Below are 57,671 nucleotides of genomic sequence, written 5' to 3'. Positions count from 1 at the left end.
GCAAGAATGCTCCGGCAATTCGCGACTTGAACTTTCACACCTCAATCCTTCACAAAAATAGGCATTGCTTGGCGGACAAACATCGATTCGCCGAGACCGTCGCCGCCATCATCCTGACCGCGCCGGTACTGGCGTTTTCTGATCAAGGTTTCGATGGCTTGCGCGCAGACGTGAAAGCGGGCGCGGATGCCGGTCTAGGAGGTTCAAAAATGTGATTCCAATTCTGCTAGTGGGCAAAGATTCCACCGCGCATGCCTTTCGCTTTTGCACGGAGCGAAATTTGGCGACGCGCGAAATCAAAATGGTGGCCGCAATGGTGCGCCGGAATTTTACCGTTGCCCGAGAAGAAACCGGGATGCCGACTCGAGAAGTTTTTTTGTTTACGAAGATGCCGGAGAATTTGAAAGTCAGCTTCAAAAAAGATAATCCCACATTGATTGTAAATGAAGGGATAGAACCTTTATCCCCCGTCTGAGTCATTGAGTTATTCATTACTGTTCAACGCAAGGAGAAACCGATGCAAATCAAAAAACTCCAGCCATACATTCGATCAGTCGGATTGCTTTTCTGCTGCTATTCACCCCTCTCGCTTTCGGTTGAAGGAGTAACCGCCATGACCATGACTCTCAAGTCTTCCGCTTTTGAGCATCAAAATGCGATCCCCAAACAATTTACTTGCGACGGCTCCAATATCTCGCCCGCATTGGCCTGGGCCAATGTTCCGCCCAACGCCAAGAGTCTTGCGTTGATCATGGACGACCCTGATGTGCCTGCGCCCTTCCTGCCGGTCATGACCTGGGTGCACTGGCTGCTATACAACATTCCGCCGACAGTTTCCGAATTACCGCAAAACATTGCGCCGCAAGATCTGCCCAAAGGCGCGCTACACGGCAAGAACGACTGGAAAGACACCAGCTACAACGGGCCATGCCCACCTTTTGGCAGTCATCGTTATTTTTTTAAACTTTACGCACTGGACACGCCTTTGCCGGATTTGAATCTACCCGATAAAGCCGCACTGGAAAAGGAGATGGTGGGACATATCATCGATAAGGCAGAATTGATAGGAACTTATAGGCGCTAAGAAACCCGATTGCACCCATCAAACATTACCAATCGGTAGATTGTTGGAGTCTAAAACGAACAGTCGCAAGGCGAATCGCCAGGTAAATCCGGCAGATCACAGTTGCTGCCTTTGCATGCGTCCAAATTTTTCGAGGGGCAGCCCGCGGTAAAATCGCAGTCGCAATCGGGGCATTCATCGCAATCGTTCCGGCCGCGCCGCCGTTGACCGTTTCTTATCAGGGTTTCGTTGGCTTCCTTGCAGGCTCGAAAACGTGCTCGGATATCCGTGTAGCCACCGACGGGTCCTTGGGCCAGCACGATTTTCTTGACCGCCTCGGCGCAGGAATCGCCTCCGTGCAGGACCGCATAAGCGCAACGGAACCCCTTGTAAGGCGAGATGACTTTTTGATAGAAAACGATCAATAGGATGACGAGGTCTTTCACATGCGTGTGGAGGAGAATTAGGGCTGGCGCGGCATTAGCAGTTGCTAACGCCGCGCCTAAAGCATAGCAAATCCTCGGCAACCGAAAATGACGAGGACAAGCCAGGCTTTAATCCGGCCAGCCTCGATTTGGGGAATCAGGCTTTCACAAACCGCAAAACCCCGTCTTCCAGCTCGACTTTAATCGTATCCCCGGATTCGAATCGACCGGCCAGAATCTCCTGCGCCAGCGGATTTTCGAGCTGATGCTGAATCGCGCGTTTCAGAGGCCGCGCGCCGTACACCGGATCGAAGCCGGCCTCGCCGAGACGATCGAGCGCGGCCTCGCTGATTTCGAAGCCGATTTCGCGGTCGGCCAGACGTTTGTGCAGATTGCCGATCTGAATCTTCGCGATCGCCCGGATTTGTTCGCGTTCGAGCGGATGGAACACCACGACTTCGTCGATCCTGTTGATGAACTCGGGCCGAAAATGCATGCCGACGATGTCCATCACCTCGGCCTTCATTTCCAGGTAATTGGCCTCGCCCGCGAGCTCCTGAATCCGGCTCGAACCCAGATTCGACGTCATCACCACGACCGTATTGCGAAAATCGACGGTCCGGCCTTGCCCATCGGTCAAGCGTCCGTCATCCAGAACTTGCAACAGCACATTGAATACATCCGGATGCGCCTTTTCGACTTCGTCCATCAGGATCACCGAATAGGGCTTCCGGCGCACCGCCTCGGTCAGATTGCCGCCTTCCTCGTAGCCGACGTAGCCCGGCGGCGCGCCGATCATACGCGCGACCGAATGTTTCTCCATGAATTCGGACATATCGATCCGCACCAAGGCATCGACCGTATCGAACAGGAACTCGGCCAGCGCCTTGCACAATTCGGTCTTGCCGACGCCGGTCGGCCCCAGAAACAGGAACGAGCCGTTCGGCCGGTTCGGATCGGACAGCCCCGCGCGCGAACGACGGATCGCATTGCTGACCGCCTTCAGGGCTTCCTCCTGGCCGACCACACGCCTGCTCAGGGCTTCTTCCATGCGCAGCAGTTTGTCGCGCTCGCCTTCCATCATTTTCGATACCGGAATGCCGGTCCATTTGGAGACGACTTCGGCGATTTCTTCCTCGGTCACCTTGTTGCGCAGCAGGGTCATCTTGCGCGTTTCGCCGGTCCCCGCCTGCGCCAGTTGCTTTTCCAGCGCCGGAATGATGCCATATTGCAATTCCGCCATCCGGTTCAGATCGCTCGCGCGCTTCGCCGATTCAAGCTCGATTTTCGCGTGATCCAACTTTTCCTTGATCGTCGCGGAGCCTTGCAGGGAGGCTTTCTCGGCTTTCCAGATTTCCTCCAGATCGGAGTATTCCTTTTCGACTTCGGCGATTTCTTCTTCCAGAATTTCCAGCCGTTTTTTCGACGCCGCATCGGCTTCCTTCTTCAGCGCAACCTGCTCGATCTTCAATTGAATCAGGCGCCGGTCGAGTTTGTCCATCGCCTCGGGTTTAGAATCCTGTTCCATCCGGATGCGGCTGGCGGCCTCGTCGATCAGATCGATCGCCTTGTCCGGCAACTGCCGGTCGGCGATATAACGGTAAGACAGCCCCGCCGCCGCGACGATCGCCGGATCGGTGATGTCCACGCCGTGATGCACCTCGTATTTTTCCTTCAGGCCGCGCAGAATCGCAATCGTGTCCTCGACCGACGGCTCATCGACCAGCACCTTCTGGAAGCGGCGTTCCAGCGCCGCGTCTTTTTCGACATATTTGCGGTATTCGTCCAGGGTCGTCGCGCCGACGCAGTGCAGTTCGCCTCGTGCCAACGCCGGCTTCAGCATGTTGCCGGCGTCCATCGCGCCTTCGGCCTTGCCCGCGCCGACCATCGTGTGCAGTTCGTCGATGAACAGGATTACCTGCCCTTCCTGCTTGGCCAGATCGTTCAACACCGCTTTCAAGCGCTCCTCGAACTCGCCGCGAAACTTCGCGCCGGCGATCAGGGCCGCCATGTCCAGCGCCAGCACCCGCTTGCCCTTGATGCCTTCGGGCACTTCGCCGTTGACGATACGTTGCGCCAGGCCTTCGACGATCGCGGTCTTGCCGACGCCGGGCTCTCCGATCAGCACCGGGTTATTTTTGGTGCGGCGCTGCAGCACTTGAATGGTGCGGCGGATTTCGTCGTCGCGACCGATCACCGGGTCGAGCTTGCCCGCTTCCGCGCGTTCGGTCAGGTCGATCGTGTATTTTTTCAAGGCCTGGCGCTGATCTTCGGCGTTCTGATCATCGACCGCCTGGCCGCCGCGCATCGCCTCGATCGCCTTTTCGACCGCCTGCTTGGTGGCACCGGCTTTTTTCAGCAAGTCCTGCAACAGCCCTTTTTCCTCGAACACTGCCAGTAAAAACAGCTCGCTGGCGATGAACTTGTCGCCGCGCTTTTGCGCCAGCTTGTCGGTCACGTTCAACAGCCGCGCCAGCTCGTTCGAAATCTGCACGTCGCCGCCCGCGCCCGAAACGGTCGCCAGCCGGTTCAGCGCCTGTCCGAGTTCGCTGCGCAGGGCGTGGGTATTGACGCCGATTTGCGCGAGTAAAGGTTTGATGCTGCCGCCTTCCTGATCGAGCAAGGCAATCATCAGATGCACGGGCTCGATGAATTGATGATCCTTGCCCAGGGCAAGGCTTTGGGCTTCTGCCAGCGCTTCCTGAAATTTGCCGGTTAATTTATCCATCCGCATGTTGGTTTACCTCATAGGGAATTTATTAAGTTGCCCGGGATATGGGGCATGAATGACGGATTTTCAATAACGGATAGTCAAATTCGCCTATTGCCCGACAAAATAGAATGGTAAGACCCTGTTAACGATCCGCAGAATTCAAAAGGACCGTCATCCCTGCACCCCTGTCGTTATGACGGCTTAGCTTAGCGACATTGGACTATTGGAATAAACATGCTCCCCGGCAATATCGGCAGCCAGAAACGCGCTAATACCCCGCCCGTCCTGAAAATTGCCATACGCCAGCGCCAATTTCACATAAGCCGCTTCGATCGACAGATTCCAGATCATTTCCGCGCCCGCGTCGAGCAAAAACCGTGTGCTTTCATACGCATCGGGGGACTTCCGCGCCGGAGCCAGATAAACCTTCACGCCCTGCTGCCGGCAACGTTTGATGAACGCGAGTAGCGAATGATTTTCGCCCCATTGCAAAGTACTGCATGCGGTGCCGGAATGATAAAGGTCATGCAATACCGCATCGACGCCGTCGACAGAAAAATGCCCGTAATCGAGGCCCGGATAAGGCCGGATCATCAGGATGCGATTCGAAAATAACGCTTTCAACCCGGGCAATGCTGCTTGCCGCTCGAATGCCGACAGTCCCGACCGGATAAACCGGCCGCCTTCATACGCCATGTAGCTTTGTCCCTGCACGCTGACAAAATCGCCGCTCAATTGCAGAGACGAAGCCAGACGCGCGCCACGGTGCACCTGTACGGTCTGGCATTGATTGCGGTAAGGCACAAATACGCCGGGCTCATTGATCTCCCGAATAAAATCGACCGCGCAATGAAAATTGTCCAGCCCGTTGGCCTCCGGATGATCGAGCGGATAATCGCTCGAAACCAACAGCAAAGGCACCTTCAGTCCGTGAAAATAAAAACCGAACGCCGCCGCGCTGTAAGCCAGCGTATCGGTGCCGTGCGTCACGATCACTCCGTCATAGCGGTCCGGCTGTTTGGCTTCGATCGCCTCGATGATGATGGGCCATGCCGCGGGAGCGAGGTTTTCGCTGAGCAGCCGGACCGGCTCGATTGACTCGAAAGCGATGTCCTTCGCCGTCTCGGAGAAGCGCCTTTGAAATTCGCCGAGCAGCTTGAAAGGCGCCGACTCGGACGGCTTGATCGTACCTTCGCTGGCGCTTGATCCGATCGTGCCGCCGGTGAATACAACCAGAATATGTTTCATAGTATGATGATCATCTTTTTATAAGCCCAAAGCGCCCCAGATTCTAAACCACCCCAGCATGAAAATCTCACTTATCGTCGCGATGGCGAGCAACCGGGTCATCGGCCTGAACAACAAAATGCCCTGGCACCTGTCGGCCGACCTGAAACGCTTCAAAAAAATCACGATGGGCTCGCCGATCCTGATGGGCCGCAAAACCTTCGAATCGATCGGCCGCCCCCTGCCCGGCCGTACCAACATCGTCCTGACCCGGAACCCTTCCTACACGCAGGAAGGCTGCGTGGTCGTGAACGATCTCGAAACTGCGATCTGGACCGGCTGCCGGCATGCTGGCGAGATTTTCGTGATTGGCGGCTCCGATCTTTACGCAGCCTTGCTGCCGAGAGCGCAAACGATTTATTTGACCGAAATCCGGCGGGAATTTCCAGGGGATACGTTTTTTCCGCAACTGGACATGAACGAATGGTCGGAGGCGGAACGGGAAGATGTCGATGATGACGCCGGTGCGGGTTTCGGCTACAGCTTTTTGCGATTAGATAGGAAAATGAAACCGTAGATCAAGAACGGTAGCAAAGGTTAGGCAGAAAATCATAAAGCTATTGCACTCAAACACATATGGCTAACATCACCAATTTGTTGCTAACAAGCCTTTAAATTGGGAAGATATACGGAAACCGTATAATTACTTGTTATGCCTGCACACCAACATTAATCGTATCCAAAAATGAAACACCAAAAGACTATTGACAAGATTCGGGCCGGTGCTTACACCAGATCCGAGCTAATCAAACTTCGCTGCAATGCCGAGGCCTTGCAAAAGAAGGGCGACACTGATGCCGCAGCTGTCATTGCCGAGATCGACATAGCTACCCCTACCGACAAGACGATTGTCTTTATGGGCTTCTGCCCCGGAGCAAACTTCGACAACCGGCTAGACATTGAGTGGAAAGAAGAAGGCATTTGCACCTTCATCTTCCTGCGTAGCGAGCAACAGCTTAACCGCTTCAATGACATCTGGCCAGGCGACTTAATCGTTTTGAAGAAACGCCATCAATTTGGCAAAACCATGCTCTTGTATGGGCATGGCCGTGCAACAGGCATCAAGTACGACCCGGACAATAACCGGTACCTTGAAATGGATTGGTCCGCCCAAGACAATATAATTGAGGTGCCTCTCATGGGTTGCAACTCAACGGTTGATGTTCGCACAATTGAGCAAGTCGAGGCCGAAATGCCAATCGAGTTCTTCAATTGGCTAAATCAGCCGGTGCCGGCCTAACAAGTCAAGGCCATAGCGCATCAATTGCGAGGACCATAGGATGTGCTGAGCGTTAGCGAAGCGCATCAATCGCGATCGATGCGCCTCCTTACGTCGGCACATCCTATGCCCCTGGACGTGCAAGGGCGTCACGTATTGTTTGCGAAACACTAGCGAGTAGCCCGGATGCAATCCGGGAGCTACACAGAGGCGAACTTTGCTGTTTGTGGCTTTACGTCGGCGTAATCCGAGGTTCGACTGGAATTAAAAAATGTGGTGAGGCAAAAGCTTAACCCGGATTCCGCTGCGCTGCATCCGGGCTACATTTACATTCGGGCCTACGCGGGGCAGCCGCTTAGTGCGCCGCGCGTACCATTTCCAAAAAATAAGATAAAAGTCAACGTCAAAAAAGGTACGCGATGCGTACCCTATCACCATAAAAATTTGCCATGTACATCCCTGAGTCATTCAAAGAAGCAAACCCCGAACGCCTTGGGGCTCTGATTAAAGACTATTCCTTTGGTATGTTGATCACGGCGCCCGAAGGCATTCCCTTTGTCACCCACCTGCCCTTTCTTTTGGACCCTTCCGCCGGCAAACACGGCAAGTTGCTCGGCCACATCGCGCGGGCCAACCCGCAATGGCGGCATTTTGCATCAGGCACAGAGGTTCTGGCCGTGTTTCAGGGGCCGCATGCCTATATTTCTCCGTCATGGTATCTATCGCCGAACGTCCCCACCTGGAATTACGCGGTGGCGCATGTGCGCGGCATACCGCGACTGATCGAGGACCCGGCCGAACTGGACGCCCTGCTCGAACGACTGACCCAATACCATGAGTCTCAAATGCCGAGCCCCTATCAATCGGGGCTTGCAGACGAGCAGCGAGCGAAACTGCTCGACATGATCGTTGGCTTCGAAATCGAAATTACCGAACTTCAGGGCAAATTCAAACTCAGCCAGAACCGCTCGCAAGAAGAACAACGGAGCGTGATCGATGGATTGAATCAGTCCAACAATCCTCTCGCTTCCGCCGTTGCCAAGCTGATGTCCGAACCGCAGAGTTTGGGTTAGGCTTTATCGCCAGCCCAAGCCCTCACAATCGCCCGAACCTCAAGCCGCCACGGCCAGTATCACCGCGCTGGATTTGGACACCGCGGTCACCGTTTGTCCAATCTGCAAACCGAGCGTTTCGGCGCTGTCATTGGTCACCGTCGCGGTCACCTGCTCGCCGCCCTTCAATTCAATATCGACTTCGGTGTTGATGGCGCCCTTGATCAGTTTGACGATCTTCCCTGGCAGTTGATTGCGCGCCGAAATTCGGTCACGATGATGACCTGCGGCACCTTGACCAGCGCGATCGCCTGGATCCCGGGCTTGATGCCGAGCGCTTCCGCCGATTCCTTGGTGATCATCGCTTTAATCGTCTCGCTGCCTTTTAACTGGAGAGAGACTCCCAGCGTGCCGGGGTTTGCAACCCTGGACTGAACGCTTCAAGCTAGCTTCAAGGCTTCCAGAAAATGTGCGGACGGGTTTACAAAACCCGTCAGGCCTGCGATCATCATTCGGGTGCCGGCTTAGGCTTGACCGGAGGAGACGAAGGCGCCTCATCAGACGGACCCGATATCTTCTTGACGCTACGAGTAGAGAGGTCGACACGGTATACGCTTCCGGCCTCATTTTCGATCTCCAATTCGTTGCCGCCCTTTATGAGTTGCATTGAACGAAAATATATTCCGCCCATGGCAACACCCGCAGCCTTATAATCCGGCACATCGTAAACCTTTAGGCGCCACAGCAGATCGTCTGTTTTGGCGTCTATGGCGGCCAAATAGCCGCCGTCCTGATCTCCCTTGCGCTCATCGGTTTGGTCCTGTTCGTAGCGAACGCCAGCGTGTTCAATCGGAGTCACTTCCGGTGCTGACGGCCGGCTATTAGATGGGGAGGTATTCATAGGTATATTCTCCGTGCGAGAAGGGGGGGTATCGGCTGATATGCAACTGGCGCAGACCAACTGTAGAATTGCCAAAATAGGCGCCAAAACCCAAGGCGATAACCGTAAACATTTCATATTATTTTCAATGCCTTTTTACGCTCGCTCTCGGTCAGGATGCCGGCGCAATCGGCGCAGAAGAAAGCCCAGCTATCGGCATTGCGGATGGCCGCGCTTCCCGGAAAACCGGCATGAGGCCCAATTCCGTACCAAGCATAACGAGCTCTTCCTATGTTCACATCTTCCGTGCCGCATACCAAATGTGTAAGTTCGTGCACCACGACACGCGTCCAATTTTTCTGGCCATGGACGATGCCGCCAGGGTCGTCGGTAAAAAATGACTTTTCTATGTAAACTACATCCATCCCTTCCCCATTACTGCGGAAAGTGAACGCTTCACTGTTTAGAAAACTGATGTCACTGGCAGTGCTCGCGGTACGCAACGGGACCCAATCCGTCAACACGAAGTGACCCTTGTTGAGCATGGCGATAATACCCTTGAAGCCAGCCGTAAGGGTCGCGATGTAACCGCTCAAATCCGTAATCGACGTTGCCGGATCGGCGAACCATCGCTTGACCAGGTTCAATGAATCCACTCCCTTTTTGCCGCCTCCCCCGCTCGCTGCTTTATTGGCCTCGGCGAGCACAATGCCTGTCTTTTGGCACCAAGCCAAGGCATGCTGCGTCGATGACTCCAAATGCTTCTTCGCCTCGCGGTTAAAAATTTCAGAGCTGCTTCTCAGCAAAATGCGCGTGGCGATTTGTGTGTTCGCACGAGCATTTAAATCGTCAGAAGGCCAATCGTGCAATTCAGTCGGCAATGACACCACCCAAACCTTGCGGTTGCCGGATCTGTTCAGCAAATACACGTGGCGCAGCAGTTTTAATGCGGCCGCACGCATCTTCGCTTTTGCTTCAACCACGCCATTTGCATCATCGGCCCAAGCACCCACGGCCTTCAATATGCCATGATCCTCGGTGACGGTTTTGTGCCCAATGATACCCTTGTCTCCGCACGTGACTTGTTTTCTGAGATCCGATAGAGCCGAGTCATATCCGGCATCAAAGCCTTCCGTACTCATCAATTTGTACAAACGTTTGATCAATGGCTGCCATTCCTTGTCAAAGTTGGACTCATTGGCGAGCCAAGTACGCGCATAATCGTATTCGGCTTTAAATTTTTTATTCCAGTCCGGCATTTAGACTCTCCAGTTATTGTGTGATACTTCAAATGAACACAAAACAGCGATTTTATTTTCCTCAACTTAAGCGCGCGAAATATGACTCCCTACAGAGCTTGGGAATGATCAAATCGACTCGCTAATTGCATGTCTTGTTGCTCTACCGCCTTCACAGTCACTTCACGTTTATCCGGATGCCTTACCGAGAAAGAAAAGATCAAATCTTGCATTTTGCAGCTATTCGACTCACTGCCGAATAATAACATCCAAAATATTTAGCCATTCCATTATATAGCTACCAGCCTGATAAGCGGGACTGATATTTGCTTCTTGAAACTCTTAATTTATGCAAAATACAAAACTTGACTCGATCTTCCAGGCCGGTGTTACAAACCCCGGCCCGCTCAAGGCTCCGAACACACATCGGCAAACTCAAGACGACCATAAGCTGTTGACTCCCTGTAGCGCGTTTATCGAACCGCGAATGTAATCAACTTATTCAGGACTTCCTTAACTTTGGCTTCTGAAATGCATCCAGCTGATGAGTAAGTTGTGCTCAACACGATACCCGAAAAAGTCGGGCAATCCTTTTTTCGCACAGTGGGCGTCCTCGAATAGTTTCTTAAATGTCAACCGTTGCGGTTCTTTAATGGATTTATTATCCATTTTCTCCTGCGCTTCAAGGCTTCCTTTTTCTTGTAAAAAGGATGTAATCGGTATTTTGTCGCTCGTAATATCGCCCGCCCCCCATAATCCGCAAATTTCAAATGCAGGATGGGTTTTAATACGTCCTTCGGACATTGAAACGGCGATGGCATAGATCAACATTTCCAAATGGCTTAGGTGCGCATCAACAGGACTGTCCTTGTCATAATCGAATTGCTCCAACATTCGAAAAAGTCTACTTCCCGATTTGTCACCTTTTTTTAGCGTATGCAGCAACTCGTTACCGATAACCTTCGATAAACCCGCAGGAGGGACCCCGGTAACATTGGGCACATGCCGTTGTTGCTGAGCGGATTCGCAACAAATCAGACGAATTTTTTTTACCCCGACTTGGGCGATGCAAAGCTTCAAAAACTCGGCTACATCCTTAATGTCAAAACCACCTAAATTACGCTCGCCCAACTTGCGCACATTCGTATTGGCTTCAATGAATCGGCTGTGTCCGCAAAGCCACAACTCGTTCCTTTCAATGGTATTTGGTTTGGGCAATTCCTGACCGTTGCCCAAATTCTCTTGCATCAAAATTGGAGCATCCCTTAGCTTGTCAGCAATGGCTTTACACATGTTTAGCATTTCCTTATCGTCATCGTTTTTCCCTAAATAAACCAACGAAACCCCGGGCTGTGGCATTTGATTCCCCCGCAATGAAAGTAACAGTTCCTCCACCCGCTACACGCTCAGAGTGGAGTAGTAACAAAATCCGGCAAAGCTGTGTAATATTCGAATCGCCGACAATACGATAAGGGCGGCGCCCTCGTTAAAATGTCGTTTACCTAACAGGCGCGACGGGGTATTTACCCCGTCGCATCATTTGAAACCTAACCGATCACGAAGCGCTTCACTCCCCAAGGCAACTTTCCCCATCTCCAGAATTGCCGCGCAGGTACCGAGCCCCGCAAACATTACATCGCTGAAAAAATCTATCCAGCAAAATTGTTATACCTCCTAAGAGCGGTTCGAAACGTTCAGGCCGGAGTTATAAACGCCGGCCTGCTCAAGATATTTTTGTAAAATACCTTACTCAAACCCATACCCAAAATCCCCATCCTGCACGCTCACATGCACCCGCTCGATCGGCGTTCCTTCCATCATCCGTGTTAAAAACTCCTCGCTGATCCGCGGCAACACGGTGTTGGTCAGGATCGCGTCGATCATCCGTCCGCCGCTTTCGAGCTCGGTACAACGGCTGGCGATCAGCTTGATCACCTCGTCGTCATAGCTGAACGGCACCTTGTGGCTTTCGGCGATGCGCTTCTTGATCCGGCCGAGTTGCAGGCGGGCGATCGCGCCGATCATTTCATCGCTGAGCGGATAATACGGAATTACGACCAGACGACCGAGCAAGGCCGGTGGGAAGACTTTCAATAACGGTTCGCGCAGCGCCTTCGAGATGCCTTCCGGGTCCGGCATCAGTTCGGGATCGCTGCAGAGACCGGCGATCAGGTCGGTGCCGGCGTTTGTGGTCAAGAGGATCAGGGTATTCTTGAAGTCGATCACGCGACCTTCGCCGTCCTCCATCCAGCCTTTGTCGAATACCTGGAAGAAAATTTCGTGCACGTCAGGATGCGCCTTTTCAACTTCATCGAGAAGTACTACGCTGTAAGGGCGACGGCGCACCGCTTCGGTCAGCACACCGCCTTCGCCGTAGCCGACATAGCCCGGAGGCGCGCCTTTGAGTGTCGACACGGTATGCGCTTCCTGATATTCGCTCATGTTGATCGTGATCACGTTCTGTTCGCCGCCGTAGAGCACCTCGGCCAAGGCCAGCGCGGTTTCAGTCTTGCCGACGCCGGAGGTGCCGGCCAGCATGAACACGCCGATCGGCTTGTTCGGGTTGTCAAGGCCGGCGCGCGAGGTCTGGATGCGCTTGGCGATCATCTCCAGCGCGTGGCGCTGGCCGATGATACGCTGTTCGAGCAGGTCCGGCAGCTTTAACACCGTTTCGATCTCGTTCTTGACCATGCGGCCGACAGGAATGCCGGTCCAGTCCTGCACGACCGCGCCGACCGCCTGTTGATCGACGGTCGGCAGGATCAGCGGCGACTCGCCCTGCTGGGCATGCAATTGCGCCTGTAAGTCTTTCAGCTCGGTCAACAAGGCTTCGCGGTCGCCTGCCGTCTCGGCCGGGGCTTCCACGGCACTATCGACCGCATGACCGGCCGAACGCAGTTTCGCGCGTAATTCCAGAATCTTGCCGACCAGTTCTTTCTCGGCGTTCCAGCGGGTTTCGAGTTCCACAAGGCGTGTTTTCTCGGCTTCCAGTTTTTCGGTCGCCAACTGTTCCCGCGCCGACACTTCGACACCGACCGTTTTTTCGCGGCCAATGATCGCCAATTCGGTATCCAAGGCTTCGATGCGTTTCCGGCAGTCGTCGACCTCCGCCGGCACCGCATGCTGGCTGATGCCGACCCGCGCGCAGGCGGTATCGAGCAGGCTGACCGCTTTGTCCGGCAACTGCCGGGCCGGGATGTAGCGGTGCGATAATTTGACCGCTGCTTCTAACGCTTCGTCGAGCACCAGCACCTGATGATGTTTCTCCTGCACCGACACCACGCCGCGCAGCATGCGAATCGCTTTTTCCTCGCTCGGTTCGAGCACCTGCACGACCTGGAAGCGGCGGGTCAATGCCGGATCTTTTTCGATATGCTTTTTGTATTCGGCCCAGGTGGTCGCAGCAACTGTCCGCAGCGCGCCGCGCGCCAGCGCCGGTTTCAACAGGTTCGCCGCATCGCCGGTGCCGGCCGCGCCGCCGGCCCCGACCAGGGTATGAGCCTCGTCGATGAATAGAATGATCGGCTTCGGAGAGGATTGCACTTCTTCGATTACCTGACGCAGACGGTTTTCGAATTCACCCTTCATGCTGGCGCCCGCCTGCAACAAGCCGACGTCGAGGGTGCGCAAGGTCACATCGCGTAGCGACGGCGGCACGTCCCCGGCAACGATTTTGAGTGCGAAGCCTTCGACCACCGCGGTTTTACCGACGCCGGCCTCGCCCGTCAGAATCGGGTTGTTCTGGCGGCGGCGCATCAGAATGTCGATCACTTGCCGAATTTCTTCGTCGCGGCCGACGATCGGATCGATCTTGCCGAGAAGCGCCTGTTCGGTCAGATCGACGGTAAATTGTTTCAGCGCGTCCTGCTTGCCCATTGCGGCCGGCGCAATCGCGCCGCTGGCTTCGCCGGGCGTCGCGCCGGCCTGAAAACCGTCGGTCGCGGCCAATCCGTCTTCGGGCGAACCGGTCACGATTTTGGCCAATTCATCGGTCAACGAATCGGCTTTGATTTTTTCGAACTCGCGGGAAATGCCGACCAGTTCATTGCGCAGCCCTTTGGTTTTCAGCATTCCGACGACCAGATGACCGCTGCGCACCTGGCTTTCGCCGAACATCAGCGTACCGTACACCCAGCCGCGCTCGACCGAATCTTCGATGTGCGGGGAGAAATCGGAAATTGAAGTTGAGCCGCGTGGCAGGCGGTCCAGCGCATTGGTTACATCGCGGGCGAGCACCGAGACATCGAGATTGTAATGTTTGAGAACCCGGTGCAGATCCGAATCGGGCAGTTGCAAAAGCTGGCTCAGCCAGTGCACCAGTTCGACATAGGGATTGCCTCTGAGTTTGCAAAATACCGTCGCGCCCTCGACGGCCTTGTAGCAAACCCGGTTTAATTTTCCAAACAGCTTAACTCGGCTAATTTCTGCCATGGTTCGTTCTCGGTTATGATTGGTTTTATGGAGTATTCATCAAACCGCGCCTAGTTTGATAAACGGATTTAGCATCAAGTCATCGGCATCGCGCCGATCGGACCGTGGTCCGAGCCACATGCTCCAGCCCAACTGGGCCGCGCCGTTCATGCAGAAGGCATGCGCTGCCTTGGACTGCCCGAGCGACATTTCCTCAGGCACTTGGTCATGTTCCAGAATCAGATTGACATCCCAAACGAATTCATCGCCGACATAATTCCGCACGATCGCTGTCAATTGCGCCAACGCGTCAGCGCCAGGCAACAGAGCCAAATATTGCTTCAGCGGCAACGGGCCCAATATCAATCTGAATTTGTGCTGGCAACCCCAGACATACGCGCCAAGCAAGGTCGATTGCCCCAAGGTCGCGACTTCCGGCGAGAAGCCCAGACGAGTATGTTCGTCTTGTTGGATTTCCATCCACTCGCCGACAAATTCCTCGATTTGAACATTCAGAGACAAAATGTCCGCAATGATCGCCTGCAATCCATCGGGATTTTTGGCGTGCTGGGAGAATCGTCCTGCATAAAACCGCTTGGCCCGGTCGGACAACGCGTCGCGGCCGTGGAATGCTTTACCGCTGAGGCCCAGCAAAGCGTCGACATAAAACGGGAAGCGATCGGAGTCGGGCCGGTCATACGCCACTTCCGGGCGGGAGTTCGCCCAAGCCCGATAAAAAAGGCAGAGCATCCGGTGGTGAAAGATGTCCGCAAAAGCGGCAAAGGTCGAGTCGTGATAATTTCTGAGCCTATCTCTGGCATATTCGGTCAAATGCAACGGCAAGGCGCCATTCGGACCGAATAGGCCGAAAAAGTGCACCCCCAACCGCGGCGCGGCGCCGCCATCGAAGGTATAGGAAGATAAGGAGGATGGCGGAAACTGTAGTTCCGGCTCCTGGCCGAGGCGTACCGGATCGTCGCTGGCTTTGAGACTGGTGCCCAGTTTAGGCTGGTCGGGATTCTGCGTTTCGAGCAAACGCAACGCTTCGAAAAAATCGAAACGATAGGCCGCTTTTTCAAGCTCGCCGATCAGAAAATGTGACGACGTCCGATTCTCGCCGGCCATTTGGCTACCTCACCGCGATCGGTTGAACGAACCACGGTTTCGATAAACGAATTGATCGAAACATGGTTTGCAAAGAATTGTTCCAACACCTTGCCCATCAAAAAATAGCCCCCCCCTTCAAACGCCGACTCGTCGAGCAGCAACGAAACCTCCAGCCCCCGCCCGAAGACGATAGGTCCTTTCATATCGATGCGTCTGACCACATTTTTCGAACTGACAGACACCACGCCTTCGATCTGTTTTCTTTTCGCAGAATCGCGCTGATCGGCGTAGAGGCTCAATAACTCACGTAAAGCTTCGGCGCCCTGCCTGGCATCGGTATCGACCAACGACAGGTAGTTCAGTGAAAGATGACTGATCAAACGCCAGACGCTATCTCCTTCATAAGCGGCTGGCAACGGCCGAGTCGGCCCTGCGATGCAACGGATCGATTTTACCGGCGCACTGATTTGTAATGTAAAATCGGTATCGCCGATTCCGACGGGCATGACCAACGGCAAATCTCGGTTTGTGCACAGCGTCTCCATACCCAACATCGTGATCTCCGGTGAAAACGGCGCCTGCTCCGCATCGACCAGAGAAATGAACAATTCGCTGCCAATGTAACTGGAACGGATGCCTTCGCGGCGTTGCTTCGAAGACAATACCCGTTTTCGGCGGTTCAGCGTATAAAAAGCCTTTTCCGCCTGGCTTTGATAAGCGCTTCGCGAGCCGTAAAAAGGCAGAAAAGTCTGTTCGGTATATTTCTGATTGCCATAGCCGATCACTTGCTCGACGCTGAATATTTCATAATCCATCGGTCGGGTGCGGTCCACCACGATATGATATTCGGATTGGCGGGGATCGACGTGAATGCGGTCGGTACGCTTCTGAAACAGATTGATAGCCGGCACGCAAAACAGCGCCAGATTGGATTTATCCAGCGCATGGATCAGGTTCGTGTCACTGCGGTCCAACAATACGAACAGTTCCAGTTCATTGCCTTCGCATTGTCTTATCAAAGGTTCCAGACCGGACAGCTCGACGAATAAATAACGCTCAGGAAAAGCAAAATATTCCTGCAGCATTCGGTAGCCATCAAACGAACGCGGGGTGTTGCGGAGCATGGCTTCGTCTTCCGCAAAGCCCATGCCGCGTGCGAGCCCCGCGCCGCCGGTATATTCCACGTGAACAGAACCGTTTTTCGGAAACTTGCAGGCAATCGCCTGGGTATTTGCCAAAAATTGCTCATACAGGCGGTAAGGGATGCCGCCGGCGCCGCGCAAAAAAAGCGAGAGCTTGTTCAGCGCCATTTTATTGAAGCGTATATCGGCGGTACTGCGCAGCACGATACGAATCGCGGCCTTGACATTGATCAAGTGTTTGGCGGAAGAGAGACCACTGGCGGAAACCGCTGCCAGAGTAGGCAGGTACTCGACTTGGTGTACCTCCAGCGGAAATAATTGCAGCGGGTGGGCGGTTTGATATTCGCAAGCGGTCTGCTCGCCTTTGCCGATCTGGCTGCGCAGCGATGTACCCTTGGGAATCAAACAGCCTTCGGCCAGGCCTGACTCGGTCAAATCAGGCTTGAATTCGACCACGGTCATCGACGGCGTCGTCGCCAGATAATGCGGATAAACAATCTCCAACAGATTCTGAGTAAAATTTGGAAACTCGGAATCGATTTTGAGTTGCACGCGCGCAGCCATGAACGCAAAGCCTTCGAAAAGACGCTCCACATACGGATCGGCGCACTCGAATGTATCCAGCCCTAAGCGAGCGGCGATTTTGGGATATTCGGCGGCAAATTCAGCGCCGATTTCACGGACATGCTGAAGCTCGCGGTTGTAATAATTCAACAAGCGGGGATCCATACCCTAACCTCCCAGATCCTTTACCGTCACCTCTCCCGTTTCCAGGTCGAAGCTGCTGCGGATGAACAAATGCGTCGGCAGCGGCTGCGCCCATAGCTCGCCCTCGATCGTGAAGGCGACCGCATGCTGATTCATTTTTTTCTCGTCGGCAACCAGCTTGACAATCAGCGAATCGGCAATAATCCTCGGTTCAAAATCGATGACCGCCTGTTTGATCTTGCGCTCGATTTTTACCACGTCCATGCTGCTGACAGACGTGCCGGAAGATAACGGCGTACCGTAATTGATCACCGAACGCGCGACAAAAGGATAATCCGTCAAATCGACCATGGTATCGAATGCCGCTGTGTTCAAGAGCCAGCTCAAATCGCGCAGGACGCTTTGCCGCAACTGACGCAAAGACAACACCCTCTGCTCCCGGCTTTCGGCTGACTTGTCCGGAGCGTCGTCGGTCAGCCGATCCAATAAAGACGGCTGCAGACGCTCCTGGCTTATCAATTCGGCCATGATGCTTTAGGTTCCCGGTGCATTAAAAACCAGTTCCCGAATTTCGAACAGAGCGTAATCCTGACTGTCCGTTGCCAAGACCTTTTGGCCGAGACCGAATGCATGGCCTGCATGCGGCTCCATCCATTCGGTCTTGCGTGCCAACCGGATGTCGGCGTCTTCCGACACGTCCGAACCGGGATAACGCGCGGGAATGAAGCAGGCAGCGCCGCCGCCGTTCACCCAGGTGACCTGGGCGGGCAGCCAAACCAGGTCGCGTAAATCGACCGGCGCATCAATCACCAGTTTTTGAATATTGGTGCAGGGCACCCAGTAATATTTGCCGTTCACGATCAGTTCCAGCACAGGTCCCAAACGGGTATCGGTATCGGCCAGCCATTGAAAAGGTTCGCCGTTAATCGTGCCGCCCACCGTCGGCGCCTGCTGATAGGCCTGATCCCTGATCCGCAACGCTTCTTCATAGTTGCCTGCCGTGGCCAGCTTCAAGGATTCCAGCAATAGAGCCTGCCATTGCTGCGGCTCGCCGAACATGATCGGCGTTGTTTGCGCCTTGAACACCTTATCCCGCAACAACTCGCAACGAATCGTTTCGCGGTAGGTCTGAACCATAGGAAAATTCTCGGCAGATAATTCGCCTGCGACATTCAGTTGGGCCAGCGCTCTTTCCCAATTGCCCATTACCGCCAGCAACTGAAAGAGAAAAACCCTTTTTTTCGGATTGGCGGAATCTTTTCTGATTTGGTCCTGTAACTGTTTCAGCGATTCATCCAAATCGCCCATTTGCAAACTTGATTCGGCGCTCACGGCGGATAATCCTTAGATGGCAATAAAAAAGAACCGGGCAAAAAATGCCCGGTCATTTTTTCGGAACGGTTTAGCCTGATTTGACGTTTTCTTCGATATTCCAGGCGCATACCCCGGCGGATGCGGTAACACCTTTATCATCCTGCATGAAGTACTCAAACTTGACTTCGGCAAAATTGATACTCACATTCTCGGTCAACCGATCTTCGCCGCCGCTGCCGCCGGTTGAAACCGAGGTGATGATACATTTTTTCAGCGTGATTTCGATGTATTTTTGCTGTGTTTCTCCGGCTTTGCGGCAAAGCAAAACCATCTGAGGGATGTGCGTTCCGCCGCAGCAATGCAACATGATTGCAGGAGTCGCCTTATCGACCCATTTGGTAATCGAAATATCCTGGATATTGACTTTGCCGGCGCCGCCGCCGCCGCCTATATGAAACGAACCTGATTGCGACATCCCCCAGGACCAGGCGAGAATATCGATATCGCCCGCCGCTTTCTGGGCGGCATCCTTGGTCTCTCCCTTGATTTTCTCGCCCATGTTGATAAACATATCTACAGCCATTTTAATCTCCTACTATGTGATGTTGAGTATAAAAACATTTTAAAATCGCTTCTTCCGCAAATCGGAAAGCATCCCGCGCCTACTTAACTGCCGCCTTTTGCTGAAGGCAATTTCGAAACCAAACGCAACGAGACCGTCAGCCCTTCCAGTTGATAATGCGGTCTAAGGAAAAACTTCGCACTGTAATAACCTGGATTGCCTTCGATTTCTTCGAGAACCACCTCCGCCGCCGCCAAAGGTTTTTTGGCTTTGGTAATTTCACTGGAGTTAATCGGATCGCCATCGACATATTGATTGATCCACGTGCCGAGCCAGCGCTCCATCTCGTCTCGCTCTTTGAATGAACCGATCTTGTCGCGCACCATACACTTCAGATAATGCGCAAAGCGGCAGGTTGCAAACAGATAGGGCAGGCGCGCCGCCAGATTCGCATTGGCAGTCGCATCCGGGTCTTCATATTCGGCAGGCTTTTGTAGCGATTGCGCGCCGATAAACGCCGCAAAATCGGTGTTTTTCTTGTGGATCAGCGGCATGAAACCGCTTTTGGCCAGTTCCGCCTCGCGCCGGTCGGTAATCGCGATTTCAGTCGGGCATTTCATATCGACGCCGCCGTCATCGGTCGGGAACGCATGCACCGGCAAACCTTCGACCGCGCCGCCGGATTCGATGCCGCGAATCCGCGAGCACCATCCATACAATTTGAACGAACGATTAATATTGACCGCCATTGCATAGGCTGCATTGGACCAGGTATATTTGCTGCTATCGGCGCCCGCGGTATCTTCTTCAAAATTGAACTCTTCGACCGGATCGCTTTTCGCGCCGTACGGCAAACGGCTCAAAAAGCGTGGCATCGCCAAACCCAGGTATCGCGCGTCTTCGGAGTCCCGCAATGAACGCCATGACGCATATTCAGGGGTAGTAAAAATTTTGGTCAAATCGCGTGGATTGGCTAATTCGGACCAGCTTTGCATCTGCATGACCGTGGGCGCCACACCGGAAATGAACGGTGTGTGCGCAGACGCGCTGATCTTCGCCATTTCACCCAGCAATTCAACATCCGGCGGGCTATGATCGAAATGAAAATCGCCAACCAGGCAGCCGAAGGGTTCGCCGCCAAAGGTGCCGAATTCCTCTTCGTAGAGCTTTTTGAAGAGCGGACTTTGATCCCAGGCGGTGCCCTTGAATTTCTTCAGTGTTTTTCCCAACTCGTTTTTCGAAATATTAAAAACACGGATCTTGAGCTGCTCGTCGGTTTCGGTGTTGTTGACCAGATAGTGCAATCCTCGCCACGCGCTTTCGAGCTTTTGGAAATCGGGATGATGTATGATCAGATTGAGCTGCTCGGAGATTTTTTGATCGAGACCGGCAATAATCGCCTGAATGCTGGCAATCGTATCGTCGGATATCTTCGATACATCCTGCAACGCGTATTGCGCCAGCGTGGATACGGCAGAATTGACCTGATTGGCCGCCTCGGTGCCCGGCTTGAATTCCTTGGACAGCAGCGAGGAGAACTCATCAAGCTCCAGGGTTTCTGTCGCGCCTTGTTTACTTTGACTTTCCAATTCCGCCATGATCAATCTCCGGTGCTTTCTGAAGACGCGGCGTCACTCTTGGGGTCGGCGGGTTTTGCCGATGCTACCAGCGACTGTAACAAAGCTGGATCGTTGATCAATTTACCGATCAATTCTTCCGCGCCGGTTTTCCCATCCATATAGGTGATCAAATTCGCAAGCTGTTGTCTAGCCTCGAGCACCTTGTCCAGGCCCGCCACTTTTTTGACAACTGCGGCCGGTGAAAAATCGTCCATGCTTTCGAAGGTAATGTCGACACTCAGATTGCCTTCACCGGTCAAGGTATTCGATACCGGAAAAGCCACCCGCGGCTTCATCGCTTTGAGCCTGTCGTCGAAATTATCGACGTCGATTTCAAGCAGCTTGCGATCCGAGACCGGAGGCAAGGGATCGGACGGCTTGCCCGACAAATCCGAGAGCACCCCCATCACGAAAGGCAGTTGTACTTTCTTCTGCGAACCGTAGACTTCAACATCATATTCAATCTGCACACGAGGCGCGCGGTTTCTTTGGATAAACTTTTGACTACTTTCGGCCATATCCCATCCTCCACTTTTGTTTGATAAAAAATAATTATTCTTTCGACTCCGGGCCTTTGATCTGATCCATTCCAGCAACCGCATCCGGCAATAAATTTTGCAGGATTGCCATAAAGTCGGCGGTCACGAGATGCTTTGCGCGCTGCAACAAAATCGGGACTGGGCTCGACGGCTCCGATTCCGCATAATATTTGCACATCAGATCCAGGGCTTTTAAAACATCCTGGCGCGAATTGATGCCGCCAACACCGACGGCTTGCTTACGGGGCGAGGCTTCTCCCGGCGCAAGCTGTTCATCAGTTTGCTCTTCTTCGCCGGGTAACGCCTCCGCGGCTACCAACGCTGCAATCGTCGAATATTGATCATAAACAGACTGCATGTCTTTCAAAAGCGAAGCCAGACCTGACAAATCCGCGCCGTTGCCGACCCCCACCTTGCCATTGACAAAGGACTGGAGTCGCTTGACCAAGTCTGCGCTTTCAGTAATGGCTTGGTACATGAACTTGACGGTTTCGGGAGGCAAATCCTGAAAAGCGGCTTTGATGACGCTCAAATCGGGTTTTGTTTCCCCTGCGAGTGGAGCGATCTTGTCGGTCGCGATGTGAATATCGCGTAAATTATAACGGCCGACCAGCTTAGAGTCCGCCAGCGGCGCGAGATTCAAGGGTCTGAGAACGGAATCGAAATTATTCAACTCCTCGAGGATGTTAATGCGGACGGTCGGATCGAGATTGTCGTCCGGGTCCAGTATGGGATGAATGTGATCCCAATACTGCTCTAGCAAGCCCAGCAATAACGCCAAACCGTCCCGAAAACCCGGCACGCCTTCAAGTGGAATCAGCGCTCTCGCCAGATAGACGGCGACCTGTAGGTCTTTACTCCGTTGCAAGATCGCCAGAGATGCTTTTTGAATGTCGCGCCAGTTCGGCGGCTGCGCCTTTTCGCCGGTGATGGAGTCCTCCGGCTTGCCCTGGATATCCTTGGCTAACTCCAAGTATGCCGGATCGTACTCCAAATATTCCCCACAGGGAGCATCGGGTGAAACTTCTTTGAGCAACTCATCCAAGTCAGCCATAAATCGCCTGTTCAGTACGTTGAGACGGTGAAGCGTCTAAGTATAGACGGTGAAGCATCTAAGTATAGTAATCGAGTTGATTCTTAATTAAAAGGAAAAAGTTGAGCCCTGCTTTTCCCCTGTCGCGGCGACTATCAGGCTTGTTGCCGAATCATGCAACTTCTGTTTTCGCTGCTCCAAGCTATTGGCTCCACTGCAGCCGCAATCGGCCTCGGGTTCAGCGTCAGCCATTGCCGTTCGACTGCGATGCGTTTAACCAACCATCAAATAGCATTTGTTTATGATTCTGCTGAAACTGGATTTATCTGCATCACGGGGGTTAATTAACGCAGTTCACGGGCGATCATAATTACGCCGCGCAAATGCTCGCGAACGACTACAGTATCAAAGCTCAAATTCACGAGACCACACCCGACGACATCTATCCGCCCTGCAGCGACGGCTTGAATAAGGAAAGCGGCGGCCGCGAAATTGAAGCCATCTTGAATTCAATCTCACCCGAGCAGGCCGTGCCCGAATCACTCGAACTGGCTTTGGCATGGGGAGCACGTGATAATACAACTATCGTTTCGGCAGCATGTTAAAAACCCGAAATTCAACCACATAAACAAATAATTCTTTATACATTTTGCTAACAAGAACTAATACCGCTTTGATTTTTAGGAATTTTGTGCTTGACAGCAATTCAACTTAGCGATTTAATTCTTAAGTACAATAATAAAAGGCGTCGAAAAGGACTTAGAACGTAGAATCTTCAGCTTGAGTAATATCATGAATTTTAAACAGGTTTATTTGGGGGGTGCGGTTATGCCTAAATTAGTTCGATGCATCGGTTATGGAATTTTGACTACAGGGTTATCCTTCGTCAGCTCCGAAGTTTATGCTGCCCAGGATCCATGTACCGCAGCCTTAAGCGATCTTGTTCAAAGCGAACTTTCACTGACTTCAGCACAACAAGATCTTGTTTCGACGTGTCAATCTCCAAATGCCGGCGACCAACTGACTCCATTTCAGGCTCTTGCACAAACGACCCTCGCGTTTTCCGTTGCAAACCAGCAGTTTCGCAATGTAAAAAACCGGCTGACGCTCTTGCGACGCGGCGCCACTGGCGGCATTGACGTCAGCGGACTGAATGGCAATTCGACCTCCCAGCTTTTACCATCCTCATTGTCTCAGCTATCCGGGCAGCAGTTCGGCGGCGGAGCCAGTGGAGACAAAGAAAGCCCGTTCGACAAACTTGGGGTATTCGTTAATGGCAACTTTGGGGTCGGCGATAAGAATGGAACAAATCGCGAACTAGGCTTTGGATACGATAGTCAAGGCGTAACCGCCGGTGTCGACTACCGCTTTACCGATAATTTCGTCTTCGGCGGCACCTTCGGATATAACTCGATAAAATCCGATTTTGATGCCTCAAGAGGAGATCTCAATCTGGACGGTTACAGCTTTTCGCTTTACAGCACCTACTACAACGATGATTTTTATCTCGACAGCATATTTTCCGGTGGCTGGAACGATTTCGACACACGCAGAAACATCCAATTGCCTGGATTTAATCAAACAGCCAAAGGAAAAACCCAAGGCAATGATTATTCATTCAATATTACCGGTGGCTACGATTTTCATGATCAAGGTTTGACTTATGGCCCTTATGGACGGGTCAGCTACCAAAACGTTCAGATAGACGGCTATCAAGAAAATCCGAGCAATCCGGGCGCGTCTGGTTTTGGCAGCCTTGCGACGATTGACAAACAAAATGCCGACTCGCTGCAAACTGCGTTAGGCGGACAACTGTCCTATGCCATCAGCACTTCATTCGGTGTTTTGATGCCAACGACCAGAGCAGAATGGGTACACGAGTTTCACGACGGCAGCAGACCGCTGAACTGGCAGTTCAGCAGCGTCCCAACCCAACAAACACCTTTCAGCAATGCCAGCGACGGCTCTAGCCGCAATTTCGCGAACCTGGGCGCGGGTTTATCGGCAACATTCACTCATGGCACATCCGCTTTTTTGTTCTATGAAGCGATGGTTGGACGGGCTAATATTTCAGAACATTCGATCAGCGCCGGTCTGCGTGCTGAATTTTGATACTGCGACTCCTTGCCTTAATCCCCTAGCAGGGCTCTTGTATCTATGATTTTTCAAAATTAATAGATACAAGACATAGCCGTGATTGAATCACACATCCAGATATTCCTCTAGAACTTTCGAAGAGGAGTCTGACAACATTAAACTCTAATCGTGATGGCGTTGCCCCCCCCCTAAATCTTCTAAGCCGTCCGAATTGCACTTGTTAGTTGAATCCACGAAAATCTAATATCGAGTCCGTGTCAAAAAAATCGTGAACATTGGCCTATAAAAAATCCGCTCAACAGGAAAGGCTCCTACTGAGCGGTTCGCTTGAAAAACGCTGGTTTATAAATTACATTCATTCAGATGAATGACAACGCAAATGAGATTAAAGCATGCAATCGTGTCATTTTATCAACCGAAATGACAAATTAGCCTCTCAGGATTTATTAATCAGTCTGTAAAAAAGCACTCAACTCCTTTAGGCGCAGATTGACCTCCGCTCCCATCAGATACTACAACCGTCGCAGAAGGAAATGAGTCCCCTGTTGCCCCTGCCGCCACAAAATCATGTTCGACGAAATCACCAGATATTATGCCTTGAACGGTTTCATTACTCCCGTCACTCCAAGCAACTGTAGCCCTGTAGTTTTTATTGCATCCCGCAGAATCCGAGAAATAAACTGTCAGCTTGGCAAATAAATCGCTGGACTCTCCGAAAGACAATGCACAGAACGTTCCTGGGTCAATTGTAAGGGTAGAAGTCGAACTCATTACCAGCGTTGCATTCACCGGAGCGGATATTCCACCATCTTCATCGGATACAGTCACCGAAACAGTATAAGAACCTGCTTGTGCATAAGCATGGCTGAGGACGGCACCGCTGGTAATACCATTGATGGTTTCAATACTACTGCCGTCACCCCAGTCAATTTTAGCGCTATAGGTATCATTGAGCAGTGCCGGATCAGAAAAATTCACCATCAAATGATTTGTGGCTTGGCAGGATGAATTGGCGCCTGTTGTTAAGCCAGTAATCATTGGCGCCACGTTCATAACCGTCACTGTAGTTGAAGCCTCCGCCGAACCACCTGAATTCGTCACTCGTAGTGTCACCGTATGCACAGAAGGGCCATCTATACCCGTAAACGTAGGGTTCGCGCCCGTTGTTTCAAATACTCCATCGTTGTCAAGATCCCACTCGAACGTCGATTCATCTCCGTTAGGATCAGGATCTGCATTGGCGCCATTAAGCGTAATAGAACTGCCCTCATTTACCGTATAAGGCCCGCCGATAATGGCCACTGGCGACTTGGCTTTCGCCAAATCTTCGTCAATTCTACCATCACCATCGTCATCAATTTTGTTAAACAGTTCCTCATCAATCCTGCCGTCACAGTCGTTGTCAATCCCATCGCCTAGAACGGTTGCTGTTGGGGTGCACCGATCCACAATATTCGCCAGCCTAAGACCACCCGGATAGCCGTATGAGTCGGAGGACGCAAAACCATAGGAATAAACTCCAAAAGGCACAATCGGCGAGAGATGATTGATCGTATGCGCACCAATGCCGACCGGTACTTGGGCTCCTGAATATCCTGTCGACCCTATTGCCGTAAATGGCGTGGCAATAGGTGCTCCATCCAGGCGCATGCCCTCCAATTGGCCTGTAGGCGCCGCAATGTTGATGTAGTTATTAAAGGCAACCGGCGCTTCAGGCGGTGTACTGACGATATAATCGGAAGCAAACTGCGCAGTCGGAGGAATCATCATCATGAATGGATCGGAAACCACTTGATCGGCAGATGTGCCTTTTGAATACTGGATAACGATCGCCGGTCCGCTGGTCGTAATTTCATGAAATGAGCCGGAAGCCAGATCGACTTGCTTAAATTGTCCTCTTTTCAGCTGGGCAACCGTCGTGCCGTCAATTTTCACTGTGGTTCCGTCATTCGATGCCAAAATTCGGAAAATATCGCCGTCTTTCCGGGTTGCTAAAGGTATAGTCAAAAACGACGTTCCCCACGTATTTGTTGTCGGGATTTGCTCTACCAAATGATCGCATGCCAATGCTTTATTTGGCACAATTGCACATTGATGACCGCCGAATACAGAAATCGGTTTGGACGAGGTAATCACAGACCCAGTCAGATCCGCCGTTATGCCGCCTTTTGCTTTGAACTGTACGCTCTGCAACCGATTCAAGGTAAAACGAGCCGATTTTCCAGCCTTTATTGATTTTACATCGGGCCCTCCGATCGTCGCATCGTGGGGCGTAACAGTGACTTCTGTTCCATCTTGCTGGGCGATGATTTGTAGCTCGCTCGTTAATGATGTCTTTGAGTTAGGCATCGATGGCACGATATATTCGGTGCCAGCCACGTCGGTTGGCAAGCCCAAATAAGCGTCGGTTGTAAATACTTTTTGATTTAAACCGTAGACGACAAACTCATCAGGCGCGGACAAGATCAAACCTTTGTTTTCAATCTTCCCACTCCCCGTAGCGCGTATTGATACCGGCAAAGTGACTGGCGTTATCGTTTCCGGAACGACAGAAAAAGTCTCTGGGCCAAATCCAGCCCCTTGCACGGTCACTGTCGTGGCTTTAGGACCTGTTAGGTAAAGGCTTATAGTGCTTGGTTTGCCATCGTCCCGGTAGTTTTCCATAAACCCCAATACAAACTCCTTCCCCTGATTATCAGGAGCCGAGAAAACCGGGTTGATGACTCCAACAGAAACAATAACAAAAGCTTGTTTTTGCAGTAGCCGAAGTGACCGAGATTTATTTTTAAGTTTCATTATCCTCTTTCCCTCAACTATGAGAATGATCAAAACGGCTATAAAGTCCGCTTTTATTCGTTTTTTCTTGTGTAAAATTGCATACATTGTTGCTTTTTTCAAGCTGTTTCTGTTTATATAATCAATGTAGTCAGGGGACTGGTTATAGCCCTCAAAAAGGGACCATTACACCAGGGCGAATGTGATCGAAGACTTTGCCGTCGTTCTCACGGGTCCCGGTGATGCCGATATACTGGCCTTCAGCGCATCATGAACTTCGCCAGGGGCGATTCGCGCTATGCGGGAAATTCAGAGTTGTGTATAACGAAATAGGTTTAGCACGCAATACATCCACTCTCTATAAATGAATGGCCTCATTGATTCCAGTTAAACTTAATTCACAAGATGAGAAAAGCTCATGGCTTCTCACGCTTTAGGCTTGAGCCTTGCCTCCGAACTATCGACTCCATTTCTCCCGAAGCCGCTCCCGATTCAATGCCAGCCATTGCAGCGCCAGAATCGGAATCGCGGACTCGATCGCGCCGCTTTCGAGCAACCGCCAGGCCTCAGCGAAAGACACCGGCCGCACCAGGATGTCTTCGTCCTCATGATCGAGACCGTGGATGCCGCCGACCTGCCGGCTGTCGATCCTGCCGTAAAACAGCGTGATCATTTCCGCATAGCCGCCCGGCGAGGTATAGAAGCGCATCACTTCGATCAACTCCTCGATCAAGCAGCCGGCTTCTTCTTCCGCCTCCCGGTATGCGACGTCCTCGGCGGTTTCGCCCTCCTCGATCGCGCCGGCGACGATTTCGATCAACCAGGCCCGTTCCGGGCAGCCGATCGCGCCGATCCGGAATTGCTCGATCAGCACGACCTCGTCCCGTTCCGGATCATAAAGCAACACCGCGACGCATTTGCCGCGCCCGAACAGTTCGCGCTCGATCTCGCCGCTCCAGCCGCCGGCGAACAGCGTGTGCCTGAGCCGATATTTTTCGAGGCGAAAAAAACCCGCATAGCCGGTTTCCTTGCTGATAATTTCAAACGTCTTGTTCATTTTTTCGTTTGGTATTGCACCCGGTAGATCACGCCAAGATGATCGTCACTGATCAGCAAACTGCCGTCAGGCAGGATCAGAATGTCGACCGGCCGGCCGAACACCGTTTGATTTTTGCTCAACCAGCCGTCGATAAAGACTTCCTCGCTGACCGCTTTGCCATCCTTAAAATTCACCAGTGCGACCCGGTAACCGTCCGGCTCGGAGCGGTTCCAGGAGCCGTGTTGGGCGACGAACAACTGGTTACGGTAATGCTCCGGAAACTGTGTGCCGCGGTAGAAACGGATGCCGAGCGGGGCAGTGTGCGCATTGAACTTCCAGACAGGCGGCGTATAGTCGGCGCACTTCCTGCCCTTGCCGAAATCCGGATCGACCACCTCTCCGCCGTGGCAATAGGGATAACCGAAATGCTCGCCGACCTGACTCCAGCGGTTCAGCTCCTCCGGCGGCAGATCGTCTCCGAGATAATCGCGGCCGTTGTCGCTGAAAAACAGCGCATCCGTTCCCGGTTGCCAGTCGAAGCCGACCGTGTTGCGGATGCCGCGCGCGATGATTTCAAAATCGCTGCCGTCCGTATTCATCCTGACCAGAGATGCGTAGGGACTTTCCGGATCGCAGATATTACAGGGCGCGCCGACCGCGGTATAAACCTTGCCGTCGGGGCCGATACGCAAATATTTCCAGCCGTGATGCTTGTCGGTCGGCAGCTTGTCATAAACCACGGTCGGTTTTGGCGGATTTTTCAGATGTTGCTGGATATGGTCGAGGCGGATGATCCGGCTGATTTCAGCGACATAGAGCGCGCCATCCTTGTAGGCCACGCCGTTCGGCATCGTCAAATCCTCCGCGATCACCGCGCGCACATCGGCGCGGCCGTCATTGTCCTTGTCCTGCAGCGCATACACCTTGCCCGATGCGCCGGATCCCGCATACACGACGCCGTCATCGCCGAGCGCGAGACTGCGTACATTCGGCAGATCGTGCGCATAGAGAGAGACCGTAAAACCCGGCGGCACATGCAGTCCCGCAATCACCTGCTCGGGCGTCAGTTGCCGCGCGCAGGCGGGAAACCAAAAACTGACGAGTAGTATCGGCAACACGACCGATCTGGCTATGCTTATCAGGGCATTCATCAAACCTTACCTCGGGTTAAACTTTATTTGTATATTATCACTCTGACCCGTATTGAATTCATTTATTCAATCCCTATTTTGTCAACATCCCAACTTGTCATAAAGGCAAACACCATGATGCGAATTTTTCTGTTTTTAGCGACCAATGTCGCGATACTGATCGTGGTCAGTATCGTTTTCAACGTGCTGGGTTTAAGTGGCGCCCTCGATGCCCGAGGCGTCAATCTGAACCTGAACGCGCTGTTGATCATGTCCGCGGTGATCGGCATGAGCGGCTCGTTCATTTCGCTGGCGATGTCCAAATGGTCCGCGAAAAACGCGATGGGCGTGTATGTGATCGAACAACCGCAAAATCAGACCGAAAAATGGCTGGTCGATACGGTCGCCCGCCTCGCCAGACAGGCCAATATCGGCATGCCGGAAGTCGGCATGTTTCAGCAGCATGAAGCGAATGCGTTCGCGACTGGCATGAGCAAGAACAGCGCCTTGGTCGCGGTCAGCACCGGCCTGCTCGAAACGATGAGCGCGGATGAGGTTGAAGCGGTGCTCGGCCACGAAATCACCCATGTCTCGAACGGCGACATGGTCACGATGGCGTTGATGCAGGGCGTCGTGAACACCTTCGTGTATTTCTTCGCGACGATCATCGGCCATGTGGTCGATCGGGTGGTGTTCAAGACCGAGCGCGGTTACGGTCCGGCTTATTATATTACGCAGATAGCCGCGCAGTTGGTGCTCGGCATCCTCGCCTCGATGCTGGTGATGTGGTTCTCCCGCCGCCGCGAATTCCGCGCCGATGCGGGCGGCGCAGCGCTGGCCGGACGCCAGAAGATGATCGGCGCATTGCGCGCCTTGCAGCGCAGCCATGAGCCCTCCGCGCTGCCCGATCAATTGGCCGCTTTCGGCATCAACGGCGGCGGCGTGATGCGCCTGTTCATGAGCCATCCGCCATTGGAAGAGCGGATCGCGGCATTGCAAAACAGCCGTTGAGCTATAAAACGTTACGGACGGGTTGAATAACCCGTCCTGACCTTTTCAAAGTCACCCGCCTGCCTCCGCGTCCGCCCGGACGCACCGTTAAATTCCGATCGGCTGTTCCGGCCGTTTTATGGGATAATTCGCCGAATTTTTTGCAATTGACCCCATCACACATGACTTATCCCACCATCGAAGCCTTCGTCGGCAATACCCCGCTGGTCCGCTTGCAGCGCCTGCCCGGACCGAACAGCAATACGATCCTGGTCAAGCTGGAAGGCAACAATCCGGCCGGTTCGGTCAAGGACCGTCCGGCGTTGAGCATGATTCAACACGCGGAAGAAAGAGGCGAGATCAAGCCCGGCGACCGGCTGATCGAGGCAACCAGCGGCAACACCGGCATCGCGCTCGCGATGGCCGCCGCGATCAAGGGTTACAAGATCACCCTGATCATGCCCGACAACATGAGCGCCGAGCGCCGCGCGTCGATGAAGGCCTATGGCGCCGACATCATCCTGACGCCGGCCGCCGGCAGCATGGAAGCCGCGATCGATCTGGCCCGCCAGATGGAAGCGAACGGCGAAGGCCGGATTCTCGACCAGTTCGCGAATCCCGACAATCCGCGCGCGCATTACGAAGGCACCGGCCCCGAGATCTGGCGCGACACGCAAGGGACTGTGACCCACTTCGTCAGTTCGATGGGCACGACCGGCACGATCATGGGCACATCGAAGTTTCTGAAGGAGAAAAATCCTTCGATCCAGATCATCGGCGTGCAGCCGGAAGGCGAATCGAAGATTCCGGGCATCCGCCGCTGGCCCGAGGAATACCTGCCGAAGATTTACGACCTGAGCCGCGTCGACCGGATCATCCTGGTCGATCAGCGGTCTGCCGAACAGACCACGCGCGACCTGGCCGCGATCGAAGGCATCTTCGCGGGCGTATCCTCCGGCGGCGCGGTGTATGCGGCGCTGCAACTGGCGAAGGAAGTCGAGAATGCAGTCATCGTCGCGATCATCTGCGACCGGGGAGACCGGTATTTATCGACGGGCGTGTTTCCAGACTGAGCGCCGGAGGGCCTCGCCAAGGCTACTGACCTTGGCCGGATGGCTGATCCTGCTGGGGTTCAGCGCCGACAGCGGCGCGCTCGACAACATCGCGCTCGATGTCGGTGCGCTGCATGCGCAAGGATGGAAATTCGAAGGCATAAAAATCGCGTTGAGCGATCTTCCCGAGCGCCGCCAGCAACTGGTTCTGACGATCGGCAAACTGAGTCTGCCGAAACCGTTAGACGACCTCAAACTCGCCAACATCCGCTGTACCTCATTCACTTGGGGCAACAATCAAGTCGTCTGCGAGCGAGGCAAGGCGCGGATCGATTCCAAACACTGGCGCTCGCCTGGAGCAGATTTTTCGTTTCGGCTCGGCGAAAAATCCAGCCGCGCAAAAATCACCAATCTCCGTCTGTTCGGCGGCACGGTCGATGCCGAACTAAGCGAACAGGCGATGCGCTGGCAGGTCAGGCTGAAGGCGGCAAGGCTCGACGGCGTGCTGCTGCAAAAACAGCTCGGTTTCCTTCCCGCCGAAATCAAAAACGGCGAGATTGATCTGGCGCTGACTATTTCAGGCGAACAAAGCGAAATAGACGAATTCGACCTGAACGCCAGCACCGACAGCCTCACCCTGCAAACGGCGGACAGCAAGACCGCGACCGAAGCGCTGTCGTCCATCGGGCAGCTCCATGCGGCCCATGCCGACGGGCTCTGGCGTTGGCGCTTCAGCGGACAATTGACCGGCGGCGCTCTGTATCAGGAACCCGTCTATCTCGAAGCGGGCAAGGAGGCGATCAAGTTGACCGGAGAAGGCATCTGGAGTCCTACAGGGCAACGAGTCGACATCGAATCTTTTACTTTCGATCATGCAGGCACCGCCTTGATGAGCGGCCGCGCAACGCTCGCACTCGGCGCGCAAGTCAAATTGACTGAAGCCGTGGTGTCTGTGCAATCGGACGATCTGAAGCCGTTTTCGTCGGTGTATTTACAGCCTTTCGCCGCCCAAACCGCACTCGAAGGCCTGTCGCTGCAAGGCAGGGCAAAAGCCGATGCGGCGTTGACCGAGCAAGGGTTGACGAGCCTTACGGCAAGCTTCTCCGATCTTGCGGTCCAGGACGAAAGCGGCCGCATCAAAGCGGAAGGCGGCAAGGGAGCCATCCATTGGGCAAACGATTCAGCCGTTTCCATCCCATCGACGCTCGGCTGGCAGGCATTATCGCTGTATGCGCTGCCGATCGGCCCGGCCGAACTGTCATTCGCTAGCCGCGCTCACCAAATCGAATTGCTGAAAAAAACCCAATTGCCCTTCCTCGGCGGCAAAATCGCGATCAAGCGCTTCAACTACCAGGGACACCCGGAGACCGAACCCGACGTGTATTTCGAAGGCAGCCTGAACAATGTTTCGCTCGAACGCCTGTCCAGCGCGCTGCACTGGACGCCGCTGTCGGGCACGCTCAGCGGCAACATTCCGGGCATCGAATACCGCGACAAGACCTTGAAACTGGGCGGCGAATTAGTGATCAAAGTCTTCGACGGCGTGGTCAGAATCGCGAACCTGGCGTCCTCGGGCCTGTTCAGCGATTTACCGAAATTGTCCGCCGAGGTCGAGGTCGATCATCTGGACCTCGACCAGTTGACCGGCAAATTCCAGTTCGGAGGCATTACCGGAAAAATGTCCGGCTTCGTCAAGAATCTGCAACTCGAAAACTGGCGGCCGGTCAGTTTCTATGCCTGGTTCGGCACGCCGGACGACGACGATTCCCGGCACCGGATCAGCCAGAAAGCGGTCCAGAATATCGCGAACATCGGGGGCGGCGGCGCGGCCGATCTGTTGTCACGCAGTTTTTTGCAATTTTTCGAAACCTTTGGTTACGACAAGATCGGCCTCGGCTGCTACCTGCATGACGGCGTCTGCCAGTTGATGGGGATCGAGGCCACCTCAACCGGCTACAGCATCATCAAGGGCGGCGGCCTGCCGAGAATCGACGTGATCGGTTATAATCCTCGGGTTGACTGGAGTGTATTGATGGAGCGCCTGGAGCGCATTACCACCTCGGATCAAGTCATTATCAAATAATAAGGTGAAACCATGAAAAAATTTTCGCTGTTCGGCGCGCTGCTGCTCTCCGCCTGCGTCACGATCAATATCTACTTTCCGGCCGCCGCGGCCGAGAAAGCCGCGGATGAAATCATCAAGGACATTCAGAATGCCGCGCCGGCGAAGCCGGAGCCCAAATCCGCCCTGGACGCGGATCATGCGGAACTTTACCGCTGGATCGATGTTGCGGTCGGCACGTTCATTTCGAACGCCGAGGCCGCCGAAGCCGATTTGAGCATCGACAGCGCCGAAATCCGGCAGCTGCGCGCCTCGATGGAAAAACGTTTCGCCGCCTTGCAGCCTAATTACGCGGCCGGCTATATCGGCATCAAGTCCGATGGCTTTTTGACGGTTAGGGAAGGCGCGAACGTGCCGCTGAAAGAACGCAATCAGGTGACCAAACTGGTCGCGGCCGAAAACAAGGACCGGCAAAGCCTGTATCAGGCGATCGCGAATGCGAACGGCCATCCCGAATGGCTGGAACAGATCAAATCGACCTTCGCCGCGCGCTGGATAAGCAATGCCCAGGCCGGCTGGTGGGTTCAATCTTCGAACGGAAGCTGGAAACAGAAATAAGAAATGGCAGGAAACAGAGCAAGAAAGAAAACCCTGCCGGAAACCCCGATCCGGGTCACGATCGAATCGCTCGCGCATGACGGGCGCGGCGTTACCCATGTGGACGGCAAGGCCGTGTTCATCGACGAGGCCCTGCCCGGCGAGGAAGTCGAATTCGTTTATACCGAAATCCGCCGCGATTTTGCCGAGGGCAAGGTCGTGAACCTGATCACCCGCGCCGACGCGCGCAGCGAAGCGGCCTGCCCGCATTACGGCGTCTGCGGCGGTTGCAGCTTTCAGCATGTCGAAGCGGCCGAGCAGATCCATATCAAGGAGGACTTGCTGAAGGAGCAATTCAAACGCATCGGCAAGGTCCCGGTGCCGGAACTCTGGCAACCGTTGACCGGGCCGCATTGGGGCTACCGGCGCAAGGCGCGCATGGGCGTCAAATATGTCGCGAAGAAAAACCGCACCCTGGTCGGCTTCCGCGAACGCCGCCACCCCTATCTGGCCGAGATCGACAACTGCATGGTGATGCATCCGATCGTCGGCGAGAAACTGATCGACCTGTCCGAGATGATCTCGGGCCTCAGCATCCGCGAAAAAGTACCGCAGATCGAGGTCGCGATCGGTGACGAGCAATGCGTGCTCGCGGTGCGCGTGATGGAACCGCCGACCGAGGCCGACAAGGAAAAGATGCGCGCGTTCGCACGCGAACACGGCGTGTCGATCTGTCTGCAACCGAAAGGCCCCGATTCGATCGTGCCGCTCGACGGCGAGCCGGGGGTGACTCCGACCTATGCCCTGCCCGATCAGGCCATCGAATTCAAATTCCGCCCGGCGATGTTCACCCAGGTCAACTACGAGATCAACCGGCAGATGATCAACCGGGTGCTCGACACCTTGGAACTGAACGAAAACGACACGGTGCTGGACCTGTTCTGCGGCCTCGGCAACTTTACCTTGCCGATGGCGCGTTATGCCGGCAGGGTCATCGGCGTCGAAGGCGATCAGCCGCTGGTCAACCATGCGAAGGACAATGCCCGCCACAACCGCATCGAGAACGTCGAATTCTATGCGGCCGACCTCAGCAAGGACGTCTCGGACCAGCCCTGGTTCAACCGCAAATACAACAAAATTATGCTCGACCCGTCGCGGGCCGGCGCCTCCGAAGTGTTGAAGTATTTCAAGAAATGGCAGCCGGAAAGGATCGTCTATGTGTCCTGCAATCCCTCGACCTTGGCGCGCGATGCGGGCATCCTGGTCAACGAACTCGGCTACAAGCTGGTCAGGGCCGGGGTGATGGACATGTTCCCGCAGACCGGGCATGTCGAGTCGATGGCGCTTTTTGTGAAATAGGAATGGTCGATTTTTACCTCGACGTTTCGATCGGCAAGCAATGTATGGCGCTGATCGAGAACGGCCACGCTGTTAAAACTTATCCGGTCTCGACCGCTAAGAACGGCCCCGGCGAGCGGAGAGGCAGCGAATGCACGCCAAGAGGCTGGCATAGAGTCCGCGCGAAAATCGGGCGGGATCAGCCTGTCCATACCGTGTTCAAGGGTCGCCGTCCGACCGGCGAAATCTACAGCCCTGAACTCGGCCGCCTTAACACCGAGCGCGACTGGATTCTGAGCCGCATCCTCTGGCTCGGTGGCCTCGAACCCGGCAAGAACCGCTACCGCGAAGTCGACAGCGCCTGGCGTTATATCTACATCCATGGCACGCCGGACGAACTGATGCGGGGCAAACCCGAATCGCACGGCTGCATTAGGATGTTCAATGCCGATGTGCTGGAATTGTTCGACCGCGTCGAAGCGGGAATCAAAGTTTATATCCATGAAGACTGACGCGGCCTGATGAGTCACGGCTCACACATATCAGGGCGGAACAAGCCCTCTCCAGAATGTCGTTAAGTTACGATAGCTCACTCCTTCTCCCTCCGGGAGAAGGCTGGGATGAGGGGATCAAAATAAAGCATTTTTCCTTATTTTATTCCCCTCACCCCGCCCCTCTCCCGGAGGGAGAGGGAGATAACCGCTCTAACTTAATGGCAGTGACGCAGAGAGTGGGAGCGATAAAAGCCCTCTCCAAATGGATGCCTGCATGGATGCAGGCAAGTAGAGCAACGCAGGAGCAGTTGCCGAGAGGGTTGGGTGAGGAGAAATCAAAACCATCAACCTTATGAATTTAACAGAAAAAGCCAGATCGCTCAGAAGCGACCAGACAGACGTAGAGCAGCTTTTATGGCAACAATTGCGCAACCGCCGTTTTTATAACTATAAGTTTCGCAGGCAATTCCCTATTGCTCCCTATATTGCCGATTTTGCTTGCCTCGACCTAAAACTAATCATCGAATTGGATGGTAGTCAGCACACCGAACAAAAGCTCTACGATAACCAGCGCGACATATTTCTTGAACAACGAGGATTCAAAGTCATACGCTTTTGGAATAATGATGTGATAGATAATTTGGAAGGAGTTCTTGAGTCTATCCGTTTGGCTATTTTAAAAATTACGGATAAGAATGAGTGATTCTTTAATTTCCCCTCACCCAACCCTCTCCCTCAGGAGAGGGCATTTGCGCATCGCCCTCGGCATCGAATACGACGGCAACGCTTTTTGCGGCTGGCAAACTCAAGCAGAAAAGCGCAGCATTCAATCCACGCTGGAGCTGGCGCTGGCGAAAGTCGCGAATGAACCGGTCACCGTGATTTGCGCGGGGCGGACCGACGCCGGCGTGCATGCGCTCGAACAGGTCGTGCATTTCGACACGACAGCCGAACGGGAATCGTATTCCTGGGTGATGGGCGGCAACACCCACCTGCCCGACGACGTGCGAATCCTCTGGGCAAAACCGGCGATTGGCGACTTTCACGCGCGCTACAGCGCGATCGCGCGCTTCTACCGCTACATCATCCTGAACCGGCCGGTCAAGTCGGCGCTGACGCCGACGCAAACGACCTGGTGCCATGCGCCGCTGGACGCGGACCTGATGCACCGGGCGGCGCAATCCCTGATAGGCCACCACGATTTTTCCTCGTTCCGCGCCCAGGGCTGCCAGTCCAAAAGCCCGTTTCGGCAAGTGCATTTCGTCGAGGTGTACCGCGAGGGCGATCGCGTGATCATGGACATCGCCGCGAATGCGTTTTTACACCACATGGTACGCAATATCGCCGGCACCCTGATCGCGATCGGGGCCCGCAAGCAGCCGGTCGACTGGACACGGGAACTGCTGAACGTCAAGAAGCGCGCCCTGGCCGGCATCACCGCCCCGCCCCACGGCCTGTATATGGGCGGCGTTTTTTATCCTGAATGCTATCAACTCGCCAATCACCCTGTCTTCGCCAAATTGCCTGCGGATGCGCATAGGCATCAGGATTGAGTATTCCAGTCCAAAGTTGCCAACTGGAATTATGTAAATCAGCCAACGGCAATTTCTTTATGATCTTGCCACGATTTCACAGGCACTCAGCTAAAAGAATAATCTCTATCCCTGAGGAGTCATATGAAAACGAACAAATTAGAAACCGAATCCACCAAACGCAATCGCTATACGCAGCAGTTTAAAGAACAAGCCTTGGAACGGGCGAAATGGCATGGCGTGCCGCAAGTCGCGAAGGATTTAGGTGTAAGAATTTCTAGCGTTGTTTACAAATTCAAAATTGGGTTATATGTCCCCTGAAGCTTTTGAGCTTAAAAATGTCGCTTAGCGATGTGCCTGTGAACAACCGGCAAGATCACTCCCAAATGCTCGCTTTCCTTAATACTCTGCAAAGTTAAACGCTCAAGGTATCCATCAGATCGATCATGAATTCCATCTCTTCGTCATCGACCTTTTCCCAAGCCTTGAAACCCAGGCTTTCCAAAACCCCCAACCCTTTCTCGTCGCCCGCCATTCCGATCAAATATTGCTGAAACTTCTCGCGTTGATCGAGCAGTCCCGGCCCAATCATCAGCGAGTGATGGATCACGCTGATCTGGCTGCGCACCAATATTGTGAGCTGCTTCTTGACCATCTCGGATAAATCATCGAAGGCTTCGGCCAGAAAGATGCCGACATCGGCATCGCCACGCAGCAAATGCTTGGCGACCTGAACATAGGTATCGCACGACAGGCTTTGCACGTTTTGCGCATTCAGATCGCCCGGTTCGAGCATGATCATGCCCATCATTTTGACATCCGGATCGTCGGTAAACGCCACTTTGACTCCCGGCGTCAACTCCGCCACATCATCGACAGGATTGCCCGCGCCGACCGCAATGATCGCCTCGTCGGATTCGCCGACCGGCTTGACCAGCGGGAGAAACCCCTTTTCCCTGACCAGCATCGCCGCATCATAGGGATTTGCATAGATCAGACTGATCTTGTTTTGAGCGATAGCCTCGCGTTGCGTGTTGAAATCGTTGTACATTTCCAAATGAATAGGTACGCCGGTTTGCTTTTGCAGCCAGGTATTGAAGATATACCAGCCGGACAGATGATCGGGCGTAAAATCTGGACTAACGGTAAACAGAAAGGACATGGAATTTCCTGATCAAAATAATGAGGGATAAAGCCTACGGCATTCTTCCACCTTCGTGCGGGAAGGTTTCCGGCGCACCGAGGTATAACCGACGACCACGCCTTTACGAATATTCGGAATCACGGTCGCCTTAACCCAATAATAGCCGCCGTCCTTGCGCAGATTTTTGACGAAGCCCTGCCATTTCTCGCCCCTTTTGACCGTATCCCACAGGTCTTTGAAGGCGGCCGGCGGCATGTCGGGGTGCCGCAATATCGAATGCGATGCACCGATCAACTCCGCTTCGGTATAGCCGGACATCTCAACAAAAGACTGATTCACATGCGTGATGACCCCGCTCGGATCGGTCGTCGACACGATCAGTTTGCCGTCCGGATAGGGAGTTTCGATCTCGGTATATAACACTTTACGTTGCATGCCGCCGAACAAATTTAGCGTAACTTCCCGGAATTCGCCGACTACGTCTTCCGGCTTCATATCATTGATCATGTTGTCCCCCAACCACGTCTTGCGTTTGACAATAACTCTATGCATCATAGGGTTTTTGACATCCAAGTATAGCAGCCGATAAAAATTTGGGCGGCGCGGATCGAATTTTTTCAAACCGCCCGAGTTGCGTTCGGTGCTGAACGGTTGGCTTGACATTGGTGGCAAACTCGGCTAACTTCGGCGGCATCATGCAAATCCGAGTCCGAAACATTATGAAGCATATCTATGGCGCCATTTTTGTAATGTCGGCGGCAATCAGCCCGCCCCTCTTTGCCCAAGAGACAGCGGACAGAAACTATCCGCCGCCCGTGACAAATCAATCCGCAGCCCCCTATCCCTACTACGCGCCGCCCCCAGCCTATTTGCCACCTCCACCGCCTAATTACGTGCTGCGTCCTTTCAAGGCAGACCCGGGTTTTACGCTGCTGGACATCCTGATTTACCGACCGATCGGTTTGGCCGTAACCATCGCCGGCGCGGGACTGGTCGTGGGCATATCGCCGTTAATCGCGCTGGCGTCAATACCCAGGCCACATGATGCGTTCCCGCAAGCATTTGACATTCTGGTCAATAATCCAGCCGCTTACACTTTTGTCAGACCATTGGGCGATAGGTCACTCCCGTATCCGTATCTGCAACGATAGTGACATTCAGCACGAAGTTTTTCCTACAACGCCGCCGAACGGGTTTTGTAAATCCGTTCGCACGTTTATTGAATCCGTGAAGTTGGCTTGAAACATTCAGAATGGGGTTGCAAACCCCGTTCTGCTGAAAATTCTAAGTCATCCCTGCTCTGCTTTTTCTACCATCCCCTTCCTCCGAGCAACCGCAAGCCACCGATGTCAGAATGTTTGCCCCTGCCCCCCGCGATATTATTAATGGGCCCTACCGCTTCGGGAAAATCCGCGCTCGCCGTGGAGTTGGCAACGGCACTCGACGGCGAAATCATCAGCGTCGATTCGGCGCTGGTTTACCGGGGCATGGACATCGGCACCGCCAAACCCAGCCTGGATGAGCGCGGCGGCATTCCGCACCATCTGATCGACATTCTCGACCCCGCCGAATCATTCTCGACCGGTCAATTCAGAACGCTGGCGCTGAATCTGATCGACGCCATCACCCGGCGGAAAAAAATACCGATATTAGCCGGCGGCACGATGCTGTATTTCAATGCACTGACCCAAGGCCTCGCGGCCTTGCCGGAAGCCGATCCAGAGATCCGGGCCCGGCTTGATCGAGACCTGCACCGGCTTGGCTCGGCCGCGCTGCATCAACGCCTGCAGGCGATCGACGCCGAAGCGGCCGCAAGAATTCATCCGAACGACCCGCAACGCATCCAGCGCGCGCTGGAGGTTTTTGAAGTCAGCGGCAGAACGTTGTCATCGTTTTTCGGCGAAACGCAGGCCGAGACGATCCCTTTCCGCCCAATCAAGCTGATCATCGCCCCGGAAGAGCGCGCCACGCTACACGGCATCATCGCCGAAAGATTTCGAAGCATGCTCCGGGACGGCCTGATCGAGGAAGTCGACGTGCTGTACCGGCGCGGCGATCTGAACGAAAAAATGCCGTCGATCCGCGCGGTCGGCTACCGCCAGGCCTGGGCTTATCTAGCCGGCGAATATGACTATGGCACAATGACCGAAAAAGGCATCGTCGCGACTCGGCAACTGGCCAAACGCCAATTTACCTGGCTGCGCCGGGAAACGGACGTACTGCGCTATCACACCGGCCAATCCGGTCTGCTGCGCCAGGCATTGGCCGACATTCAACGCCAACTCACCTGATCGCAGCGCGACGCCGCTTTTTTTTTAAATGACTCGGAGCGCATCTTGCTCTACGATAGCCGGACATTTGCAGTTTATTTTTTTCTTCATGATTCTGGAAACGATTGTTACGACCCAAAACCTCGCGGGACAGCCTCACATCGCGCCGATGGGCATCCATTCCGATAACGAGGAACTGGTTATCCTGCCTTTTCGCCCTTCCGCCACGCTCGACAATCTGACCGCAACCCAAACCGCGGTGATCAACTATTGCGACGACGTCCGGGTATTTGCCGGCTGCCTGACCGGCCGGCGCGACTGGCCGCTCAAGCCGGCCGAAATGATTGCCGGCCATGTACTCGCCTCGGCGCTTGCGCATAGCGAAGTCAAAGTCATACGGATTGAAGAAGACCCCGTCCGTCCGAAATTTTTCTGCCGTCCTGTGTGCGAAGCCAACCATGCACCATTCAAGGGCTACAACCGCGCCCAATACTCGGTGCTCGAAGCGGCGATTCTGGTCAGCCGCCTGAATAGGCTGCCGATAGAGCAGATTGACAGAGAGATCGACTATTTGCGAATCGGCGTCGAAAAAACCGCCGGTCCCAGAGAGCAGGAAGCCTGGGCATGGTTGATTGCCCATATCGAAGCCTTCAAAAAAGGAGTGCATGCATGACCCGAATGCTGGCCAGCGTGAATAGCCTCGCGGAAGCCAAACTGGTCTATCAGGCGGGCGCCGACATCATCGACCTGAAGCAACCGGAAGCAGGCGCTCTCGGCGCATTGCCCCTTGAAACGATCGCACAAATCCGCGCCTGGTGCGCGGGAAGAACTCCAATCAGCGCCACGGTCGGCGACCTGCCGATGCAGCCGGCTTTAATCGGCGATGCCGTGCTGGCGATGGCCGCAACCCGCGTCGATTACATCAAGATCGGCTTTTTTCCGGGCGGCGACTGGCTCGGCGTCGTGCAAAAGTTAGCCGAACTGACGCAAAAACAATACCCATTGATCGCAGTATTGTTCGCGGATACGCAGCCCGACCCGACTTTTGTCGAAACTCTGCAACAGGCTGGATTTGCGGGGGTAATGCTGGATACGATGGACAAAAACCGAGGCTCGTTGACGCATGCCATTCCGCTCAACGTGATCGAACGCTTCGTCGATACGGCCAAAAGTCACAATTTGCTCTGCGGCCTGGCCGGCTCGCTACGTTTAACCGATATACCGGCCCTGCTCCGCTTTCAACCGGACTACCTCGGTTTCAGAGGCGCGTTATGCATTCAGCATAAAAGAACTGCAAATCTGGATGGCGAAGCGGTTAAACACATTAAAAAGGCAATACAAACCGGTATGACGCTAGAGACGGGTTGATATTCTTAATATCCAGGGCGGTCGGGGACCATCCTTTCTTAGTCTTCCCGCCTGCGCTGGCTCGCAGGCGGCTTATCGCCGGGAGGCAGATGATTGAATAAAATCACGCGGTTACGGCCTGCCATCTTAGCGCGGTACATCGCTTGGTCGGCCGCGGCGATCAACTCGGAGTAATGCCCGAAATCCGGCTGGTACAGCGCCACACCGATACTGACCGTCATATCCAATTGATGAAACCGCGACTTCATGATTTCGCCCCGACTGGCAATCTCCGAACGAATGCGCTCGGCATAAGCCCGAACCTCCTCTTCGTCGGTATCCGTCAGCACGAATAAAAACTCCTCGCCGCCGAAACGCCCGATCAAATCGCCGGGCCGAGTCAGACGCTTCAGCATGTCGGCGACCAGTCGGATTATTTCATCCCCTTTCTGATGCCCGCATTGATCGTTGAACAACTTGAAACGGTCGATATCGACAAAGCCCAAGGCTATCTTTTTAAGTTCGCCGGCGGGCCGCTGAAAAATATTGTTCAACGAAAATTCGAGCATCCGCCTATTATAGATCTGCGTCAGGGAATCCAGTTGCGCCTGCTGCCGCTGCATTTCGTAATGCTGTGCATTCGCCAGCGCGATGCCTAATTGATCGGCGACCGATACGATCTCTTCGAGGATGCGCCCGCTCATCGCTTTTTGCTTGACTGCATAATCAGCATATATCACGCCGGCGAGACAGCGGTGACGAAGCACCGGGACTGCAATATATTCCGCGATATTGAACTTTTTGCTTATCGGATTATTAGGCTCGTGCGAAGTATGAACCAGCACCGCTTTCTTTTCGCGCAGACAGTCCAATAGCTTGCCGGATACACGTCCGATGTCAATTTCCAATGCCATTTCGTGAATTTCCGGAATCGCATGAGAAGCGACCAAACCGCGGCGCTGCGGATCGATTTTGAACAGGATCACACGGTCGAAATCAAAATCGTGCATGATCGTTTCCAAGGTCCAGGGTACAAAATCTTCAGGGTCCAAGCTCTGATGCGGAGCGGTCAGGCTGGCCGAAATATTGCGCTCCGCTTCATTGGCGCCGAGTTCGGCATGGTTGTGATGAAGCCTGCTCATCGTGATGCTAGCCTGCAACAGCTTGGCCCTGAGCCGATTGACATCCGGAAACGCGATGTCATAGAACTCCCGCGCCGCTTGCATCTCTTGATCGGTTTCTTGTAACAGACTATCCAGCTCAAGTGCCTCGATCGGTAGCAGTTCAAATACCTGTGGAGACAATTGCGGCGGCCCTGAATAACTGATAGAGGAAATTCCCTGCATCCAGGCAATATAGTTAGCAAACGCAACAATCGCAACGTCGGTAAGGTAAGGATAATAGGGCGAACTGTCGTCGGGTAGTAGATGATGATACGAAGCAACCGCGGTGATCGGCGCAGGCAATTGCCATTCCAAACACAATACCTGCCCCAATTCGACATGGGTAATGCCGAAGAAATGCCTTTCTTCTTCGAGCAACGGATGCACGCTATTGTGCAAAGCGCCAATAAATTGGCTGTAAGTCAGTTTACCGTGTGTTTCCAGCGCCAGCTTGCCGATATCATGCAACAGCCCTGCCGTATAGACCATTTCAGGGTCGGCATGTTTTAGGGTAGCTGCGATCCTTCTGCTTAACTCGGCGACAAATAGACAGTGCTGCCAAAAGAATAAAAAATCGAACTCCCTGGACTCGCGCCGAATCATTTTGCTGAATAGCAATAGGGTCAAAGCAATTCGGCGGACTTGATCGACGCCCAAGAGATGCACCGCGCGCCTGATCGAAGTCACCTTGTTGGGCAACGAGTAGGCGGCGGAATTGACAGTTTGTAAAATTTTCACAGTCAGCGCGGGATCGGTTTCGATGATTTTCGCTAACGTCTCGATACGCACATTCTCATCGCGGGTCAAATTGACCAGCTTGACCGCGATTGCCGGCACTAACTGCAAATTCAGCGATTCGCTTTTTAGAATCGCTTGCGCCGCCTTTTTGATGCGCTCCAACTCATTGCAGCCTGAACCGGTCATGGTACGTCTATCCTCTGCCTTCACCTCATCGTCTCCATCATTGTACGGCAAGAAACAATCCTCTGTTCTGAGATGTGTTGCGAAATTTTAATATTACAAGCAAAATTCCCTGCCTCGCCACTGTTTAGACCGCTTACGCCTATCAAAGGTTTAACTATAAATAAAACCCTATAGCACGAAGAGTATACACATTTCACACCGGAGTTAGGGAGTTAGTGCTTGTTATGATCAAGCCAGTCTTGCTAGAATGGAGTTCCTGTCCCCGTAGCATAAGCTGGATAATGCACCTTCCTCCTAAGAAGGCGACTGGGTGTTCGAATCACCCCGGGGACGCCAGATCTGTATGGCAATTCCCCCGCTTCCCTGCCGCCCCCGACCGCCCGGTCTTTTTAACTTTAAACAAAACATTGCCCCGCTATTTATGCGATAATTTTCCCCCTTAAATTACAGCTCGGGCCGGGTGCGTTCAGCGCATACCGCTTTTTATCTTTAGGAGTACGACATGACAGCACTGGTTGGCATCATAATGGGCTCGACCTCTGACTGGGAAACGATGCGCTTTGCTGCGGAAACGCTGCAGGAGCTGGGCATTCCGCACGAAGTCGAGGTGGTCTCGGCGCACAGAACGCCGGACAAACTGTTCCATTATGCTGAAACCGCCGAGTCCAAGGGCCTGGAAGTGATCATCGCGGGCGCAGGCGGCGCGGCGCATCTACCGGGCATGACCGCCGCGAAAACCGCGGTGCCGGTGCTCGGCGTGCCAGTGCAGTCGAAAACGCTGAACGGTCTCGATTCGTTGCTGTCGATCGTGCAAATGCCGGCCGGCATTCCGGTCGGCACCCTGGCGATCGGCAAGGCCGGCGCGATCAATGCCGCCCTGCTGGCCGCCTCGATCGTCGGCAACAAACACGAGTCGTACCGCACCGCCTTGAACGGCTACCGGCAAAAGCAGACCGAATCGGTGCTGGCAGGCTCCGACCCACGCGGCAGCGAAGGAGGCCTCCTATGAAAGTCGGCGTACTCGGCGCGGGACAACTGGCCCGCATGATCGCACTCGCGGGTTATTGCTTAGGAGTCGATTTCATCTTTCTCGATCCGGCCAAAGACGCCTGCGCGAACAAGCTCGGCACCCACCTGCACGGCGATTATGACGACCCGGCCCTGCTCGCCCGGCTGGCCGAGCTGTCGGACGTGGTCACCTACGAGTTCGAAAACGTGCCGGCCGATGTCGCGCACTTCCTGGCGACGCATACCGAAGTGCATCCGTCACCGAACGCGCTGGCAGTCGCGCAGGACCGCCTGGTCGAAAAAAATTATTTCCATTCAGTCGGCATTCCGACGCCCGATTTCGCGCCGATCGACAGTCTGGCCGACCTGACCCAAGCCATGGAAACCATCGGCTGGCCGGCCATCGTCAAAAGCCGGCGCATGGGTTATGACGGCAAAGGCCAATTCCTGGTCAAAACGCCCGACGATTTGCCGAAAGCCTGGGAAGCGATGGCCGGAGTCGCGGCGGTCGTCGAAGCGTTCGTGCCGTTCGACCGCGAGGTCTCGATCATCGCGGCGCGCAATCCGCAAGGCGAGATTGCCTTTTATCCCTTGTCCGAAAATCTGCACAGAGGCGGCATCCTGCGCGTGTCCGAATGCCGGGACGGCGATCCGCTGCAGAAACAGGCTGAAGACTATGTGACCCACCTGCTCGAAGGGCTTGATTATGTCGGCATCCTGGCGCTCGAACTGTTCGAGGTGGATGGCCGCCTGCTCGCGAACGAATTTGCCCCGCGCGTGCACAACTCCGGACACTGGACGATCGAAGGCGCCGAAACCAGCCAGTTCGAAAATCATTTGCGCGCGATCCTGTCCCTGCCGTTAGGCTCGACAAAGCCCGTCGGCCATGCCGCGATGGTCAATTTCATCGGCGGCCTGCCGGAAACGGCCGAGGTGCTCGCGATCGAACACGCACACCTGCATCTGTATGACAAGCCGCCGCGCAAAGGCCGCAAGGTCGCGCATGCGACGCTGCGGGCGGAATCCCGCGAGCATTTGTCCGCCCAACTGAAAACACTCAGCACCCTGGCGGACCGCGTCGACGATTCATGAAACCCGCCTGCGCGCAAAGGCGATTTTAACCGCCGGAAGCCTTACGCCCGGCGTCAAACATAGACATCATCATTGCATAGGAGATTTCGGCTGTGACCCCAATACAGGATATCGCCAGCCCGATGACGCGGTCCGAAAAACGCGCCACCTGGTCGCTAGCCAGCATTTACGCCTTCCGGATGCTCGGCCTGTTTTTGATCATGCCCGTCCTTTCCCTGTTTTCCGAACAACTCGACGGCGCCACGCCCGCGCTGATCGGCCTGGCGATCGGCATTTACGGGATCATGCAGTCGCTTCTGCAAATTCCGTTCGGCCTGATCTCCGACCGCCTCGGCCGCAAGAAAGTGATCGTGGCCGGTTTATTGCTGTTTTTTGCCGGCAGCGTGGTCGCCGCGCTCTCGACGAACATTTACGGCATCATCATCGGCCGTGCGATCCAGGGTTCCGGCGCGATCGCCGCGGCGGTGATGGCGCTGGTCGCCGACCTGACCCAGGAGGTGCACCGCACCAAGGCGATGGCCCTGATCGGCGCCAGTATCGGCGTCTCCTTCGGCGTCGCGATCACCACAGGCCCGCTGATTGCCTCCTACATCGGCGTGCACGGCATTTTCTGGCTGATCTCGGCGCTGGCCTTGGTGGCAATCCTGATCATCCTGCTGCTCGTGCCGAATCCGAGGCAGCCGAAAAAGCACCGCGAAGCGGAGGTGATCCCCGGCCATTTCAGCGACGCGCTGACCAACGTCGAACTGTTACGTCTCAACTACGGCATTTTTATCCTGCATCTGGTAATGACTGCAAGTTTCGTGGTCGTGCCGCTCTTGATGCGCGATGCGGGACTGATCCCGGCACAACACTGGATGGTGTACCTGCCGGTTTTCGTACTGTCTCTGGCATTCATGATTCCGTTTATCATACTGGCCGAGAAGAAGCAGAAGATGAAGGGCGTTTTTATCAGCGCGATTGCGGTATTGATTCTGGCCTTTCTCGGCCTGATGCTGTTCCATGACGCGCTGATACAGATCGTCGCCTTGCTAATGTTGTTTTTCAGCGGCTTCAACCTACTCGAAGCGACCCTGCCCTCGCTGGTTTCGAAGACCGCCCCCGGCGATCTGCGCGGTACCGCGATGGGCGTCTACTCGACCTGCCAATTCATGGGCGCCGGCATCGGCGGCGCGGCCGGCGGCTGGTGTTACGGACATTACGGCGCGGGCGGCGTGTTCATGGCCTGCGCGGCATTGGCGTGCAGCTGGCTGCTGCTGGCGTTCGGCATGAAGGCACCCCGCCACTGGGTCAATATGCTGCTGTCCCTGGACCAGATCGAGTTACAAAAGATCGACGAGTTTGAAAAAAATATCCTGGAAATCGCCGGCGTCGAAGAGGTCACCCTGCACCCCGAAGAAACGGTGGCCTATCTGAAAGTCGATAAACGGCAGTTGAACACCGATGCGCTGCAAAATCTGATCGTGCAATATAGCAAGTAGCCTCGATGCAGCCTTAGCGAAATCGAGGAAATCGAAGCCGCGATCCAGAGGGAGTGTTGACCGAATCGCTAGAAGCCCCTGCATGAGCGAGATCCTCGCGCCCATCGCACTTCATGGAGGTTACGCTCCCCAAATAATGCGGCTCGCCCAATCAGCATTACCAGCCGCGTCGATCAAAATCCCGACTTCAAATAGGCCGGTTTTATCCCGGTCATTACGTCATTCATGCAATAAAACCGGCTTTTCAGCAGACGCCGCATGAATCACGAGTTTTTTAGCGTATAAATCCTGCTTAGGCGCCAGGCGCCGGCACCCAGTCATTTTCAATTCAACACGGGACATCTCATGCTTAAAACTATCATCTGGATACTGATCGGAGGCCTCGGCGCCGCCGCCGTCGGCGGCATCGCCTTGCAGCGCGGCGAGACGATCAATTCGCTGTGGTTCATCGTCGCCGCGCTTTGCGTTTATTCGCTGGCCTACCGCTTCTATGCGGCCTGGATCGCGGCCAAGGTGCTGGCCATCGACCCAACCCGCGCGACCCCGGCCGAACGCCTCGACAACGGCCGCGATTTCGTGCCGACCAACAAATGGATCGTGTTCGGGCATCACTTCGCGGCGATCGCCGGCCCCGGCCCCCTGGTCGGTCCGACCCTCGCGGCGCAGTTCGGCTATCTGCCCGGCACGCTGTGGATCCTGATCGGCGCGGTGCTCGGCGGCTGCGTGCAGGACATGGTAACCCTGTTTTTCTCGACCCGGCGTAATGCGCGCAGCCTCGGGCAAATGGCCCGCGACGAGCTCGGCGTACTCGGCGGCACCGCCGCGCTGATCGGCACCTTCGCGATCATGATCATCCTGATCGCGGTGCTCGGCCTGGTCGTCGTGAACGCGATGAAACACAGCCCCTGGGCGACCTCGACCGTCGCCGCGACGATTCCGATCGCGATGATCGTCGGGCTCTACATGCGCAGCATCCGCCCCGGCCGGGTGCTCGAAGCCTCCATCTTCGGTGTGGCGTTGCTGCTCGCCTCGGTCGTTTACGGCGGCTTTGTCGATCGCAGCGAAACCTGGCGCGTCGTATTCGATCACGAGGGCCTGACCCTGGCCTGGTGGGTGATCGGTTACGGTTTCGCGGCCGCCGTCCTGCCGGTCTGGCTGCTGCTCGCGCCGCGCGATTATTTGTCGACCTTCGTCAAACTCGGCACGATCACCTTGCTGGCGGTCGCGATCGTAATTCTGCGCCCCGACGTCAAGATGCCCGCGCTGACCCCGTTCATCGACGGCTCGGGACCCATCTTCGGCGGCAAGCTGTTTCCGTTCGTGTTCATCACGATCGCCTGCGGCGCGATTTCGGGCTTCCATGCACTGATCGCCTCCGGCACCACACCGAAACTATTGACCAACGAGCGCGACATCCGCATGATCGGCTACGGCGGCATGCTGCTCGAATCGTTCGTCGCGATGATGGCGATGGTCGCCGCGACCGTGCTCGAACCCGGCGTGTTTTTCGCGGTCAACAGCCCGGCCGGCGTGGTCGGCGCGGAAGCCGCCGCCGCGGTCGCGAAGATTTCAGCTTGGGGCTTTCCGGTCACGGTCGAACAGATGCAGAACCTGGCCGCGCAAATGGGCGAAGCGACCCTGTTCGCGCGCACCGGCGGCGCGCCATCGCTCGCGGTCGGCATGGCCAGCATCTTCGGCAGCGCCTTCGGCGACGGCCTTCTGGCCCTCTGGTATCACTTCGCGATCATGTTCGAGGCGATCTTCATCCTGACCACGCTGGATGCCGGCACCCGCGTCGGCCGCTTCATGCTGCAGGACATGCTCGGCAATCTCTGGCCGAAACTCGGCGAAACCTCCTGGGCGCCGTCGGTAATTTTGACCAGCGCTATCGTCGTCGCCGGCTGGGGCTATTTCCTGTACATCGGCGTGATCGACCCGAACGGCGGCGTGAACATTCTCTGGCCTCTGTTCGGCATCGCGAACCAAATGCTCGCCGCGATCGCGCTGTGCGTCGCGACCGGCATTCTGGTCAAATCTGACAAGCTCAAGTATGCCTGGATCAGCGGCGCGCCGCTGCTCTGGTTGGTCACGATCACCAGCGCGGCCGCCTGGGAAAAAATCGTCAGCGCGGATATCCGCATCGGCTTCTTCGCCGCCGCCAACGATTTGAGCACCAAACTGGAAAACGGCCTGTTACCGCCCGAGAAAGCCCAAATCGCTCCGCAACTGATCTTCAATCTTCATCTGGACGCCGTTCTAACGTTGTTCTTCGTGACCTTGCTTTGGATGATCGTGCTGGACATGCTCCGGGTCTGCTACCGGCATCTGGCCGGCAAACTGGTGCCGCCTTTGTCCGAAGCGCCGCATAGCCCGAGCCAATTGGTCGAAAACTGGGCGCGCGACTGATGCTCAAACACCTGAAAAACTTCTGGAAAGCCGTTCGCCGTCTCAGCGGCGACGACGCCTACGATCGCTATCTTGAACAGTATGCGCACAGCCATACGCACGATGACGGCGACGCATGCGCTGGCCCGTTGAGCCGGGCCGAATTCTTCAAGCAATGGCAGAATCAGAAATGGAACGGCATCAAGCGTTGTTGCTGACAGACCCACAAGCGCTTCGTCATTGCGTCGCCGCTGCCGCCGTTCCGGTTATGAAAAACGCCAGATTGTAAACGTCCATGCCTCCCGACATTTTTCTACCCGGCTGAAAGGGACGCGAAAATTGCCTATTTGTGTCGTCGGCAACCGCAAGATCATTCCGGCAAAGCACATTTAGCTAGGCTACGGCTTTACCGTCAGGCACTCCTGTGTCTGAATATCTCAAATAATCAGGAAAGTGCGATGTGATTAACCGGTTAATTGAATGACAAAGGCATAAGCAAAAATAATCCTCAGCCAACCCGACATAAATGCAGGCGCGCACTGCTAACCTCATCTAGGGAACTTGAGATTTAAAAAAGGAGCTGTCGTGACAAAAAACGCCAATTCACCATCATCCAACAACTGGTCCGCCAGAGTCACACGCGAAAGCAACGCGCTAAGACTTGAAAAAGGCGTCTTTACGTGGAAAGACCCGCAACGCATCGCCGAGTCGCTGCGGGATTCGGCCGAAGCAAGCACCAACCGCAAAAGCGAACCATTTCGCTCGGCGATGTCGATGCTGGTTTTTTATATCAATCGCGCCGGCAAGAATCTGGACCCGGGGCAGCGGCAAATTCTCGAACAGGCCAAACAGGCATTACGCGATCTGTACGAAAAAAACTGAGACTAGCCACAAGAAAAATGCTTTTCTCCCTGCTTGTAAACAGGGAGAAAAGCCGAACATCTATTATTTTTCCGAACTGAAATAAGTGGTGGGTTGTTTAAAGTCTTCCCATGCATATTCAGGTTGAATCAGGCTTTGGGTCGGAATCGGACTGGTGATTACATCGAAAATGCCAGTCGCAGTTCTACCGAGAGTGTGGAGCGTACCCAGGATCAAACCACCCGGCCCTCCGGCCACCGGATTGGTTTTGCCGCTCACATAGGCAATATTTTTCGGCACTTCGCCAATACCGGTAAACAGATTGGCAGTCCCCCGGGTAAATTTTGCCGATACATCGGAAACATAACCCTCTGCGTAGCTGATCGGCGCATAAACACTGAACATCAAAGTGCTTGCCAACAGCATGTGATTAAATTTACGCATTATCACTTCTCCTTCTTTGTTTTGACCATGAAAAGTAGTTTCGAATCGCTATTATATTACGAACCAAGTGATTCGATCAATAAAAAAGAAGGATTTACTTATTTTCGCCTTTGCGCAATTCTGAAAACAGATTGAAAAATTGCTTGGCCGTTCTGCCGCTTTTCGCCGCCCGTTTTTGCGAGAATTCCAGTGCATGTTGATGCAAAAAATCGCGGTCGCCGCCATAAGCGGGAAAATAGCTATCCACGATATCCAGGTAGGTCTGAGTAGAATGCGGATAAAACGCCAGCCATAAACCGAAGCGGTCGGAAAGCGAAATCTGTTCCTCAACCGCATCGGAATAATGCACCTCGTCATCCACCAGACGGGTATCGAGGTTGTCGCGCATCCGTTCCGGCAGTAAATGCCGACGATTCGACGTCGCGTACACCAGTACATTCTCCGGTGGCAGTTCGATTGACCCTTCCAGCACGCTTTTTAGCGACTTGTAGCGGCTATCTTGCGTTTCAAACGACAGATCGTCGCAATAAATGATGAACCGCTGCGGTTGCTCACGGATTTCATCGACGATCTCCGGCAGATAAACCAGATCCTGTTTATCCACTTCAATGATCCTGAGCCCCGCTTCCCGGTATTCGTTCAACAAAGCCTTGATCAGCGACGACTTGCCGGTTCCCCGCGCGCCCCACAGTAAAGCATTATTGGACGGTTTCCCGGACAGAAAGCGTTCGGTGTTGTCGATCAACTGCTGTTTCTGCTTGTCGATCCCGACCAAATCCCCGAGCCGGATCGCATCCAGGCGCACGGCCGGGCGTAAATAACCCTTGTGCTGCCGCCATACCGCGGCATATGTCTGCTGCCAATTGATGTTCATGATGTCCTCGACACTGAATCGACTCACGGAACAATTTTGTCTTTACCACCCTTCCTGGTGATACTTGACGATCCGCTCCACCTCGTTTTTCGAGCCCAATATCACCGGCACACGCTGGTGCAGGCTTTGCGGCTTCACATCGAGCATACGTTCGCGGCCGGTCGTGCAGGCGCCGCCGGCCTGTTCGACAATGAAGGCGACCGGATTCGCTTCGTACATCAGACGCAGTTTGCAGGGCTTTTTCGGGTCGCGGGTGTCGTAGGGGTACATGAAGATGCCGCCACGGGTCAGAATCCGGTAGACCTCCGCGACCAACGAGGCGATCCAGCGCATATTGAAATTCTTTCCACGCGGGCCGTCCTTGCCCTGCACACATTCGTCTATATAATGTCTGACCGGTTCTTCCCAGAAACGCTGGTTGGACATGTTGATCGCAAATTCGCTGGTGTCTTCGGGGATAGTCATATTGCTGTGGGTCAAGATGAATTCGCCGATGTCCTGATCCAGCGTAAAGCCGTTCACGCCGTGGCCCGTGGTCAACACCATCATCGTCGAAGGACCGTACAGCACGAACCCGGCGCAGACTTGCTCCGCACCTTTGCGCAGAAAATCTTCCGGTTCCGGATCGACGCCTTCGCGGGCGCGCAGAATCGAAAAGATCGTGCCGACGGTCAGGTTGATGTCGATATTGGACGAGCCGTCCAACGGATCGAACAGCACCAGGTATTTGCCCTTCGGATAGTGCGGAGGAATTTTGATCGGTTCGTCGACTTCCTCGGAAACCATCCCGGCTAGATGTCCGGTCCAGCTCAACGCATCGACCATGATCTCGTTGGTTATAATGTCGAGTTTTTTTTGTACTTCGCCCTGCACATTCTCGGATTCGGCGCTGCCGAGCACGCCGATCAGATTACCGCGGTTGACCTTGTGCGAAATCTGCTTGCAGGCGGTGACGATGTCGTTCAGCAGTAGGGTGAAGGTTCCTGAGGTGCCCGGATATTCGCGCTGCTGTTCGATCAGGAATTGGGTCATGGTGACGTTATTGGCCATGGACTGTGGATCTCCGTTGTGTTTCGGTTTTTACCTTTATTATACCTGCACCACACGCGTTATTGAGTCATAATTCCCAAATACCGCCTCCTTGACGACAAATTGTCGCGCGTATTTTACAAATGGCAAATATGTGTTATATTCGTTATAAATGAGAATGATTATTGATAACCTAGTCAATTCAGTACACAGTTTAATTTGAAGGCCGATTTATGTTGATTGACTTAAAAAAACTTGCCGTCGGCGATTTGGCGAAAATCGTCGGCTTCGACAAAACAGGCAAAGCCTACCGCAAGCGCCTGTTGGCGATGGGACTGACGCCCGGCACCGAATTCAGCGTAACGCGCTTCGCTCCAATGGGCGACCCGGTCGAGATCAGGCTGCGCGGTTTTTCTCTGACCTTGCGTAAAGACGAAGCCGCGGTATTGCAAATCGAGAAGCTTTGATGGCCGCCGATTTTACGGTCGGTGTGGTCGGCAATCCGAATTGCGGCAAGACTACCCTTTTCAATGCGCTGACCGGCGCAAAGCAACACGTCGGCAACTGGCCTGGCGTCACGGTCGAAAAAAAAACCGGCGAGTATGCCTTTGAAGGCAAGACCATCGAACTGGTCGACTTGCCGGGCACTTATTCGCTCGAAGCCTCCGACGACCAGGTATCACTCGACGAAAAAGTCGCCCGCGATTTTGTCGCGGCCAAAGAAGCCGATCTGATCGTGAATATCGTCGATGCATCGAGCATCGAACGCCATCTGTATTTGACCTCGCAATTGATCGAAATGCGCACGCCGATGATCCTGGTGTTGAACATGATGGATACGGTCAAACAACGCGGCATCAAGATCGATATTGCCTATATCGCCGAACGCCTGGGGTGCCCCGTCGTACCTATCGTCGCCTCGACCAAACAGGGCATCGATACGCTCAAAAAAGCGATCAATCAAGCAGCGACCACGAAGCCGACTCCCAATTTAAACATCGATTATGCGCCCACGCTGGAACAGGCGATAGCAGAGCTTACGCCGTTGTTAATCGAAGCCACGCAGAAACATCGCTGCGACTTGCGCTGGCTGTGTGTGCGACTGCTCGAAGACGATACCTTAGCAAAAAAAATCGCAGGTTCTGCGCTGGCCGAAACGGTCAACGCCTTACAGCGTCGCGTCGAGCAGGAGACAGACGACGAAATCGACATTCTGGCCGCCGATGCACGCTACGGTTTCGTGAACCAACTGACACAGGACGCGATTTGCAAACAAAACGAAGTCAGCCGGCATCTGTCCGAAAAGATCGACAGCGTCGTGTTGAACCGCTTTCTAGGCATTCCTGTATTCCTCTTGGTCATGTACGCGATGTTCATGTTTACGATCAACATCGGCAGCGCGTTTGTCGATTTTTTCGATCAGGCCGCCGCCGCATTGCTCGTCAATGGCTTGAGCCTGGTATTGACCGACTGGGGCCTCCCCGAATGGCTAACCGTATTGATCACCCAGGGCATCGGCGGCGGCATTCAGGTCGTCGCGACCTTCATCCCGATCGTCGGCTTCTTGTTCCTGTTCTTGTCCGCGCTCGAAGATTCGGGTTACATGGCGCGCGCCGCCTTCGTGATGGACCGCTTCATGCGCATGATCGGCCTGCCCGGCAAATCGTTCGTGCCGATGATCGTCGGCTTCGGCTGCAATGTGCCGGCGATCATGGCGACGCGCACACTCGAAAACCCGCGCGACCGAATCCTGACCAATCTGATGAATCCGTTCATGTCCTGCGGCGCGCGGCTGCCGGTTTATGCGCTGTTTGCGGCCGCGTTCTTTCCGGTCAACGGCCAAAACCTGGTCTTCGGCCTGTATCTGTTGGGAATCGGAGTCGCGGTATTGACCGGCCTGATCATGCGTCACACCCTGTTCAAGGGCGAGACTTCGCCGTTCATCATGGAACTGCCGGTCTATCACCTCCCTACCCTGAATGGCATGTTTATCCGCACCTGGGACCGGCTCAAGTCGTTCCTGTTCAATGCCGGCAAAGTGATCGTACCGATGGTGCTGGTGTTGAATTTTTTGAATGCGCTCGGCACCGACGGTAGCTTCGGTCGCGAGAACAGCGATAAATCGGTCTTGAGCGAAATCGGCCGCGGCCTGACGCCGGCATTCGAGCCGATGGGCATCGTCAAAGACAACTGGCCGGCCACCGTCGGCATTTTTACCGGCGTACTCGCGAAAGAGGCGGTCGTCGGCACCCTGAACGCCTTATACAGCCAAATGGGCGCGGCGACTGCCACGACGCCTGCCGAAGCCGATGCTTTCAACCTGAAAGACGCACTACAAGCCGCGCTATTGACTATTCCCGAAAACCTGGCCGGCATCGCAAATAAGCTGCTGGACCCCTTGGGGCTGAACGTCGAGGTGGCGAGCAACGAACTGGAAGTCGAAACCAGCGCTTATGCCTCGATGCAGCACAGTTTTGACGGCCAAGCAGGCGCCTTTGCCTATCTGCTGTTCATTCTGTTGTATGCGCCCTGCGTAGCCGCAACCGCCGCGATCTACCGGGAAACGAACCGTGGCTGGACGGTGTTTGTGCTGCTTTGGACTACGGGCCTTGCTTACATGACCGCGACGATTTTTTATCAGGCGGCGACGCTTGGCAGACATCCGGCCGATTCGCTGACCTGGATCGTCGGCCTGATCGCTGTGTTTGCCGGCATTATTGCCGGATTGTGGTGGTACGGCAAACACCCCGCACCTACCATCCACAAGGAGTCCGCCGTTGATCCTGTCTGAGCTGCGCAACTACATCCGGGAACAGCGCCGCGTCGCGCTGATCGATCTGGCCAATCATTTCAACGTCGATGCCGAGGCCTTGCGCGGCATGCTCGGCAAATGGATCAGCAAGGGAAATCTACGCAAACTGCCGCAAGGCACGGCCTGCGGCGGCAGTTGTTGCAAATGCGATCCGGCGTCGATTGAGCTTTATGAGTGGATAGATAAAGTGTAAAACGCTAGACTTGCTCTAACGGCTTTAAAAAAATTAGTCGCAAGGGAATCTAACATCGACTAGCCGAGTTCGACCCCAAGCTTTGTTTCGCCTCTATCAGAGGCATATGTCTGCAGTGATTTTTTTAGCCGACAATTCAATGTTATCCACAACTTTTTAAATCAAACGGCACAGTGGTTACAATCGAAAGCAGCTTCAAGCCTTTGAACTTAAACAAGTCTCTTAGCTCGCTGCCTGTGGAATCCGGGCAAGATCAGAGCGTCTTGTTTCATTATTATTTCTTATTATATCAATTATTTGTAGTGTTTTTAGGGTGCCGACTGCTTATTTTTTTGGAGGGTGCTTCACAGAGCAATTTGAAAAGTTGAAGCATGATTTAGTACCAAAGTCCAATAGCCAACTTGATTTTTCTGTGAAATAATCCTCACATGTATAAAATTTAAGCAATACTTAATAACTCCTAAAAGAAGGCTATGTGGCATACACATGAATCGTTAATATAGCCAATTCGTATGCCACAATAATACCTTTCGATTTATTGTTAGGATCTTAAGAAAAATAAGCTTACAGGAGGGTGTAGCCATGAATAGACAATTATTGTTTGGACTCATTAAATTTTTGATGATATCTGCGCCTTTTTTATCTATGGTGATAATGATCCTCGCCTTATGGGGGGTGGTAGGAACGATAATATATACCGATGCTGCCGCTCAGCAAGACATAGCGTTTGGTACCAATGAGGCTAAAAATTACTTGGTCAACGAGACGAAAAAAATTGAGCAATGTCCGAAGGAATTAAATAGCACAGATATTGAGCCGGAAAAAGAGAAGCCGATGCCTAAAAAAATTGACTGGGAGCACGTCGAAGGTCTACGAGAAGCGTAGTTAAAATACGAGATCATCAGACGCAGAGTCAAGTCATTGGGAGCCAATGGCGCACAACGCACCGAAGGAAAGTCGTGCGTCATGGTGGACACAGGACGAGCGAGGGCTACCGAAGACAATACCGCCAGTTAATTTTTCATTGTTAAAATCGGACGGCTTACATTTCAGTTTTCTGGAAAAATGCTGGCGTTCTTGGCCTAAGCTGAAATAGTTCGGATTTGATCTTAAGTGTCTCGCAGAAAGTTGATTGGCGTTAAACTAAAAGCTTTTTAGAACCAGCAGGAAACAGAGTTGGCAAGGGTTGCCCGATTAGAACTATCAGAAAACGATGACGCATGTTTG

Annotated in this window: 58 protein-coding genes and 1 tRNA gene; 33 read left to right on the top strand and 26 right to left on the bottom strand. The window is 54.2% G+C overall.

Annotated elements, in window-relative coordinates:
* Positions 1–68: 68 nt before the first annotated feature.
* The 3 genes from U2W12_RS09835 (at position 69) to U2W12_RS09825 (ending at position 1,084) form a co-directional block, all read left to right on the top strand.
* Entirely contained in the window at positions 69–215 is a 147-nt protein-coding gene (locus U2W12_RS09835; protein ID WP_326500502.1) for a hypothetical protein, read from the top strand.
* Positions 216–280: 65 nt separating this feature from the next.
* Positions 281–475, top strand: coding sequence for a hypothetical protein (locus tag U2W12_RS09830; RefSeq protein WP_326500501.1), 195 nt, complete (start codon positions 281–283; stop codon positions 473–475).
* A gap of 42 nt (positions 476–517) precedes the next feature.
* The gene (locus U2W12_RS09825) at positions 518–1,084 is read left to right on the top strand and encodes a YbhB/YbcL family Raf kinase inhibitor-like protein (protein WP_326500500.1); all 567 of its coding nucleotides are present in this window, start codon (positions 518–520) and stop codon (positions 1,082–1,084) included.
* A 50-nt stretch (positions 1,085–1,134) separates the two neighbouring features.
* Here U2W12_RS09825 and yidD read toward each other — a convergent pair whose 3' ends face one another.
* The 3 genes from yidD to U2W12_RS09810 all read right to left on the bottom strand — a co-directional run bounded on the left by yidD (position 1,135) and on the right by U2W12_RS09810 (position 5,449).
* Positions 1,135–1,509 carry a membrane protein insertion efficiency factor YidD gene (gene yidD / locus U2W12_RS09820; RefSeq protein ID WP_326500499.1) on the bottom strand — a complete coding sequence of 125 codons (375 nt, stop codon included), beginning with the start codon at positions 1,507–1,509 and terminating at the stop codon, positions 1,135–1,137.
* A gap of 136 nt (positions 1,510–1,645) precedes the next feature.
* Positions 1,646–4,222, bottom strand: coding sequence for an ATP-dependent chaperone ClpB (gene clpB, locus U2W12_RS09815; protein WP_326500498.1), 2,577 nt, complete (start codon positions 4,220–4,222; stop codon positions 1,646–1,648).
* 180 nt (positions 4,223–4,402) lie between these two features.
* Positions 4,403–5,449, bottom strand: a complete 1,047-nt coding sequence (locus U2W12_RS09810) for an asparaginase domain-containing protein (protein ID WP_326500497.1) — start codon at positions 5,447–5,449, stop codon at positions 4,403–4,405.
* A 58-nt stretch (positions 5,450–5,507) separates the two neighbouring features.
* Here U2W12_RS09810 and U2W12_RS09805 point away from each other — a divergent pair, with 58 nt between their 5' ends.
* From U2W12_RS09805 to U2W12_RS09795, 3 genes are all read left to right on the top strand, one after another.
* Positions 5,508–6,005 carry a dihydrofolate reductase gene (locus tag U2W12_RS09805; RefSeq protein WP_326500496.1) on the top strand — a complete coding sequence of 166 codons (498 nt, stop codon included), beginning with the start codon at positions 5,508–5,510 and terminating at the stop codon, positions 6,003–6,005.
* Positions 6,006–6,173: 168 nt separating this feature from the next.
* Positions 6,174–6,728, top strand: a complete 555-nt coding sequence (locus U2W12_RS09800; RefSeq protein WP_326500495.1) for a hypothetical protein — start codon at positions 6,174–6,176, stop codon at positions 6,726–6,728.
* A gap of 428 nt (positions 6,729–7,156) precedes the next feature.
* The gene (locus tag U2W12_RS09795) at positions 7,157–7,780 is read left to right on the top strand and encodes an FMN-binding negative transcriptional regulator (RefSeq protein ID WP_326500494.1); all 624 of its coding nucleotides are present in this window, start codon (positions 7,157–7,159) and stop codon (positions 7,778–7,780) included.
* Between the two features lie 39 nt (positions 7,781–7,819).
* Here U2W12_RS09795 and U2W12_RS09790 read toward each other — a convergent pair whose 3' ends face one another.
* From U2W12_RS09790 to tssA, 14 genes are all read right to left on the bottom strand, one after another.
* A complete protein-coding gene (locus tag U2W12_RS09790) occupies positions 7,820–7,972 on the bottom strand; it encodes a TOBE domain-containing protein (RefSeq protein ID WP_326500522.1) in 153 nt (50 codons plus the stop codon).
* Between the two features lie 11 nt (positions 7,973–7,983).
* Positions 7,984–8,121: a hypothetical protein gene (locus U2W12_RS09785; RefSeq protein WP_326500493.1), complete on the bottom strand. Its 138-nt coding sequence runs from the start codon at positions 8,119–8,121 to the stop codon at positions 7,984–7,986.
* 146 nt (positions 8,122–8,267) lie between these two features.
* On the bottom strand, positions 8,268–8,660 hold the full coding sequence (locus tag U2W12_RS09780; RefSeq protein ID WP_326500492.1) for a hypothetical protein: 393 nt from the start codon (positions 8,658–8,660) through the stop codon (positions 8,268–8,270).
* Positions 8,661–8,773: 113 nt separating this feature from the next.
* Complete coding sequence (locus U2W12_RS09775; RefSeq protein ID WP_326500491.1) at positions 8,774–9,898, bottom strand: M35 family metallo-endopeptidase; 1,125 nt, start codon at positions 9,896–9,898, stop codon at positions 8,774–8,776.
* Between the two features lie 492 nt (positions 9,899–10,390).
* Positions 10,391–11,170, bottom strand: coding sequence for a hypothetical protein (locus U2W12_RS09770; RefSeq protein ID WP_326500490.1), 780 nt, complete (start codon positions 11,168–11,170; stop codon positions 10,391–10,393).
* A gap of 453 nt (positions 11,171–11,623) precedes the next feature.
* Positions 11,624–14,308 carry a type VI secretion system ATPase TssH gene (gene tssH / locus U2W12_RS09765; protein WP_326500489.1) on the bottom strand — a complete coding sequence of 895 codons (2,685 nt, stop codon included), beginning with the start codon at positions 14,306–14,308 and terminating at the stop codon, positions 11,624–11,626.
* 39 nt (positions 14,309–14,347) lie between these two features.
* Positions 14,348–15,412, bottom strand: a complete 1,065-nt coding sequence (gene tssG / locus U2W12_RS09760; RefSeq protein ID WP_326500488.1) for a type VI secretion system baseplate subunit TssG — start codon at positions 15,410–15,412, stop codon at positions 14,348–14,350.
* Positions 15,376–17,265, bottom strand: a complete 1,890-nt coding sequence (gene tssF / locus U2W12_RS09755; protein ID WP_326500487.1) for a type VI secretion system baseplate subunit TssF — start codon at positions 17,263–17,265, stop codon at positions 15,376–15,378. The genes tssG and tssF overlap by 37 nt, the downstream gene beginning before the upstream one ends.
* Positions 17,266–17,268: 3 nt before the next feature.
* Entirely contained in the window at positions 17,269–17,772 is a 504-nt protein-coding gene (tssE, locus tag U2W12_RS09750; RefSeq protein ID WP_326500486.1) for a type VI secretion system baseplate subunit TssE, read from the bottom strand.
* Between the two features lie 6 nt (positions 17,773–17,778).
* The gene (locus tag U2W12_RS09745) at positions 17,779–18,576 is read right to left on the bottom strand and encodes a type VI secretion system accessory protein TagJ (protein ID WP_326500485.1); all 798 of its coding nucleotides are present in this window, start codon (positions 18,574–18,576) and stop codon (positions 17,779–17,781) included.
* Positions 18,577–18,646: 70 nt separating this feature from the next.
* Positions 18,647–19,141, bottom strand: a complete 495-nt coding sequence (locus tag U2W12_RS09740) for a type VI secretion system tube protein Hcp (RefSeq protein ID WP_326500484.1) — start codon at positions 19,139–19,141, stop codon at positions 18,647–18,649.
* Between the two features lie 83 nt (positions 19,142–19,224).
* Positions 19,225–20,718, bottom strand: coding sequence for a type VI secretion system contractile sheath large subunit (gene tssC / locus U2W12_RS09735; protein WP_326500483.1), 1,494 nt, complete (start codon positions 20,716–20,718; stop codon positions 19,225–19,227).
* 2 nt (positions 20,719–20,720) lie between these two features.
* On the bottom strand, positions 20,721–21,257 hold the full coding sequence (gene tssB, locus U2W12_RS09730) for a type VI secretion system contractile sheath small subunit (RefSeq protein ID WP_326500482.1): 537 nt from the start codon (positions 21,255–21,257) through the stop codon (positions 20,721–20,723).
* 34 nt (positions 21,258–21,291) lie between these two features.
* Positions 21,292–22,332 carry a type VI secretion system protein TssA gene (tssA, locus tag U2W12_RS09725; protein WP_326500481.1) on the bottom strand — a complete coding sequence of 347 codons (1,041 nt, stop codon included), beginning with the start codon at positions 22,330–22,332 and terminating at the stop codon, positions 21,292–21,294.
* Between the two features lie 153 nt (positions 22,333–22,485).
* On the opposite strand from tssA, the gene U2W12_RS09720 reads away from it, so the two are divergent.
* From U2W12_RS09720 to U2W12_RS09710, 3 genes are all read left to right on the top strand, one after another.
* Complete coding sequence (locus tag U2W12_RS09720; RefSeq protein WP_326500480.1) at positions 22,486–22,659, top strand: hypothetical protein; 174 nt, start codon at positions 22,486–22,488, stop codon at positions 22,657–22,659.
* Between the two features lie 35 nt (positions 22,660–22,694).
* Positions 22,695–22,916 (top strand): hypothetical protein, encoded by a 222-nt coding sequence (locus U2W12_RS09715; RefSeq protein ID WP_326500479.1) that lies wholly within the window; start codon positions 22,695–22,697, stop codon positions 22,914–22,916.
* A 187-nt stretch (positions 22,917–23,103) separates the two neighbouring features.
* Positions 23,104–24,423 carry an autotransporter outer membrane beta-barrel domain-containing protein gene (locus tag U2W12_RS09710; protein ID WP_326500478.1) on the top strand — a complete coding sequence of 440 codons (1,320 nt, stop codon included), beginning with the start codon at positions 23,104–23,106 and terminating at the stop codon, positions 24,421–24,423.
* Between the two features lie 435 nt (positions 24,424–24,858).
* Here U2W12_RS09710 and U2W12_RS09705 read toward each other — a convergent pair whose 3' ends face one another.
* The 3 genes from U2W12_RS09705 to U2W12_RS09695 form a co-directional block, all read right to left on the bottom strand.
* Complete coding sequence (locus U2W12_RS09705) at positions 24,859–27,306, bottom strand: PKD domain-containing protein (protein ID WP_326500477.1); 2,448 nt, start codon at positions 27,304–27,306, stop codon at positions 24,859–24,861.
* A 334-nt stretch (positions 27,307–27,640) separates the two neighbouring features.
* A complete protein-coding gene (locus tag U2W12_RS09700) occupies positions 27,641–28,240 on the bottom strand; it encodes an NUDIX domain-containing protein (RefSeq protein ID WP_326500476.1) in 600 nt (199 codons plus the stop codon).
* Positions 28,237–29,373 (bottom strand): PQQ-dependent sugar dehydrogenase, encoded by a 1,137-nt coding sequence (locus tag U2W12_RS09695; protein WP_326500475.1) that lies wholly within the window; start codon positions 29,371–29,373, stop codon positions 28,237–28,239. The genes U2W12_RS09700 and U2W12_RS09695 overlap by 4 nt, the downstream gene beginning before the upstream one ends.
* Positions 29,374–29,487: 114 nt before the next feature.
* On the opposite strand from U2W12_RS09695, the gene htpX reads away from it, so the two are divergent.
* From htpX to U2W12_RS09650, 9 genes are all read left to right on the top strand, one after another.
* A complete protein-coding gene (gene htpX, locus U2W12_RS09690) occupies positions 29,488–30,363 on the top strand; it encodes a protease HtpX (protein WP_326500474.1) in 876 nt (291 codons plus the stop codon).
* A gap of 161 nt (positions 30,364–30,524) precedes the next feature.
* The gene (gene cysM / locus U2W12_RS09685) at positions 30,525–31,415 is read left to right on the top strand and encodes a cysteine synthase CysM (RefSeq protein ID WP_326500473.1); all 891 of its coding nucleotides are present in this window, start codon (positions 30,525–30,527) and stop codon (positions 31,413–31,415) included.
* Between the two features lie 31 nt (positions 31,416–31,446).
* Entirely contained in the window at positions 31,447–33,477 is a 2,031-nt protein-coding gene (locus tag U2W12_RS09680; RefSeq protein WP_326500472.1) for a C4-dicarboxylate ABC transporter, read from the top strand.
* 12 nt (positions 33,478–33,489) lie between these two features.
* On the top strand, positions 33,490–34,074 hold the full coding sequence (locus U2W12_RS09675) for a YdbL family protein (protein WP_326500471.1): 585 nt from the start codon (positions 33,490–33,492) through the stop codon (positions 34,072–34,074).
* A 3-nt stretch (positions 34,075–34,077) separates the two neighbouring features.
* Positions 34,078–35,412: a 23S rRNA (uracil(1939)-C(5))-methyltransferase RlmD gene (rlmD, locus tag U2W12_RS09670; protein ID WP_326500470.1), complete on the top strand. Its 1,335-nt coding sequence runs from the start codon at positions 34,078–34,080 to the stop codon at positions 35,410–35,412.
* Positions 35,413–35,414: 2 nt separating this feature from the next.
* Complete coding sequence (locus U2W12_RS09665; RefSeq protein WP_326500469.1) at positions 35,415–35,903, top strand: L,D-transpeptidase; 489 nt, start codon at positions 35,415–35,417, stop codon at positions 35,901–35,903.
* A 334-nt stretch (positions 35,904–36,237) separates the two neighbouring features.
* Entirely contained in the window at positions 36,238–36,588 is a 351-nt protein-coding gene (locus U2W12_RS09660) for an endonuclease domain-containing protein (RefSeq protein ID WP_326500468.1), read from the top strand.
* 46 nt (positions 36,589–36,634) lie between these two features.
* Entirely contained in the window at positions 36,635–37,438 is an 804-nt protein-coding gene (truA, locus tag U2W12_RS09655) for a tRNA pseudouridine(38-40) synthase TruA (protein ID WP_326500467.1), read from the top strand.
* 123 nt (positions 37,439–37,561) lie between these two features.
* Positions 37,562–37,738: a hypothetical protein gene (locus U2W12_RS09650; RefSeq protein ID WP_326500466.1), complete on the top strand. Its 177-nt coding sequence runs from the start codon at positions 37,562–37,564 to the stop codon at positions 37,736–37,738.
* A 94-nt stretch (positions 37,739–37,832) separates the two neighbouring features.
* On the opposite strand, the gene U2W12_RS09645 is transcribed toward U2W12_RS09650, so the two are convergent.
* Together U2W12_RS09645 and U2W12_RS09640 are read right to left on the bottom strand one after the other, a co-directional pair.
* Positions 37,833–38,579: a phosphate/phosphite/phosphonate ABC transporter substrate-binding protein gene (locus tag U2W12_RS09645; RefSeq protein WP_326500465.1), complete on the bottom strand. Its 747-nt coding sequence runs from the start codon at positions 38,577–38,579 to the stop codon at positions 37,833–37,835.
* A 12-nt stretch (positions 38,580–38,591) separates the two neighbouring features.
* A complete protein-coding gene (locus U2W12_RS09640) occupies positions 38,592–39,068 on the bottom strand; it encodes a PAS domain-containing protein (protein WP_326500521.1) in 477 nt (158 codons plus the stop codon).
* A gap of 212 nt (positions 39,069–39,280) precedes the next feature.
* On the opposite strand from U2W12_RS09640, the gene U2W12_RS09635 reads away from it, so the two are divergent.
* The 4 genes from U2W12_RS09635 to U2W12_RS09620 all read left to right on the top strand — a co-directional run bounded on the left by U2W12_RS09635 (position 39,281) and on the right by U2W12_RS09620 (position 42,199).
* Entirely contained in the window at positions 39,281–39,712 is a 432-nt protein-coding gene (locus U2W12_RS09635; RefSeq protein ID WP_326500464.1) for a hypothetical protein, read from the top strand.
* Positions 39,713–39,907: 195 nt separating this feature from the next.
* Positions 39,908–40,852, top strand: a complete 945-nt coding sequence (gene miaA / locus U2W12_RS09630) for a tRNA (adenosine(37)-N6)-dimethylallyltransferase MiaA (protein ID WP_326500463.1) — start codon at positions 39,908–39,910, stop codon at positions 40,850–40,852.
* Positions 40,853–40,940: 88 nt separating this feature from the next.
* On the top strand, positions 40,941–41,504 hold the full coding sequence (locus U2W12_RS09625; protein WP_326500520.1) for a DUF447 domain-containing protein: 564 nt from the start codon (positions 40,941–40,943) through the stop codon (positions 41,502–41,504).
* Positions 41,501–42,199: a (5-formylfuran-3-yl)methyl phosphate synthase gene (locus tag U2W12_RS09620; RefSeq protein WP_326500462.1), complete on the top strand. Its 699-nt coding sequence runs from the start codon at positions 41,501–41,503 to the stop codon at positions 42,197–42,199. Before U2W12_RS09625 ends, U2W12_RS09620 begins: the two co-directional genes overlap by 4 nt.
* Before the next feature lie 38 nt (positions 42,200–42,237).
* Here U2W12_RS09620 and U2W12_RS09615 read toward each other — a convergent pair whose 3' ends face one another.
* Entirely contained in the window at positions 42,238–44,265 is a 2,028-nt protein-coding gene (locus tag U2W12_RS09615) for an HDOD domain-containing protein (protein WP_326500461.1), read from the bottom strand.
* A gap of 258 nt (positions 44,266–44,523) precedes the next feature.
* On the opposite strand from U2W12_RS09615, the gene U2W12_RS09610 reads away from it, so the two are divergent.
* The 7 genes from U2W12_RS09610 to U2W12_RS09580 all read left to right on the top strand — a co-directional run bounded on the left by U2W12_RS09610 (position 44,524) and on the right by U2W12_RS09580 (position 51,113).
* A tRNA-Arg gene (locus U2W12_RS09610) sits at positions 44,524–44,601 on the top strand.
* A 166-nt stretch (positions 44,602–44,767) separates the two neighbouring features.
* Entirely contained in the window at positions 44,768–45,274 is a 507-nt protein-coding gene (gene purE / locus U2W12_RS09605; protein ID WP_326500460.1) for a 5-(carboxyamino)imidazole ribonucleotide mutase, read from the top strand.
* Entirely contained in the window at positions 45,271–46,365 is a 1,095-nt protein-coding gene (locus U2W12_RS09600; RefSeq protein WP_326500459.1) for a 5-(carboxyamino)imidazole ribonucleotide synthase, read from the top strand. The genes purE and U2W12_RS09600 overlap by 4 nt, the downstream gene beginning before the upstream one ends.
* A 92-nt stretch (positions 46,366–46,457) precedes the next feature.
* The gene (locus tag U2W12_RS09595; RefSeq protein ID WP_326500458.1) at positions 46,458–47,846 is read left to right on the top strand and encodes an MFS transporter; all 1,389 of its coding nucleotides are present in this window, start codon (positions 46,458–46,460) and stop codon (positions 47,844–47,846) included.
* 345 nt (positions 47,847–48,191) lie between these two features.
* The gene (locus U2W12_RS09590; protein ID WP_326500457.1) at positions 48,192–50,252 is read left to right on the top strand and encodes a carbon starvation CstA family protein; all 2,061 of its coding nucleotides are present in this window, start codon (positions 48,192–48,194) and stop codon (positions 50,250–50,252) included.
* Entirely contained in the window at positions 50,252–50,449 is a 198-nt protein-coding gene (locus U2W12_RS09585) for a YbdD/YjiX family protein (protein WP_326500456.1), read from the top strand. Before U2W12_RS09590 ends, U2W12_RS09585 begins: the two co-directional genes overlap by 1 nt.
* 367 nt (positions 50,450–50,816) lie before the next feature.
* Positions 50,817–51,113, top strand: coding sequence for a DUF3175 domain-containing protein (locus tag U2W12_RS09580; RefSeq protein WP_326500455.1), 297 nt, complete (start codon positions 50,817–50,819; stop codon positions 51,111–51,113).
* Between the two features lie 63 nt (positions 51,114–51,176).
* On the opposite strand, the gene U2W12_RS09575 is transcribed toward U2W12_RS09580, so the two are convergent.
* The 3 genes from U2W12_RS09575 to U2W12_RS09565 all read right to left on the bottom strand — a co-directional run bounded on the left by U2W12_RS09575 (position 51,177) and on the right by U2W12_RS09565 (position 53,460).
* Complete coding sequence (locus U2W12_RS09575) at positions 51,177–51,536, bottom strand: exosortase system-associated protein, TIGR04073 family (RefSeq protein WP_326500454.1); 360 nt, start codon at positions 51,534–51,536, stop codon at positions 51,177–51,179.
* A 94-nt stretch (positions 51,537–51,630) separates the two neighbouring features.
* Positions 51,631–52,410 (bottom strand): ATP-binding protein, encoded by a 780-nt coding sequence (locus U2W12_RS09570; RefSeq protein WP_326500453.1) that lies wholly within the window; start codon positions 52,408–52,410, stop codon positions 51,631–51,633.
* A 42-nt stretch (positions 52,411–52,452) separates the two neighbouring features.
* Complete coding sequence (locus U2W12_RS09565) at positions 52,453–53,460, bottom strand: class 1 fructose-bisphosphatase (RefSeq protein ID WP_326500452.1); 1,008 nt, start codon at positions 53,458–53,460, stop codon at positions 52,453–52,455.
* A gap of 212 nt (positions 53,461–53,672) precedes the next feature.
* Here U2W12_RS09565 and U2W12_RS09560 point away from each other — a divergent pair, with 212 nt between their 5' ends.
* The 4 genes from U2W12_RS09560 to U2W12_RS09545 all read left to right on the top strand — a co-directional run bounded on the left by U2W12_RS09560 (position 53,673) and on the right by U2W12_RS09545 (position 57,329).
* Positions 53,673–53,906, top strand: a complete 234-nt coding sequence (locus U2W12_RS09560; protein ID WP_326500451.1) for a FeoA family protein — start codon at positions 53,673–53,675, stop codon at positions 53,904–53,906.
* Positions 53,906–56,230 (top strand): Fe(2+) transporter permease subunit FeoB, encoded by a 2,325-nt coding sequence (gene feoB / locus U2W12_RS09555; protein ID WP_326500450.1) that lies wholly within the window; start codon positions 53,906–53,908, stop codon positions 56,228–56,230. Before U2W12_RS09560 ends, feoB begins: the two co-directional genes overlap by 1 nt.
* Positions 56,217–56,444 carry a FeoC-like transcriptional regulator gene (locus U2W12_RS09550; RefSeq protein WP_326500449.1) on the top strand — a complete coding sequence of 76 codons (228 nt, stop codon included), beginning with the start codon at positions 56,217–56,219 and terminating at the stop codon, positions 56,442–56,444. The genes feoB and U2W12_RS09550 overlap by 14 nt, the downstream gene beginning before the upstream one ends.
* Positions 56,445–57,026: 582 nt before the next feature.
* Entirely contained in the window at positions 57,027–57,329 is a 303-nt protein-coding gene (locus U2W12_RS09545; RefSeq protein ID WP_326500448.1) for a hypothetical protein, read from the top strand.
* The last annotated feature ends 342 nt before the right edge of the window (positions 57,330–57,671 follow it).

Origin of the sequence: Methylomicrobium sp. Wu6 (assembly GCF_035916875.1) — a bacterium.
Lineage (GTDB): Bacteria > Pseudomonadota > Gammaproteobacteria > Methylococcales > Methylomonadaceae > Methylomicrobium.
Note: the sequence above shows the minus strand (reverse complement) of the source record. Positions and strands in the feature narration are given on the sequence as shown.

Bases quoted from the DNA above. Each gene is read 5' to 3' on its own strand.
- U2W12_RS09825 (WP_326500500.1), top strand. From the start codon at position 518: ATGCAAATCAAAAAACTCCAGCCATACATTCGATCAGTCGGATTGCTT.
- clpB (WP_326500498.1), bottom strand. From the start codon at position 4,222: ATGCGGATGGATAAATTAACCGGCAAATTTCAGGAAGCGCTGGCAGAA.
- U2W12_RS09810 (WP_326500497.1), bottom strand. From the start codon at position 5,449: ATGAAACATATTCTGGTTGTATTCACCGGCGGCACGATCGGATCAAGC.
- U2W12_RS09805 (WP_326500496.1), top strand. From the start codon at position 5,508: ATGAAAATCTCACTTATCGTCGCGATGGCGAGCAACCGGGTCATCGGC.
- U2W12_RS09800 (WP_326500495.1), top strand. From the start codon at position 6,174: ATGAAACACCAAAAGACTATTGACAAGATTCGGGCCGGTGCTTACACC.
- U2W12_RS09795 (WP_326500494.1), top strand. From the start codon at position 7,157: ATGTACATCCCTGAGTCATTCAAAGAAGCAAACCCCGAACGCCTTGGG.
- U2W12_RS09785 (WP_326500493.1), bottom strand. From the start codon at position 8,121: ATGATCACCAAGGAATCGGCGGAAGCGCTCGGCATCAAGCCCGGGATC.
- U2W12_RS09780 (WP_326500492.1), bottom strand. From the start codon at position 8,660: ATGAATACCTCCCCATCTAATAGCCGGCCGTCAGCACCGGAAGTGACT.
- U2W12_RS09775 (WP_326500491.1), bottom strand. From the start codon at position 9,898: ATGCCGGACTGGAATAAAAAATTTAAAGCCGAATACGATTATGCGCGT.
- U2W12_RS09770 (WP_326500490.1), bottom strand. From the start codon at position 11,170: ATGTGTAAAGCCATTGCTGACAAGCTAAGGGATGCTCCAATTTTGATG.
- tssH (WP_326500489.1), bottom strand. From the start codon at position 14,308: ATGGCAGAAATTAGCCGAGTTAAGCTGTTTGGAAAATTAAACCGGGTT.
- tssG (WP_326500488.1), bottom strand. From the start codon at position 15,412: ATGGCCGGCGAGAATCGGACGTCGTCACATTTTCTGATCGGCGAGCTT.
- tssF (WP_326500487.1), bottom strand. From the start codon at position 17,265: ATGGATCCCCGCTTGTTGAATTATTACAACCGCGAGCTTCAGCATGTC.
- tssE (WP_326500486.1), bottom strand. From the start codon at position 17,772: ATGGCCGAATTGATAAGCCAGGAGCGTCTGCAGCCGTCTTTATTGGAT.
- U2W12_RS09740 (WP_326500484.1), bottom strand. From the start codon at position 19,141: ATGGCTGTAGATATGTTTATCAACATGGGCGAGAAAATCAAGGGAGAG.
- tssC (WP_326500483.1), bottom strand. From the start codon at position 20,718: ATGGCGGAATTGGAAAGTCAAAGTAAACAAGGCGCGACAGAAACCCTG.
- tssB (WP_326500482.1), bottom strand. From the start codon at position 21,257: ATGGCCGAAAGTAGTCAAAAGTTTATCCAAAGAAACCGCGCGCCTCGT.
- tssA (WP_326500481.1), bottom strand. From the start codon at position 22,332: ATGGCTGACTTGGATGAGTTGCTCAAAGAAGTTTCACCCGATGCTCCC.
- U2W12_RS09720 (WP_326500480.1), top strand. From the start codon at position 22,486: ATGCAACTTCTGTTTTCGCTGCTCCAAGCTATTGGCTCCACTGCAGCC.
- U2W12_RS09715 (WP_326500479.1), top strand. From the start codon at position 22,695: ATGCTCGCGAACGACTACAGTATCAAAGCTCAAATTCACGAGACCACA.
- U2W12_RS09710 (WP_326500478.1), top strand. From the start codon at position 23,104: ATGAATTTTAAACAGGTTTATTTGGGGGGTGCGGTTATGCCTAAATTA.
- U2W12_RS09700 (WP_326500476.1), bottom strand. From the start codon at position 28,240: ATGAACAAGACGTTTGAAATTATCAGCAAGGAAACCGGCTATGCGGGT.
- U2W12_RS09695 (WP_326500475.1), bottom strand. From the start codon at position 29,373: ATGAATGCCCTGATAAGCATAGCCAGATCGGTCGTGTTGCCGATACTA.
- htpX (WP_326500474.1), top strand. From the start codon at position 29,488: ATGATGCGAATTTTTCTGTTTTTAGCGACCAATGTCGCGATACTGATC.
- cysM (WP_326500473.1), top strand. From the start codon at position 30,525: ATGACTTATCCCACCATCGAAGCCTTCGTCGGCAATACCCCGCTGGTC.
- U2W12_RS09675 (WP_326500471.1), top strand. From the start codon at position 33,490: ATGAAAAAATTTTCGCTGTTCGGCGCGCTGCTGCTCTCCGCCTGCGTC.
- rlmD (WP_326500470.1), top strand. From the start codon at position 34,078: ATGGCAGGAAACAGAGCAAGAAAGAAAACCCTGCCGGAAACCCCGATC.
- U2W12_RS09665 (WP_326500469.1), top strand. From the start codon at position 35,415: ATGGTCGATTTTTACCTCGACGTTTCGATCGGCAAGCAATGTATGGCG.
- U2W12_RS09660 (WP_326500468.1), top strand. From the start codon at position 36,238: ATGAATTTAACAGAAAAAGCCAGATCGCTCAGAAGCGACCAGACAGAC.
- U2W12_RS09650 (WP_326500466.1), top strand. From the start codon at position 37,562: ATGAAAACGAACAAATTAGAAACCGAATCCACCAAACGCAATCGCTAT.
- U2W12_RS09645 (WP_326500465.1), bottom strand. From the start codon at position 38,579: ATGTCCTTTCTGTTTACCGTTAGTCCAGATTTTACGCCCGATCATCTG.
- U2W12_RS09640 (WP_326500521.1), bottom strand. From the start codon at position 39,068: ATGATCAATGATATGAAGCCGGAAGACGTAGTCGGCGAATTCCGGGAA.
- U2W12_RS09635 (WP_326500464.1), top strand. From the start codon at position 39,281: ATGAAGCATATCTATGGCGCCATTTTTGTAATGTCGGCGGCAATCAGC.
- miaA (WP_326500463.1), top strand. From the start codon at position 39,908: ATGTCAGAATGTTTGCCCCTGCCCCCCGCGATATTATTAATGGGCCCT.
- U2W12_RS09625 (WP_326500520.1), top strand. From the start codon at position 40,941: ATGATTCTGGAAACGATTGTTACGACCCAAAACCTCGCGGGACAGCCT.
- U2W12_RS09620 (WP_326500462.1), top strand. From the start codon at position 41,501: ATGACCCGAATGCTGGCCAGCGTGAATAGCCTCGCGGAAGCCAAACTG.
- U2W12_RS09615 (WP_326500461.1), bottom strand. From the start codon at position 44,265: ATGACCGGTTCAGGCTGCAATGAGTTGGAGCGCATCAAAAAGGCGGCG.
- purE (WP_326500460.1), top strand. From the start codon at position 44,768: ATGACAGCACTGGTTGGCATCATAATGGGCTCGACCTCTGACTGGGAA.
- U2W12_RS09600 (WP_326500459.1), top strand. From the start codon at position 45,271: ATGAAAGTCGGCGTACTCGGCGCGGGACAACTGGCCCGCATGATCGCA.
- U2W12_RS09590 (WP_326500457.1), top strand. From the start codon at position 48,192: ATGCTTAAAACTATCATCTGGATACTGATCGGAGGCCTCGGCGCCGCC.
- U2W12_RS09585 (WP_326500456.1), top strand. From the start codon at position 50,252: ATGCTCAAACACCTGAAAAACTTCTGGAAAGCCGTTCGCCGTCTCAGC.
- U2W12_RS09575 (WP_326500454.1), bottom strand. From the start codon at position 51,536: ATGCGTAAATTTAATCACATGCTGTTGGCAAGCACTTTGATGTTCAGT.
- U2W12_RS09570 (WP_326500453.1), bottom strand. From the start codon at position 52,410: ATGAACATCAATTGGCAGCAGACATATGCCGCGGTATGGCGGCAGCAC.
- U2W12_RS09565 (WP_326500452.1), bottom strand. From the start codon at position 53,460: ATGGCCAATAACGTCACCATGACCCAATTCCTGATCGAACAGCAGCGC.
- U2W12_RS09560 (WP_326500451.1), top strand. From the start codon at position 53,673: ATGTTGATTGACTTAAAAAAACTTGCCGTCGGCGATTTGGCGAAAATC.
- feoB (WP_326500450.1), top strand. From the start codon at position 53,906: ATGGCCGCCGATTTTACGGTCGGTGTGGTCGGCAATCCGAATTGCGGC.
- U2W12_RS09545 (WP_326500448.1), top strand. From the start codon at position 57,027: ATGAATAGACAATTATTGTTTGGACTCATTAAATTTTTGATGATATCT.